The organism is Nocardia testacea NBRC 100365 (assembly GCF_000308775.1).
Lineage (GTDB): Bacteria > Actinomycetota > Actinomycetes > Mycobacteriales > Mycobacteriaceae > Nocardia > Nocardia testacea.
This window is the reverse complement of record NZ_BAGJ01000264.1, coordinates 1-53,133: the sequence shown is the minus strand read 5'-3', so window position 1 is coordinate 53,133 and position 53,133 is coordinate 1. Positions and strand designations below refer to the sequence as shown.

Here is a 53,133-nt window from a genome sequence, read left to right as displayed (position 1 = left end):
GATGGAGCATGATGGTCTCCTTGTTCGATGACTTGCGCCGTTCGCTCCGGTTTTCGGAAGCGGACGGACGAGCTGGATCATCCGCCGTTCGGTATTCACGCTGGTCTTCAGCGTACGCGCAAAGCGATGCAAAATCGACGCATCGGACGGCTCGGTTCAGGAATACCGCTCATCGTTCCGGTGATACCCGGGTCGTGCGTGTTCCCCGACGCCGGGCAGCGCGGCGGGCGCACCTGTCGGATCCGGGCCGACGAGCCGGCGCCAGCGATTCGAGAAATTGGAGATGGCCCAACCCTGCAACCGGTCATGGGCCTCCATCAGCTCTGACCGGCGCAGCAGACCGGCTTCCCGGGCCGCGGCCACCGCTTCGATGTAGGCCGTCTCGGCCGATAGCAGCTCATCGACCACCCGGGCCTGCTCGTCGAGCAGATCCTCGATACGGCAGGCGATCTCGTGTGGTGCCGTGCTCGTGTCCTGGCCGGGAAATCGGTGCATACGCCATCCTCGGAAATTGGGGGTGGAACCTGCAGAAGAACCGGCTGCCCGGCGGTGCACGCCGAAATGTGCACCGTCCGAACTCCGTGAAGCTGTGGGTTCACTACTACCCTGTGGCGATTGCGGTCGTGCATCCGGTACCGCGTGACCACTTCGTCGGAAGGTCGTGCCGTGGTGGTTCTGCCGGTGGCGGTGCCACGTTCGAGTCCGGTCCGGCGGAGGTCCCTACCGTCGGCACGGTGCCGCCGACAGCGCCGAATGCTAGGTGACCTGCGGCGTGTGCAGAGCTTTCGCGGTGGGGGAGTTGGGGATCGAGGCAGGATCCGGATAGGTGCCCAGGACCCGGTCCGCGGTCCCGGCGGTGGTGACGGCGAACCAGTAGTGCTCGTTCTTGAAATGGTGCAACCGGTGGTTGCGCCGCACGGCGCGCAGGAGCGCGCCGCGCGGCTGGTAGTCGGTGTGCACGAGGAGATGGGTCCATTCGTACACCAGTCCGAGCGCACCCACGGTGGTCAGGAAGGTCAGGCCCGGTCCCGGACGGCCGAAGGCCAGCAGGGCGATGGCGACCAGGGCGGGCAGCAGCCACAGGAAGGTCTGCCACGGGATGAAGATCAGTTCCCGGATCCGCGGATCGGCATGATGTTCGCGGTGCTTACGCGCCAGCAGCGAGTCGATCCGCCACCGGCCCAGGGTGCGCGGCCGCCAGTGCAGCACGCAGACGTGGATGATCCACTCCACGAAGGGGAAGGCGGCCACCACGAATACCGGAATCAGGGCGTCGGCGAGCTGCCAGTCGCCTATCAGGATCCGGATCGTGGCCGCGGTGACCAGCAGCGCGGCGATCACCCACGGCGAGGGTGCGTGACGGAAGGCGGTGAACACATCCGCGAGCGATTCGTGGGTGCGGCGGGCGGATCTCGCCTCGTCGGCGGCCAGGCGCCCCTGGGCGAGACGGTCGATCTCGGTGTGCCGGCCGCGCCGGGTGCGCAGCGCATGCGGAAGGTTCATGACGTCTGATCCAATCGGTGCAGGAGAGTATCGAATTCCGTGCTGGCCAGTGACAACAGTGCCTCGGCGCGGGTGCGGGCGGAATCGGTGTCACCGGCGGTGACGGCCTCGGCCAGCGCGCGGTAGCGGCCGGGTTGCCCCACCTCGGCGTCCATGACGCCGGTGAGGGCGGCCATGGCGGGTTCGTAGACGGTCCGCAGCTGGTTGAACAGCAGGCGGTAGACGATCGAATCGGCGGCGTCGACCAGGTGGTCCCAGAACCCGAGGGCCGCGAGCTGGCGGGCCAGGGGATCGTCCCGGTCGGCGAGTGTGTTCACCGCGGCCGCGAGCGCCGGCCCGGCCGCCGGACCGGCCCGGCGCGCGGCCAGGCCGGCGACCTCGCGGCCCAGGGTCGCACGAGTCTCCAGAATGCTGCGCACTACGGAGTGGTCCAGCCGGCCGTCGCGCAGGATCAATCGCGGTAACAGTTCGAGGCCGCCGGAGCGGCGCGGATCGCGGACGGTGGTGCTGCCGCCCTGGCGGATCTCCACCAGTCCGGCCCGCGCGAGTCGCTGTACCGCTTCGCGGACGGTGGGCCGGGAGACGCCCAGTGCCTCGGCCAGCTGACGTTCGGCGGGCAAGGTCGAGCCGGGGGCGAGTTCGCCGGTGAGAACGTCGTCGACGAGCTGGTCGTAGATCTCGTCCGGAACCGACCGGCGGGCGATCCGCTTCAATGCCATACCCGGACGGTAGACCCATTATTGGTAAGAGGTCAAGTGGTCAGACCAGTTTCGGTCGCGGGTTGCCAGCCCAGCCGAGGGGCGATGTGCTCGACGGTGTCGTGCAGTATCTGCTCGTAATCGCCGCGATGGAATTCGTACGGCAGCTCCAGCCGCAGCTCCGCGGTGGCGGCCACGACCGGATCGGCGCGCAACCGATCGAGGATCTGCTCGGCGGTGCCGACCAGATCCGGGGCGAACAGGATCCGCCGCTCACCCTGCGGTGCCCGGGTCCGCTCGTATCGCCCGGCCGCGTAGCGGCGGTAGCGTTCGCGGGTGGCGCGGTCGGCGCTGTCGAAGGGCACGATCACCCGGCCGACCGCGACCCGGGCCGGCCGGGCCGGGTCGACCCGGCGGCGGTATTCCGCGATCAGGCCCTGCTGTGCGGTGATGAAATCGTCGCTGTGCTCACCGAATACGATATTGCCGGTGAGCAGGTTCAATCCGTGCGCACCGGCCCAGCGCATCGACCGGGTACTCCCGCCGCCATACCAGAGCCGATCGACCAGCCCCGGATCGTGCGGCTGCAGCCGCGGCCGTTGCGTATTGCCGGGTGAGTGGATCACCGTGTCCGGGTCGCCCAGGTAGTCGCCGCGCAAATTGTCGATCAACCGCTCGATCCGACCGTAGGAGAGATCGTAACCGCGCCAGTCGCCGTCGAAGACGAGATCCCCGATCAGCTCGGCGTGCGGTGGAGTGCCCGCGCTGAAGCCCGGCTGCAGTCGTCCGCCGGACAATACATCGGCCATGGCCAGATCCTCGGCCAGCCGGAACGGGCTCTCGTAGCCGATCGGGATCACGGCGGTGCCCAGTTGGATACGACGGGTCCGCTGTCCAGCCGCGGCAAGGAAAACGGCCGCCGACCCGACGCCGTGCTCGAGATGACGCTGCCGGATCCAGGCGCCGTCGAATCCGAGCCGTTCGCCGAACTCGAACAGGCGCAGGGTGTCCTCGAGCCCGGCGGCGGGGTCTTCGTCGGGGTAGTTGCCCGGAGTCAGGAACGACAGGTTCTCGAGCGGAATGGGCGCACTCATCGGGTCAGCTGCGCTCGTAAGGGATCTTCTCGCCCGCCTCGATCGCGACCGGGAGCCGGTTCTCCGCCGGGGGGAGTGGGCAGGTCGCCAGATCGGTGTAGGCGCACGGCAGGTTGACGGCCCGGTTGAAGTCCAGGGTCACCGTGCCGTCGGTGTCCGGGGGCGGTAGTTGCAGGACGCGGTTGGCGGCGTAGGTGGTGACTCCGGAGGTCGCGTCGGTGAACAGCACCGTCAGCGCGCCCGGCGACTTCCCGGGAAAAGCGGTGAATCCCAATGCCTGCCCGGCCCACTCGAAGTCGATCCGCCCGGGGGCGTCGTAGACGTGTTCGAGCCCTTCCACGGCCGCGCCGACGGTGGTCGGCCGCGGCTCGGCGAACGCGGTGTAGCGTCCGGCGACCACCCATCTCGGATCCGGTGCGTAGGCGGGTGTGCCACGAAATCCTTTGCGCAACGGGTTGTCCGGGTGCCGCGGGCGCACGATATCGTGCCCGCCGCGTTTGGCGACCTCGATCACGGCCTCGCCCCACACCGCCTCGACGCCGTCGCGTTCCGCAATCGTGCCGAACCTGTGCGTACCGCGCCGGACGGTTCCGTCGACCACCAATTCCTCGCCCGCGTCGAGAACGACGGTGACACCGTCGGCGCCGGTGGACCAGGCGCCCGGCGCGTCCGGGAACCGCTGCGGTGTCGCGGTGAGCCAGTGCAGACCGGTTATCGCCAGGAATCCGTGCGGATCGGCCAGCCGGGCCTCCTGCTGCCGATGCCACTCCTGCCATGCGGCGCGGAACGTGTCGCTGTCGGTCGCCGCGGTTGCCTGCGTTGCCATGTGGTGCTCCTCCGAGATGTCTTCCCCGGTGACGACTTCGACCGGGTACCGCTCCGGGTGGAACGGCCGACGTGTCTACGGCGACCAGCAGTCGCTGACTTCGATCCAAGCGTGTGCCCGCCGGACCGGACAGGATTGCGATCAGCCGGAACGCAAAGCTCACACTCCGGATCCGCGCGTGCGCGGCCGTTGCTCCGGGCGGGTACCGCCCTCGCCCGGGCGCACGCTCGGCAAGGGTTTCGCCCCTGCTACGTTCCGAGGGAGGAAGTCAGGGACGGTGGATATGGACGTGCGAATGCTTACCGCGGCGGAAGTGGCCGGTGGCGCTCTCCTCGAATCGGCTCTGGATCCGGTGTCGCTGCGGGAGCCCCTGCTGATCGTCGATCTGGACGGCGCCGACGGTGCGACCGCGCGAGCCGCTGCCGCCCGGATGGCCGCGTGGGGCAGCCCGGCACTCGGGGTCTGCTCCGGCGCGATCGGCCCCGACCTGGCGCCCCTGGCCGCCGCACTGGACCTCACCTATGCCCCTGCCGAGACGGCGGACCGCTCGGTCGTGGGTGTGCCGGACCTCGACCGGGCCCGCACCGATTTCCTCGCCTGCGTGCGACGGTGTCCGCAGGCGTCGTATATCGCCGCACAGGTGTTGCGCGCCTCGGAGAACCTGCCGCCGGACGCGGCGATCGATGTGGAATCGCTGGCGTACTCGACCCTGCAGGGCGGCGCCGAGTTCGGCGCCTGGCTCGACGAACGACGCCGGTTGGGCCGGCCGCTGCCGCCACCACCCGAGACGGCGCCGGTACTGCTGTCGGCCGAGGGCGACACCCTGCGGATCACCCTCAACCGTCCGGAACGACGCAACGCCTATGGGACGGCACTGCGGGACGGCCTGGTCGAGGCGCTGCGTACCGCGATCATGGCCGAGGCATTCGACCGGATCGTCCTGGACGGCGCGGGGGCGTCGTTCTGTTCCGGGGGAGATCTGGACGAGTTCGGTCACACACCGGATATCGCGACCGCGCATCTGATCCGTACCCGCGGCGGTGCCGCCCGGTTGATGGCCCGGCTCGCCGACCGCATCGAGGTCCGGTTGCACGGGCACTGCGTGGGAGCCGGGATCGAGCTCTCCGCCTTCGCCGGCCGGGTGGTCGCCGCACCCGATACCGTCGTCCGCTTACCCGAAGTGGCGATGGGTCTGATCCCGGGGGCCGGGGGCACGGTGAGCGTGCCGCGCCGGATCGGCCGCTGGCGGTCGCTGCACCTGTTCGTGACCGGTATCGCGCTCGGCGCCGAGCAGGCGCGGGCGTGGGGGCTGGTCGACGAGATCTCCGAGGGGGCCGGGCCGGAGGCGTAAGCCCGCGCGCGCAGTAGCGGCCGTGCCGGGGCGAGAGGTGTGTGCTGTGAGCAGTGGCGCGGCGGGCCCGGTGGGTTCGGTCGCAGGTGCCTGGCGGTCGAACACCAAATGCGTCGATGTGGCGATCGGGATCGACGCGGCCAGGCCACCGTGATGTACACGTCCCTGTGTGCCGCCGAGGACAACGCCGAGTCCCCCCTGGGCACGGTGATGGCCAAGGCGCAGGCGCGGAATGCCTGAGTCTGTGTGCGGCACAGAACATCCAGATCCACGGCGGTTTATCGATCGAACACGATCCGTCCGCCGATGATCGTGGTTCGTACCGCCGCCGCGGCCGGTTCCGCGAGCTGCCGGGTGATCGGCCGGTCCAGCAGTACCAGGTCGGCGGCGATTCCCGGAGCGATTGTGCGCGCCGGGCCGCCCGGGTCGTGCAGCGGCGCGAGGTAGCGGCCGAGCGCCTCCGCCGGCAGCAGGGTTTCACCCGGACCGACGATACGGCCGTCGGGTGCGCGCCGGGACACGGCCGCGGCGACCACCTGCCAGGGATCGAGTGGACCGTACGGGGCATCGCTGGACAGGGCCAACCCCACGCCGGCGGCGGCAATACTGCGGCACCGGTAGAGATCGGGCAGGTCGGCCGGATCCACCCGGCCGAGATAGTCGTCGCCGCGGTCGGCGACGAAACCCGGTTGCGTCACCACGGTGACACCGAAACCGCGCAGGACATCGAGGGATTCGGCCGGTACGACGGCACCGTGCTCGATCCGGTCGCCCGCGATCGTGCCTGCCTCGTCGAATACGGCGAGCAGGACGAGCAGCGCTTCCCGGCTCACGCAGTGCACCGCGACGGGTCGGCCCAGCTCGTGCGAGCGCCGGACCGTGCCGACGAGTGTATCGATCTCGGGCAGTCCCGAATCCGTGAGGACGATCTTGTACGGCCCGGTCGCCACCCCGGCCGTGCCGGTCCGGCCGAGCGGTACCCCCAGCAGCGTGAGCCGCTGGGGTACGCTTCCCGCGGCCGCCGCGGCGCCGAGCGCGGCGAGGGATTCGGCGCTCAGATCCGGTGTGGCGTCGGTGATCCCGGTGATCCCGTAGCCGGCCAGTCGCGCGCCGACCGTGGCGAGATCGGGCGGGCCGGTATCCGGTAGCCGCGAACGCAGCCAGGTGTCCGCGCGCCAGAGCCGGCCGGTCGCCCGGCCGGCCGCATCGCGTTCCACACCCGGTTCGTCCGCGGAGTCGAGGCCGACCCGGTCCACGGCGGCCGAGTTGAGTACCCACAGCGCGCCGCTGCGATGCTGGATGCGCACCGGACGGGTGCTGTGCAGCGCGTCGAGCGCCGCCGAATCGAGCAGGCCGGCCACGGTTTCGACATAGCCGAACCCGCGAATCCAGCCATCGCCGGGGGCGGCGGCGAGCGCGCGGGCGAGTTCGGCGGCGGTGTGCACCCGCGGCGGCCCGCAGCGGACCGAATCCGTCTCCGCCGCGAGTGCGTGCAGGTGCAGGTGATGGTCGTGTAATCCCGGCAGCAGGGCGCCGCCCCCGGCATCGAGCTCCGGGACTCCGGCCGTGGGCAGATCCGTCCCCAGCGCGACGACCACGCCGCGGCGGAGCAGGACGTCGGTGCGCGACCCGCCGGAGACTTCCGCGTCGCGGATCAGCAGATCCGTCATCCGAGCCGCACACCCAGTTCGGCGAGTACCGCGCCGGTATCGCGGCCGCTGTCGGGTGCGGTGCCGGTGGCCGCACGGCGGGCCGGCGCGACGATCTGCGACTCCTCGATCGGCACGGTCGCGGTGGCCGCGGGGTCGAGTGTCGCGGCCACCACCGCCGACATCGAGATATCCCAGAGGCGACCGCCGCTGCCGGCCGGAGCCGACATCGCCAGGACGGCCGCTGTCAGGCCGGTCAACGGGTCGGCTATCGCGTCGCCGACGAACAGGGGTGTGCCGTCCGGTGCCCGGGCCACCAGGCCGGCGGTCGCGGCGATATCGTCCCCGAAGCCGATGCGGTTCGAGGCCCGCCCGTGCGCGGTGATCGAGATCCAGGTGCCGCCGGAATCGGCGAATGCCCGGGCATCGAGCCCGAATCCGGCCAGCGCGCGCGGACGCGACGCCTCGATCACGATATCGGCGGAGGTCACCAGTTCGCGCAGCGCGCGGCGTTGTACGGGGTCGCCGGGGTCGAGGACGACGGATTCGTGACCGCCGTGCAGCAACCCGTAGAAACCAGGGTCCCCGCGGCGGGCGCCGTCGGGGCGGGTGGGGGTTTCCACCTTGATCACGCGCGCACCCGCGAGCCCCAGGAGGTGGGCGCACAGCGGGCCCGCCCACAGGGCGCTGAAATCGACCACACGCAATCCGTTCACCGGGCGGGGTTCCGAGGGTTGCGGTGGTTCGGCCGGTACCGGGGCGATGGGTCCCGCCGCGACGCCCAGCAACTCCGCGCGCTCGGCGAGCTCGGCACCGGTGTGCGCGCGTAGCCACTGTCGCACTCCGGGCCACGGATCGTCGACCGGGTCCTGGCAGACCAGTGCGGCGAGCAGAACCGGATCATCGGGCCGCGCGCAACTGACCGCGGCCCAGCCGTCGGCGGTGGGTAGCAGGCGGCAGGCCCGCCCGGCCGAGCGGGTGCCGCCGCGGGTAGCGCCGGTGAAGGCGGCGCGCTCGGTGAGCAGGCGGGCGCCGTCGAGCCGGACCCGTCCGCCGGTGAGCGCCGCGATCCGGGCAGTATGCGCGCGGGCGACGGTGGCCGCGGCACCTGGCGGTACCAGTGCGGGTCCGTCCGGCCAACCGGTGAGTGCGGGAACTCCGCTGTCGGCCCAGTCGCGGATCCGCCGCGCCGCGGGGGTCGAGGCGGCCACTGCCGAGGTGTCGGGCACCTGCCGACCCTACCGGCCACGGTTTCGCGGACTTCGACCTGGTGGAATTGAACGAAGCGTTCGCGTGCCAGGTACTCGGCGTGCTGCACGAATGGGGCTGGGACGACCGGGACAGAGTGAACGTCAACGGATCCGGCATTTCGCTCGGGCATCCCATCGGCGCCACCGGTATTCGCATGCTGACCACCGCGTTGTACGAATTGCGGCGGCGCGGCGGTGGCACGGCACTGCTGACGATGTGTATCGGTGGCGGCCAGGGGATGGCGGCCGTGGTGACTTCGGCCTGGCCGGGCCCGGATGGTGACGTGTTCGCGCCATCATCTGGAGGCGTACCGTTTCACCCTCCTGTTCCCGGGTATCTGCTGAACGTTCCGTTCGCTCGAGGAGGCGTGGCAGCGAACCGGCGAGCGCGAGAAGCGGTTTCGGGTCGGCGCCGATCCGGGGCCCGGGCTCGCGTTACCGGTTCCGGTACTGTCCGGTCGCACGCCTCCGGTACGAAGAGAGGCCAGATGATCGAGGTTTCCACATCCAGGCCGGTTTCCACGGTGCACCGTGTCACCGACAGTCGCGTGTTCGAACGTCTCGCCCGTGCCGGTTACGTCATGGCCGGGCTCGTGCACCTGCTGATCGGCTATCTCGCGGTACGCCTCGCCTTCGGTGGCGGCGGCACCACCGATCAGTCCGGTGCCATGGCCGAGCTGGCCGCCAAACCCGGCGGTGTCCCCGCCCTGGTCATCGCTATCGCGGCTTTCGTGTTCATGGCGCTGTGGCGGCTGACGGAAGCGGCTCTGGGTTCGCGTACCAAGGGTGACGAGGACCGCAAATCGGATCTGTTCCACCGCGGTAAGGCGTTCGCCGTGGCCGTGGTCTATTTCGGCTACGCGATCACCGCGTACGGTTTCGTCCGCGGAAGCGGAAGCTCGAGCGGTGGTAAGAACGCCGGATTGTCGGCGCGAATGATGCAGAGTACCGGCGGCAAGATCGTCCTCGTCCTCGTCGGCGCGGTAATCATCGCAGTGGGGATCTACCACATCTACAAGGGCGCCACCCGGCGGTTCCTGAAGGAACTGCGGACCGACAGCACGCTGCTGCGCAGGCTGGGAACCGTCGGTTACCTCAGCAAGGGCACGGCCATTGCCGGGGCGGGTGTGCTCGTGCTGGTGGCGGTGTTCCAGGCCGACCCCGGTAAGGCCAGTGGCCTGGACGCCGCGCTGAAAACACTGGGCGCTCAGCCCTTCGGCCCGGTGCTGCTGGTCGCTGCCGGGCTCGGTATCGCCGCCTACGGTCTCTACGATTTCGCCTGCGCCCGCTACGCCCGGATGTGACCGGAAGCGACGCTCGTCCCGGTCCACCCCCGCCCCGCCCTGCCGCCCGGCAGGGCGGGGCGGTGCGCTGTGGCGATCTCGTCGCACGGGCCGGTGTGTGTCGCGCCGCCGTGAACCGCTCCGGATCCGTATCTTCGGTGACGTGAACCCCACCGAGCTGCCCCGTCTCGGGTCGGCGGCCGGCCGCTGGATCGTGCTGGCCACCGTGCTCGGTTCCTCGGTGGCTTCCCTGGATGCCACTGTCGTGAATATCGCGCTACCCCGTATCGGCACCGCGCTCGATACCGATGTCGCCGGATTGCAGTGGACACTCAACGGCTACACGCTGACACTGGCCTCGTTCATCCTGCTCGGCGGATCCTTCGGGGACCGCTTCGGCAGGCGCAAGGTTTTCGTCGCCGGTGCGGTGGGTTTCGCTGTCGCGTCCCTGCTGTGTGGGGCGGCTGTGAACATCGAGATGCTGGTGGCCGCCCGGGTGTTACAGGGCGTGGCCGGAGCCATGCTCACCCCGGGCAGCCTCGCGCTCATCTCCGCCTCCATCGACCACCGCGACCAGGGCGCGGCGATCGGGCTGTGGTCCGGGTTCGGCGGGGTGGCGGGGGCGCTCGGCCCGTTTCTCGGCGGCTGGCTGATCGAGGTGGCGGGCTGGCGGTCCATCTTCTTCCTCAATGTGCCGCTGGTGGCGGTCGTCGTGCTGGTCTCGCTGCGACACGTGCCCGAGAGCCGCGACCCGCGCGCGGCCGCCCGGCTCGACCTCCCGGGCGCGCTGGTGGTGGCCGCGGCGCTCGGCGCGCTGACGCTCGGGCTGATCGACGAACTTCCGGTACTGGTGGCCGCCGGCGGGGTGCTACTGGCGGTATTCGTACTGATCGAGGTGCGCAGCGACCATCCGCTGGTCCCGCCGGCGCTGTTCGCCTCCCGGGTCTTCACGGTGGCCAATCTGGTCACTCTCGCGGTGTACGCCGCGCTCGGCGGTGTGTTCTTCCTGCTGGTGCTGGAACTGCAGGTGGTCGCGGGATATTCGCCGTTGCTCGCGGGGCTGGCCACGCTACCGGTGACCTTGCTGATGCTGGCGCTCTCGGCGCCGTCAGGGCGCTGGGCACAGCGACACGGGCCGCGCCTGCCGATGACCTGCGGGCCGCTGCTCGCCGCGGGTGGGCTGCTCCTGCTCCAGCGGGTGGGCCCCGGCGCCTCCTATCCGCTGGATGTGCTGCCCGGAGTCCTGGTCTTCGGTCTCGGGCTGTCGGTGCTGGTCGCCCCGCTCACCGGCGCGGTCCTCGGCGCGGTGCCGGCGAGCGAGGCCGGAATCGCTTCCGGGGTGAACAACGCGGTCGCGCGGACGGCGCAGTTGCTCGCGGTGGCGGCGCTGCCGGGACTGGCCGGTATCTCGGGTGCGCTGGACGATCCCGCGGCGTTCGACTCGGGTTTCGGTGTCGCCATGTGGATCTGTGCCGGTCTGTTGCTCACCGGCGCCGCGTTGGCCGGGGTGCTGCTGCGGCCGCCGCGGCGGGCTCTCGAACCGGAGCGGGTGGACTGCCTGCCGCAGTGCGGAGTCGGCGGCCCCGCGATCGCTCCGGCGCGGGCCGGTCGGTGAACGATGTCCCGCGGCTCGAGCGGCCCGGCGGCGAGGGCGGCGGATTCGCGTTCCGGTGTCGCCGGATCGCAGGCGTGGCGGCCGGTGCGGTTTCGCGTCGACGTGCATGATCGGAAGGATTCGGGGTAGACGCCGCATATGCATTCGACACCCCTCGTCCGGGCGGCCGGTGTTTACACCGGTGCCGCCCCGTGGACCCGGCGCGTGCGCGGCGCGGCGCGGGCGAACTCCGGTGCGCTCTGTGTGACTACGGCGTGCCGCGCAGATTGTCGTTGTCCAGGCGTAAGCGGTCGTTGTCGGCGTGCAGATCGGCATTGGCATCCTCGAGGTCGAGGATGCGGCCGATACCCGTGAGGTTGACGCCGGCGGCGACGAGCTCGGTGATTCGCCGCAGGCGAGCGAGGTCGTTACCGCTGTAGCGACGGGTGCCACCGTCACTGCGTGCGGGGGTGAGCAGGCCGTGGCGTTCGTAGAGCCGCAGCGTCTGGACGCCGATGCCCGCGAGGCCCGCTGCGACCGAGATCCCGTATACCGCCTGATCGGGATCGGGCAGGTGTTGCCCCGGGTCGCGCTCGTGATCCATGCACTCCTCTTCCTCATCGTCGTACACGAGGTTTCTTACCTTATCAACTTGCGCTAGATAATTGCCGGTGCTATAAGAAATCTATGTCCTGAGGCAAAGATTATCTAATTCACTCGATATGAGCCGAGTGCGCGGCAGGCGGCTGAACGACGAGAAGTCGGGTGGCCGGCGCCGGTCCGCCGCACCCGCTCCGTCTCGACCGCGGCTACGCCGCGCCGACGACGACCGCCCCTGTGTCCATCCGATCCGCCAGTTTGGAGATGTACCCCGTCATGCCCAGTACCGAAATGTCGACAGCACCGACGCGAGAACTCGCGGAGTCCGATCAGGGGGGCCGGGTGGTCTGGCCGGAGCCCAGCCCGCTCGAGGAGTGGTGGAATCGCGTCATGGGCGCCACGAAAGCGAGCGTCCGGTGACGGCGCCCGTCTCTCCGCGGCTGGAAGACGAGCCCGGTGCCGCGCTGTCGCGCCCGGCAGCCGAGCGGCCCTCGGTCCGGCGCGGCCGGGTGATCTGGTACGACGCCCAGAAGGGCTTCGGCTATATCGACCCCGACGACGATATAGCCCCGGTCTTCGTGGAGTACCGGAGTATCGACGCCGACGGCTACCGGGTGCTCTTCGCCGACCAGCGCGTGGAGTTCTCCACGGTTGCCCGTGCGGGCGGGGCGGAGGCGGTGGGGGTGCGGCTCTGCGAATGAGTGACCGGAAGAAGAGGATCGTCCGCGACATGACGAATAAATCGCCGTGACCAGCGCAGACGGCCGGAAGCAGAGCCCATGCTTGACTCATTCCAGAAAAGAGACCAGACTTTCGGCTGTGCATGCGGCCGTGGATTTCCAGCAGATGCTGCGGGAAGTTTCGCTGCGCGTGACAGCCCCGCGCGTGGCGGTGCTGAGCGCGGTGCACGACCACCCGCATGCCGACACCGATTCGATCATCCGCGCCGTGCGGTCGCGCCTGTCGGCGGTTTCGCACCAGGCGGTGTACGACTCGTTGCGCACGCTCACCGCGGCCGGACTTCTCCGTTGTATCCAGCCGTCCGGTTCGGTGGCCCGGTACGAGTCCCGCGTCGGTGACAATCACCACCACGTCGTATGCCGGACCTGCGGTTCGATCGCCGATGTCGATTGTGCAGTCGGCGCGGCCCCGTGCCTGACCGCCTCCGACGACCACGGCTACTCGATCGACGAGGCCGAGGTCATCTACTGGGGCCTGTGCCCCGACTGTGCGGTCTCGCCCCGCACCTGATCGCAGCTCCTGCCACTTATTCAGGAAGGAAAGTCGTGACCTCCGATAGTCGTCCACCCGCTCCTGACACCGGAACTCGCAGCGCCAGCGAGAGCGAGAACCCGGCGATCCCGTCCCCGACGCCCCAGACCGATCACCGCCCGCGGACCATCAAGGACTGGTGGCCCGAGCAGGTCGATGTCTCGGTCCTGCACGCCCATTCGTCCAAGGCCAATCCGCTCGGCGAGGATTTCGACTACGCCGCGGAATTCGCGAAACTCGACGTCGAAGCTCTCAAAGCCGATGTCGCGGCGGTGCTGACCGATTCCCAGGACTGGTGGCCGGCCGACTACGGAAACTACGGCGGCCTGTTCATCCGGATGAGCTGGCACGCGGCGGGCACGTACCGGATCGCCGACGGCCGTGGCGGCGGCGGGCAGGGCGCGCAGCGATTCGCGCCGCTCAACAGTTGGCCCGACAACGCCAGCCTGGACAAGGCGCGCCGGCTGCTGTGGCCGGTGAAGCAGAAGTACGGGAACAGCATCTCCTGGGCCGACCTGATCGTGTTCGCCGGGAATGTCGCACTCGATTCGATGGGTTTCCAGACCTTCGGATTCGGCTTCGGGCGCCAGGACATCTGGGAACCGGAAGAGGTCTTCTGGGGTCCGGAGGACACCTGGCTCGGCGACGAGCGCTACAGCGGTGACCGAGAGCTGGCGAACCCGCTGGCCAACGTCCAGATGGGTTTGATCTACGTCAATCCCGAAGGTCCCAACGGGCGGCCCGATCCGGTGGCCGCCGCGCGGGATATCCGGGAGACCTTCGGCCGGATGGCCATGAACGACGAGGAGACCGCAGCGCTCATCGTCGGCGGCCACAGTTTCGGCAAGACCCACGGCGCGGGCGACGCCGGCCTGGTCGGCGCCGAACCCGAGGCCGCGCCGATCGAACAGCAGGGCCTGGGCTGGAAGAGCAGCTACGGCACCGGCAAGGGCAAGGACGCCATCACCAGCGGTCTCGAGGTCGTCTGGACCTCCACCCCGACCCGGTGGGGCAACGGCTTCCTGCAGAATCTGTACGGCTACGAATGGGAGCTCACCAAGAGTCCCGCGGGGGCCTACCAGTGGAAGCCGAAGGACGGCGCGGGCGAAGGCACCATCCCGGATCCCTTCGACGGCCCCGCACGCACACCCACGATGCTGACCACGGACCTGGCGCTGCGGGAGGACCCCATCTACCGGGAGATCACCAGCCGCTGGCTGGAACATCCCGAGGAGCTGTCCGAGGCGTTCGCCAAGGCGTGGTACAAGCTGCTGCACCGCGATATGGGACCGATCAGCCGCTACCTCGGTCCGTGGGTTCCCGAACCCCAGCTGTGGCAGGACCCGGTCCCGGCGGTCGATCACGAGCTGATCGACGACAAGGACATCGCCGACCTCAAGAGCAAGGTCCTCGACTCCGGCCTGTCGGTTCCGCAACTGGTCAAGACCGCGTGGGCCTCGGCGGCGAGCTTCCGCAGCACCGATAAGCGCGGCGGCGCCAACGGCGCCCGGATCCGGCTGGAACCGCAGCGGAACTGGGAGGCCAACGAACCGTCCGAACTGGCGAAGGTGCTGCCCGTCCTCGAGCGGATCCAGCAGGACTTCAACGGATCGGCGCCGGGCGGGAAAAAGGTGTCGCTGGCCGACCTGATCGTCCTGGCCGGTTCGGCGGCGGTCGAGAAGGCGGCCCGCGACGCGGGCCACGAGGTGACCGTGCCGTTCCGGCCCGGCCGCACCGACGCCACCCAGGAGAACACCGATGTGGAGTCGTTCGCGGTGCTGGAACCGCGGGCCGACGGATTCCGCAACTATGTGCGCGCCGGTGAGAAGGCGCCGCTGGAACGTCTGCTCGTCGACCGGGCCTACATGCTCGATCTCACGGCGCCGGAACTGACGGTGCTGATCGGCGGTCTGCGCGCACTCGGCGCGAACCACGGTGGTACCAAGCACGGCGTGTTCACCGACCGGCCGGGTGTGCTGACCAACGATTTCTTCGTCAACCTCCTGGACCAGAACACGGAGTGGAAGGCCTCGGAGTCGGCGGAGAACGTCTACGAGGGCAGCGACCGCCGCAGCGGTGCGGCCAAGTGGACGGCCACGGCCAACGACCTGATCTTCGGTTCGCATTCGGTGCTGCGCGCCGTGGCGGAGGTGTACGCGCAGCGTGACGCCGGTAAGAAGTTCGTCGACGATTTCATCGCCGCGTGGGTCAAGGTCGCCGAGAACGATCGCTACGATCTGCGCTGACCTGAACCGCCGGATTCCGGGCCGTCCCGTGCGGGGCGGCCCGGAACCGTTTCCGGGGCGACGACCACCGGTTCCGCGCGGAGCGCAGTAGCCGGGTTGACGCGTATCCGCCGTGCGGGGAACGGCCGGACGCCCATCGGGTCAGTAGGATCTGGTGCCGTGGTCGAGTACCTACCCCCGCCACGGACGCTGCTCACCGGCCTGACCATGGTCGAATCGGCCCGGTGGCACGACGGCCGGCTGTGGTTCGCCCACTGGGGCGCGGGGGAGGTCCTGGCCGTCGATATGAACGGCCGGGTCGAGGTGATGGGGGAGGGGCCGCGCGCCATGGGCTGGGCCATCGACTGGCTGCCCGATGGGCGGCTGGTCACCACCGGCCCCACGCTCACCCGGCACGAATCCCACGGCGAACTGGTGGCGCACCGCGCGCGCGGCGGTAACGAGATCGTGATCGATCCGCACGGCCATATGTTCGTCGACGGATTCGATGTCGATTTTCCCGGGGGCGGGGCGCCGGAGCCGGGCTGGATCGATCTCGTCGCTCCCGACGGGACCTCCCGCCGGGTGGCCGGCGATCTCGAGTTTCCCCACGGCATGGTCGTCACCCCCGACGGCGCCACGCTGGTGGTCGCCGAATCGATGGCCGGGCGACTGAGCGCCTTCGATATCGGCGACGACGGATCGCTGTCCGGTCGCCGGGTGTGGGCCCGGGGGCTGGCTCCCGACGGTATCTGCGTAGACGCGGAATCGGCGATCTGGGCGCAGCCCGCCGATACCGCCGCGCGTACCGGTGATCCGCGCGCCCCCGCCGGCGCCTGTGTGCGGGTGCTGGACGGGGGCGCGATCACCCACCGTGTCGATACCGAGCTCGCGTGCTTTTCCTGCGCTCTGGGCGGCCCCGGCGGACGTCATCTGTTCCTGCTCTGCAACGAGTTCGAGGGGGGCGACCGGATGCAGGCGGTGCAGGCCCGGCGGTCCGCGCGGATCCTTGTGACCGAGGCGCCGGTCCCCTCCGCCGGTTCGGGCCGCCGGTGAGCCGCATGCTCAGGGTTCGGAGATCTCGCGGGTGATGCCGGCGGGATCCGGGCCGCGGTAGGTGGAGCAGCCTTCAGTGCTGCGCGTTCTCCACCACCCAGGCCGCTATCTGGGTGCGGGAAGTGAACCCAAGCTTGGTCAGGATGTTCTCCACATGGCCTTGGGCGGTTCGTTGCGAGATCACCAGTTTGGTCGCGATCTGCTTGTTGCTGAGCCCCTGGGCGACGAGTTCGGCGACCTGTCGTTCGCGGCGGGTGAGTGTGGCCGCGTGGTCCGCCGGACCGCCGGCACCGGTGGCCGATTCCCCGAGCGCGTAGGCCACGGCGGCGTCCATACTCATGCTCCGCCCCTGCTGATGGGCCGCATCGAATCGACGGTCGCCCAGAGCCGTCCGGGCGTCGCGCTCGCATTCTTCGTGAAACGCGGTCATATTGTGGAAGACGGTGATCACCCGGGCACCGGACGGCCACAATCCCTGTGCGGCGCCCATGAGCACTGCGGCGCGTTCGGCTTCGGTACGGGTATCGAGAACCCAAGCCAGCGCCTCGAGGCAGAACATATTGATCACGGTGCTGTTGCCCAGGCTGCTGTTGACCCGTAATGCCTCCTGTAGCAGTTCCCGAGCCCGCACCGGGTCGCCGTCCTGCCAGCGTGCGATCCCCATACCGCGCAGGGCGGCCGCGCGATGGAGCACCTCACCGCGTGGCTCGGTCACGGCGAGTACCTCCCGGTAGTACTCGCTCGCCCGGGCGGTATCACCGCTCAGTTCGTATGACCAGCCGATCAGGGTGAGCGCGCTCATCCGCAGCTGACCGGCCGGGTCGTCGGAGAGTTCCACTGCGCGTTCGAAATGAGCGGGCGCGGCACCGGGTTCACCGCGCGACATGGCGAAAAGCCCTTCCGAATAGGCGATCTGCGCCCGGCACATCGGCTCCGTCCCGGGGCCGGCGAGGTCCCGGGCTTTCGCGAGTTCGTCGGCGGCCGCCGGGAACTCCCCCTGCAGTGCGGCCAATTTGCCCGCCGCGCACAGAGCCCGGATCCGATCGGCGGCCGATTGCCATCCGGGGCGGGCGAGCGTGCGCCGCAACCAGGACCGCCCCTCGCCGTAGAGACCGCGGAAGTTCCAGAATTCGTAGAGCCCGGCGGCCAGGCGCAAACCGGCATCCGCCGCCTCCTCGGTGTCCTCGGCCAGGCAGTAGTCGAGTGCTTCGCGCAGATTGGGTTGTTCGCGGGCGAGCCGGGCGATCCAGCTCGGTTGCGCGGCATCGATCCAGCCGGCGGCGGCCTCCGCGCACAACTGCTCGTACCACTCGTGGTGCCGCCGGCGCAGCTCGGCCTCCCTACCCGCTTCCCGCAGGCTCTCCCGGCCGTAGTCGCGCAGGATCTGCAGCATCCGGAAACGCACGACGCCGCCGGTCTCCTCGCGGATGAGGATCGACTTGTCCACCAGCGACGACAGCACATCCAGCACACTGCCCGAGCCGGGGTCGATATCGCAGACACCCTCTACCGCATCCAGTTCGCAGCTGCCGGCGAACACCGAGAGCTGGCCCCAGAGCCGCTGTTCGGCCGGAGTGCACAGGTCGTAACTCGAGGCCATACACAGCCGCAGGGTCTGCTGACGCGGCGGGGCGGTACGGCTGGCCCGGGTGAGTACCGGGTTGCGAATATCGATGCGTTCGAGGACCTGTTGCGGTGTCATGGTGCGCAATCTCGCCGCCGCCAATTCGATGGCCAGTGGCAATCCGTCCAATCGGGCGCAGATCTGCGCCACCGTACCCTTGTTGCTCTCGTCGAGTTCGAAACCCGGCACGGCCGCGGCGGCGCGTTCGGCGAACAGGGTGACCGCGTCGAAACGCGGCAGGCCGAGCAATGAGGGCACACGGGCCGGATCGGGAACCTTCAGCGGCGCCACCCGCAGCACCGACTCACCGGCGATGTTCAGTGGTTCGCGGCTGGTGGCGAGGATCCGCAATCCCGAACAACCCTGCAGCAGTATTTCGTCGAGTTCGGCCACCGCTTGCACCAGCTGCTCACAGTTGTCCAACACCAGCAGCGTTTCTTGGGGGCACAGATACTCCACCAGGATATCGAGCAGCGGTCGGCCCGTTTCGTCGCGCAACCCGACCGCGTCGGCCACCACATCGACCAGGATCGCGCGATCGGAGACATCGGTGAGGTCGACCAGCCAGACACCGTCGGGAAAGTCACGCCGCACCTGCGACGCCACCCGCAGAGCCAGCCTCGTCTTCCCCACGCCGCCGGCGCCGGTGAGGGTCACCAGCCGGGAGTTGGCCAGCAGATTCTTCACTTCCATCACTTCGGCGCGCCGGTTCACCAGACTGGTGAGTTCCAGCGGAATGTTCCCGGTGCGGTCGGCGCCGACCGGTTTGCGCTGTGCCGGTATCCGGGGCTTGTCCGGGGGCGCTTCGCGGGCGGGCTGTCCCTGGAGCGCCATCTCGTCCACGGGGTAGCCGTGCCGCTCCTGCACCCGGCGGATGCACTCGCCCAGGCTCGCCGCCGACGGACGCTCCCGGCTGTTCCGGTTCATCGCCGATTCCACGAGGTCGCTGATATCGGCATCCACACCCCGCTCGCGCAGGTCGGGCAGTGGCTGGGTGGTGATCCGCAGGAACTGGGTGACCATTTTCTCGCCGCTGCGCCGCTCGAACGCGGCGTGCCCGGTGAGTGCGCAGAACATGGTGGCACCGAGGCCGTACACGTCGGCACTGGGGGTGGGCGGTTCACCCTCGAGCACTTCGGGCGCGGTGAATGCGGGCGATCCGGTCACGGTGCCCGCGGCGGTGCGGAACCCGCCCGCGATATGCGCGATACCGAAATCGGTCAGCGCGGGCTCCCCGTAGTCGGTGAGCAGGATATTGCCCGGTTTCACATCGCGGTGGACGACACCGAGCCGGTGTGCGCTCTCCAGCGCGCCGGCGATCTTCACACCGATCTGCAGGACGTCCTCGGCGGACAGCGGTCCGTGGTCGCGAATCCAGGTGTCGAGGGAGCCCAGCGGATAGAACGGGGTCACGAGGTAGGGCCGGCCGCGGACAGTGACGCCCTCCTCCAGCACGGTCACGATATTGGGATGCCCGGTCAGCCGGCCCATCGCGCGTTGCTCCCGGGCGAATCGGGCGCGGTTGTCCTCGTCGGGCTCGGCGGTCAGCAGCTTGACCGCGACCGTCCGGTCCAGCGGCTCCTGCTTGCACCGATAGACCACGCCGAACCCGCCGCGACCGACTTCCGTCGCATCTTCGAATCCGGCCGCGTCGAGTTCCGTCGCGACGGTCATCATCGACTCGCGGCGGGTACGGACGGGGTCGTCGCCGTTCATGGCGGCGGGGCGATCCACCGGGTCTGGTTGTGGGCACCGGGCAACATACGCGTCCCTCTCACCACCTCAACTCTATCGCCGGGGCACCCCGGCGGCGAGGCGTTGTGCCCGGTGAGGCGGGACGTAATGGGGGCCGATCACCCGGTGGCGGGATCCGGCGGGGCGGTCACTCCGCGGCGAGCGCCGGCTGTCCGCTGCTGATCACGAACACCGGGAAGCGGTCTCCGCGCGGCGGCGCCTGGAAACGCACGCGGACCGGCCGGCGGCCCGTCTTCGGTAGTTCGCCGTGGATCGTCGTATAAACCCACGGCCCCTCGTCGAGTTCCACGATCGCGATCGCTGCCTCCACCGCTTCGGCGCGGGCGTTCGGCGCGCGGGCCACGGTCCGCCAGCACACGATGGAGCCGCTCCCGGTCGAGGGGATGCGTTCGAAATCGTCACACCGGCATGCCGAGCACCGGGTGACCGGCGGGGCGAACAGCCGGCTACAGCTCCCGCACCGGCGGATCATCAATGCGACCTCGGTGCATTCCGCGTACATATCGCGACAGTCCGGGATGTTGTCGGAATTCCACTCGTGCATTACTGCCCTCGATGTGATGGTTGCCGAATCGTTCGGGTTCCAGAGTCTGGTATCGAACACGTGGATGCGCCGGTCGAACGGCCCCGGGTATACCTGTTTTCGGATAATGCCCGGTCAGAGCGGTGCCCGGCGGCGCGCAGGGCCGTTCGGTGAGAGTGACGGGGGTCATACGGGGTACCTGGCGGCCGAGGTGCGCCTCGGGGACGGTCGGTCGGTGTGGCCGGAGCGGGCGAGACCCACGGTGGCCCGGATCGGCGCGAGCCCAGGCCCCTGGTGTTGTAATGGCAGCGTTCGACGCTGCCCCGAATCCGGCGCCGACAAGTTCGGCTACGAAGGGTCCGGCCTCCGGATGACCCACCTGGGCCATATTCTCGGTGGCGTCCCGCCGATTCGTTATTCGATCAGGGCGGCGCCCCAACGGGCGCCGCGGCGCCCGGCGGGTCCGGCGCCGAAGAGCGCATGGCCGAGTCCGCGGTGCGGAATGCGAAACAACTCCCGACCGTTTGTATCGACATTCGTCGATAAACGGCACCGGCGCCATTTGCGTGGTGAGGCAGGTGAAACTTGGACGAAACAAGTGCCGGGAGAATGCAACAGCCCGCCGGGCGCAATCCGGCGGGCTGTTGTCGCAGGGTTTCCTGCTCATGCGCAGCGCATACTTACTCGGCGGAGAAGCTCGACAGGGTTCCGATGCCACCGAAGATGTCACCGAAGGCGCCGAAGAAATCGCCGAGGGCGCTGAAGTCCACTGAACCCATGATTAATGCTCCTGTCGTATCCGTTGCTTCGGCGATGCCGTCCGCGCCGCCGCACACCTTGGTACCGGTGTTATCCGAACGTTATAGGTATCGCAGGTTAAATCAAACTGAATTGTGACCTATCCTACACAATTGATCCGGGGGCCTCGAATTACATCCATGTCGGCAAATGTGGCCGTGGCGCATTTTCAAGATCGGCGCCGCGAAGTAATTGCGTGAATTTCTCATATATTGCAGACCGGGCGCAGAAGCATGTATTTCGCACGGGTAATTATGTGTTTTCGTGGCGCTCTTGCGTTTCCGTCGTTCCGGGACGGGCCGCCGGCCGCGGCCGTCCTCCCTTGGAGGTGCCCGCGATCGTCCGATCGGACGACGCGCACGCCCGCCGTGCGACCGTAGCTTTGCGGCAGGAACTCCCGACCCGCAGAGGACGTCAGATGCTCGACACTGTCCTGAGTAATCCGGTCGCGATGATGATCGTGGCTTCCGAGATCGGCCTGTGGGTGCTGCTGGTCGCGGGGCTCACCGCCCGGTACCCACTCCGGCTGCGGGCCGTCGGCGCGGCCCTGCTGTGGGGTATCCCGCTGCTGGATGTGGCGCTCATCGTGGCCGCCGCGATCGATCTGCACCGCGGTGCGGACCCGGGTGTCGTCCACGGGCTGGCCGCGATCTACCTCGGGGTCAGCGTCGCGTTCGGTCCCGCCATCGTCCGCTGGGCCGATATCCGCTTCGCCCACCGCTTCGCGGGCGGCCCGGCGCCGGTGAAACCGGCCAAGGGCAGCAGGGAACGGGTCGCTGCGGCTTGGCGGGAATGGAGCCGGGTGGTACTGGCCGCTCTGATCGCCTCGGCCGCGCTCGGGCTCATCGTCGTCACCGTTGCCGACGGCGCGCAGGCCGGCGAGTTGTACTGGTGGATCGGCCGGGCCTGGACCGTCGCCGGCCTGTGGCTGCTCTTCGGCCCCGTCTGGGAGGAGTTGTCGGCGATCGGGAAGACGGCGCAGCGATCCTGACCGGACGATGCGCGGTGGGGTCGCCGGATAGCCCCGCGACGCCGAGATGCGGCGTACCACCGGCACCGGACCGCGTAGTCGCTCGTCGGGCATGTACTGGGTGGTCGCCGATACGCCGGTCGCGCCCGCGATCGCGCGGGCGGTATCGCGTATCGGTGCCGCGACACAGCGGATACCCGGTTCGTTGCCCTCGGGGGTCCATGGCCGCACCGGTCCGGCGTAGGTCTGCATGCGGGTGAGGGAATCGTCCGGGCCGACCGGCTTCGCCCCGGTCGGCAGTCGCGCTTCGGCGGCGGCGTACTGCTCGACCCGACGAGGGCGCGCAGCCTCCCCCGCCCGGGGAACCGGCCGCGTTGTGGTGGTGCGGGGAATGGGAAATGATCCCCCCGTGTCAACAACGACGGATACCTCACTCGGCTCGGAACCGAAGCGCTGGAAGGGATTTCTGGATCTGGCCGGCAGTCGGCAGCTGGCGGTCACCGTCCTCGCCGGCATCACCGGCTTCTACTATCTGCTCGTCGCGGTGACCAACTGCACCGATACCGAGACCAACCGCCGGGGGGTCGCCGCGGTGCTGTCGATGGAACAGACCATCCACAACGCCGGCACCGATTGGCGGGCGATCGGCAACGAGACCGTCGCGCTCATCGCCTACATCCTCATCGTCGGCTGGGAGTTCCTCATCGCGTTCGTCCTGCTCGCGGCGGCCGCCGTGTGGGTCAGTGCCCTGCGGGGGCGGGCGGGTGCGACCGCTACCGCCACCCATTTGTCCAGCCTGGGCTGGACGATGGCCGTATTGCTGTTCGCGGGCGGTTTCCTGACCGTCGGCGGTGAATGGTTCCGGATGTGGGCCAACGAGGATGTGAACGCCTCGTCGGCCGCGCTGCAGAATTTCCTGATCGCCGGCGTCGGGCTGATTCTGGTGCACCTGCCGCGCTCCGCACCGGCCCGCTGACCCCGGCGACCGCGATCGGCCGACACGGACCGCCGCATATCCGGTGCCGACCGCGCGAGGTCGTAGTCTCAGCGGATACACCCGCCACGAGAGGGGGCCGCCATGCTCTCCGATCGAACGAAGACACCGCCGCGGGCGGTCGTTCGGGCGGTGGAGCGGGTCCGCGACGGACTGGCCGGGGTCCATCGGCGGTTGGTGCCCGGACATTTCGCTCTCCTGGAGATGGTCGCCGCGGGCTGGCTGTCCCAGGCGATCCACGCGGCCGCCGCCCTGGATATCGCGGGTGCGCTCGCCGGCGGTCCACGCGAGGGCGGCGATCTCGCGCGGGCGGTGGGCGCGGACCCCGACGCGCTGCGGCGGTTGTTGCGCCTGCTGACCGCGCACGGTATCTTCGCCCGCCGTCGCGACGGTCGTTACGCTCTCACCCCCATGGCGCAGGCGTTGCGCATCGACGCGCCTGTCCCGCTGCGGGACGCGGTGCTGTTCTACGGTGGTCGGGCACACCGTGATCACTGGACCCGGCTGGCGGATGTGGTGCGTACCGGCCGGCCGGCCCTTTCCGCCCGCGCCTTCTTCGATCTCGTCCGCGAGGACCGGGAGTTCGGCGATATGTTCGATCGCGCGATGTCCGATATCGACGGCATCGGGCAGAGTGCGGTGCTGGCGGCGCACGACTTCACCCGCTACCGCACGGTCGTCGATATCGGCGGTGGTCGCGGTGCCCTGCTGGCGGAGATACTGCGCCGCGTGCCGGATTGCACCGGCGTGCTGTTCGATCTGCCCGAGGTGGTGGCAGACGCGGCGAAACCGCCGGCCCTGGCCGGGGCCGCCGGACGGTGTACCGCGGTCGGTGGTTCGTTCTTCGACGCGGTCCCCGAGGGCGGCGATGTCTATGTGCTCAAACACATCCTGCACGACTGGCCCGCCGAACAGGCCGGGCAGATCCTGCGAACGGTCCGCGCGGCGATGGCGCCCACGGCCCGGCTGCTGGTGATCGAACTGCTGCTCCCACGCCGGAATCGCCCGCATCCGGGCAACTACATCGATCTCGAGATGCTGGTACACACCGGCGGCCGGGAGCGCACCGAATCCGAATACCGGGCCCTGCTGGCCGGTGCCGGGTTCGCGCTCGTCTCGTGCACACCCACGCTCTCACCGGAGAATGTGCTCGAGGCCGTCCCGGTGCGGTGACAGCGGACGGATATCGGACGCGGGGTCATGGCGCCCGGCCGGCGGATCTGGCCCGGTGCCTGGCCACGTTCACCCGATTGGCGCATCGATCGGAGCAGAAACGACGCCGTCCGTTGCGGGAGGTGTCGACGAATACCCGCGGGCATTCGGCCCGCCGGCACTGCCCGATCCGGCCGGGCGCGGCACAGTACAGCTCGGCCAGCCCCGCGGCGGTGTAGGCCTTCACCCGCTCCTCGATCGGCGCGTCCTCGGCGGCGTAGTGCAGATGCGGTGCGCGTCCGTCGTGCGTCGAGATATAGGGGCGGCTCGTCGTCTCGGCCAGGAGCGCGTTGATGGGCTCGACGCCGGGGGCGCGGAACACCGCGTCGAGCCGGCCGGTCCAGCGGCGCAATTCGGCCGTCTGCCGGGGACTCACCGTACCGATGGGTTTGTAGCCGGCCTCGGCGAGCAGAGCGGCCAGATCCTGATCCGGCGATGCGTTCACCAGCCGGGCCGCCAGCTCCGCCGCAGCACCGCCGTAAGGGTTGAAATGCATAGAACCATTACAGCAAACTCGGGTCATGACCATCACCTGCTCCGTCTGTTCCTGGCCCGAGCCCGCCCTGATCTCCGAGCACGGCGCGGTCCGCTACTGGCGCTGCGTCTGCGGGCAGTGGCTGGTGACCGAAGCGGATGCGGTCACCGCGTCCCCCGGCAGCAGCGACCTCGCCGTGCAGGGTTGACCGTTCGCGTGGCGGAATCCATCGAATCACCGAAAGACCGGGCGCGACGGATATCGAAGAAGTGTGGGTCCGTCGGCCGCGGGTACCCGCGCGGCAGAGACGAGGAGGAGTGATGAGCCACCGAGACGTTGTGCGCGTCCTGCTCGACCGGGCGGGCACCACCTACGCCGCCGAAGCCGGGATCGGACTGGACGACAAGCCCGCCCCGCTGTTCCAGCTGCTCGTGCTGACCGATCTGCTCAGCGCCCGCATCTCGGCCGATATCGCCATCTCCGCGGCCGCCGAACTGATGAACAGCGGTTACCGCACCGCCCGGAAGATGGCCGACGCGGACTGGCAGGACCTGGTCGACGCGCTCGGACGCGGGCATTATCGCCGTTACGACGAGAGCACCGCCTCCCAACTGGGCGCCGCCGCCGGGCGGGCCGTCGAGCGATACGACGGTGACCTCCGCAAACTCGCCGACGAGGCCGGCCACGACCCGAGCCGGGCGGCGGCGCTGATCCGGCAGTTCAAGGGAATCGGCCCCACCGGCGGCGATATCTTCCTGCGCGAAGTGCAGGACGTGTGGACCTGGGCGCGACCCTATTTCGACGAACGCGCGATGCGCGGGGCCGCGAAGGTCGCGCTGCCCACCGACCGCGAAGAGCTCGCTCGGCTGGCGCCGCGCGATCGCACCGCCGAGTTCGCCGCGGCGCTGGTGCGGATAGGCCTCGATGACGATGCGGCGGACGCGGTGCGCGCGGCGGCGGGCTGACCTCCCGCGTCGCGCCGGTGGTGACCCACAGCGTCAGGTGTCGCCCGGGTCGTGCGGCGCCAGGGGAGTGGTCGCCGGGCCCTCGAGGACCTTGCCGTCGATATCGAAGCGCGACCCGTGGCACGGGCAATCCCAACTGGTTTCGGCATCGTTGAACGCCACCAGGCAACCGAGATGGGTGCATACCGCCGAGACGGCGTGCAGTGCCCCGTCGAGGTCGCGGTAGACGGCGCTGCGGTGCCCCGACCTGCGCATCACCGCTCCGCTGCCCGGGGCGAGATCCGCGGCGGTGTCGACGAAGGTCTGCGGGCGGAGCCGGTCGCCGACCAGATGGCGGCCCACATCCAGCCCTGACTTCAGCAGGCTGCCGGCCTCGACCTTCGGGTGCAGGCGCCGCGGATCGTAGATCTTCGCCCAGGGCATCGGTTCGCCGGCCAGTTCGGCGGCCAGCAGCCGCCCGCCCATGATCCCGTGGGTCATCCCCCAGCCGCCGAAGCCGGTGGAGACATACACGTGCCGGGCGCCGGGATGGAAGCGGCCGATATAGGGCATCCCGTCGGAGGTGGTGTTGTCCTGGGCGCCCCAGTGGTAAGCGAGGGTGTCCACCGGGAAATGCTCGTGGGCCCACCGCGCCAGCAGGTCGAAGCGGTCGGTGGTCGAGGCCGTGCCCGGCCGGAGATGCTCTCCGGTGATGATGAGCAGCCGCCGGTCCGCGCCGTAGGGAGCGGTGCGCACCGAGCGCGTGTTGTTCTCCGGCGTGATGTACATACCGTGTGGGTCGTGTTCGGCCGCGATCACACCCGCGACGGCCAGCTCCCGCCGCGGCTGCAGGCGGGTGAACAGTAGCGCCCGGTCGAACACCGGGTAGTGGGTGGTGACCACGACATCACGCGCGCGCACCACCGCGCCGGATTCGGTGGTCAACCGGCAAGGGCTGCCCTCGTCCAGTCCGACGACCCGCGTGCGTTCGAAGATCCGGCCGCCGCGGGCGGTCAGGGCCTCGGCCAGGCCGAGCAGATAGCGGCGCGGATGGAACTGGATCTGGTCGGCGACGCGGACGGCCGCCGCCACCGGGAAGGGCAGACCGGTCGCGGTGACCAGAGTGGCCGGCAGTCCCGCATGTCGTGCGGCATCGACCTCGGCGCGGATCTGGTCGATCCGTTTCTCCTCGGTGACATAGGTGTAGGCAGGCGCCCGTTCCAGTTCGCAGTCGATGCCCAGTTCCGTGGCCGTCCGGTCGAGATGCTCGATCGCGTCCAGTTGCGAGCGGGCGTACAGGCGCGCGGTCTCTTCGTCGAACGACGAACGCAGGGTGTCGTAGACCAGCGTGTGCTGGGCGCTCACCTTCGCGGTGGTGTAGCCGGTGGTACCGGCGACTATCCGGTCGGCCTCGAGGACGACGACCGAGCGTCCGGTGGCCGCGATCTCCCAGGCACTGCAGATCCCCGCGATGCCCGCGCCGACGACCGCGACGTCTGCCTCGATCTCGCCGGTCACCGGCGGATACGACGTCGGCGGGGTGGAATCCATCCAATACGACTCGGCTGTTCCGGTGGGTGAGTTCACGGCACGCGGATACCCCGAACCCGGCGGGTCACACCCGGCGCGGCGTACCGGGTACCGGCCGTTGGGCGGACCGGTGCGGCCGGGTGACGCCCATGGCTTCCGTACGGCGTAAAAGCCGGATACGGTGAGGCGGATATCCGGGCAGTGGAAGGAACGAAGATGTCGGTCGGTGCCACAGTGAACAGGCATATCCAGGAACTCGGCGGCGGATTCATGTTCTCCCGGGAGGCCCGGGAGTACGCCGCCGAAACCGGAGTGGACGGATTCTTCGGTCCCTATACCCGCGGCCGCGGCGGGGTTCTGGGTGATGTGGACGCCGAGGTGGTCACCGCGGCCTTCGGATTCTTTCCGGCGCATTCGATCCGGGCGGCGTGGGAATCGGTCCCGATGCCCGCCGCGAAGGCCGCGCACCGATACGCCCTCGCCTGTCAGGACTTCGGCCGCCGGAAACTCGGTTCCTTCGACGAGGCACCGCGGCTCGCCGAACTACTGGAAGCGGTTGTCGCGGCAGCCGATCCGGCCGGGCTCCCGTTGTTCGCGGGGTGGCGTACGGTACCCCTGCCCGCAGACGCACCGGGTCGCGTCATGCAGCTCTCCCACATCCTGCGCGAATTACGCGGCGGACTGCACCTTCTCGCGGTGCGGGCCGCCGGTATCACCCCGCTGCAGGCCGTCCTGATCTCCGGGTCGCCCCTCAACGACGGTCCCGGCCAGGCCCGCTTCTACGGGTGGCCCGAGCCGTTCGAGGAGATCTCCGACGAGATCCGGGCCGCCTGGCAGCGCGCGGAATCGATCACCGACGACCTCATCGCCCCCGCGTTCTCGGTCCTCGACGACGAGGGAGGCGCCGACCTCATCCGTCTGGTCGCCGCCGCCCACGCCGCGACCTTCGCCCGCTGAGGCCCACCGGCCGCGTCCCCCGGCCCCCCACGCTGCGGCACCCGCCGCCGGACCCGGGCGCTCTTCCCGTCGGTGACGGTACTCACAGTTGCGGCGGGGTACTTTGTCCCTGCCCGTGGCGCCCGAGCAGGTCCCGGCCGGCGCGGAAACCACGGGCCGGCGTCGCCGGGCCGCAGACCACTGCGTGCCCGCTTCGCCGAGTCCGATGGGCCGCGAAGCCCGTAGCTCATCGGATATCTGCGTCACCTGCGAGAAAGCACAGCACGATATGAGTCAGCCCGAATCGGTCCTCCGCGACGATTCCGAAACCGTTCCCGCCCCGGCCGTCGCCGATTCCGGTTCGCGAAGTCGCTGGTGGGTACTGGCCGTGGTCTGCGTCGGCACGATGATGACCTTCGTCAATGTCTCGTCGACCATCGGCGGCCTGGCGATCATCCAATCCGACCTGCACGCCGGGTCCGCGGCCGCGGTCTGGATCAGTAGCGCCTACAGCCTGGTGGTGGCCAGTCTCGTTCTCGGGGCCGGAACCCTCGCCGACCTCGTCGGCCGCCGGCTCGTCTTCGCCGCCGGAGCAACCCTGTTCGCGGTGGGCAGCGGCGTCGCGTTCGCGTCGCACAGCACGCCGGCGCTGATCGCCGCGCAGGTGGTCATGGGCGTGGGCGGGGCGATGGTGCTGCCCGCCGGTCTGGCCATCGTCAGCCACGCCTTCGCCGAACACGAACGCACCGAGGCGATCAGTATCTGGGCCGGCAGCTCCGGTCTCGGGCTGGCGGTCGGCCCACTCGTCGCCGGCGCCCTGCTCGACAACTTCTCCTGGCACTCGATCTACATGATCAATGTCGTGCTGGGGGCGATCGCCCTGCTCGGTGCGGTCACCCTTGTCGCCGAGAGTCGCCAGCCCGGCCGCACCCTCGATCCCGTCGGTATCGCGCTGGGCACGCTCGCGGTGGGCGCTCTCACCTACGCGGTGATCGAGGGTGGCGCCTCGGGGTACACCGCGGGCCATATCCTGGTGGCGTACGCGGTGCTGGCGGTCTCCCTGGTGGCCTTCGTCTGGTACGAGGCGCGCCATCCCGATCCGATGCTCGATATCACGCTGTTCCGTTCGGCGTCCTTCAGCGCGGTGATGGCGGGCGCCGCCATCACGATGTTCGCGTTCACCGGGACCGCGCTGGTCACCGTGCTCTATCTCCAGCATGTGCAGGAAACCACCCCGCTCGGCGCGGGAAGCCGCCTGCTGGTGATGTTCGTGCCGTTCATCGTCGTGAGCGCCGTCGCCGGTCGCCTCGTGCATCGCACCGGCTTCAAGACCATGCTCACGCTGGGACTGCTCGTGATGGCCGCGGGTGTCTTCGCGTTGCTGGCCACTCCGCCCGAGCCCGGCTTCGGGCGGGTCTGGCCGGGGCTGCTGCTGGTGGGTATCGGCAGCGGGATGCTCGTGGCACCCTCCACCGCGGCCGCTGTCATCAGTGTTCCGTTGCACCAGGCCGGGATGGCCAGTGCCGCGGTCAATATGTTCCGCCAGGTCGGCAATGTCCTGGGCGCCAGTATTCTCGGCACCATTCTGACCACACGGTTCGCCACCGAACTCACCGACGGGCTGCACCGGCAGAACCTTCCCGACGAGACCATCGGCACGATCGTCGAGGCGGCCGGCGAAGGCGACTCCTCGACCGCCTCGCTCCCCGCCGCCCTCGCGGACCGGATCACGGCCGCGGTGCACGAGGCCTTCACCGCCGCGGATCATCTCGCGCTCACCGCGGCCGGTGCCGTCCTGCTCGTCACCGCGCTGCCCGTGCTCGCCTTCGTCCGGCAGCGGCCGGCGCACGTCGTCGCCGACTGACGTTCGACGGAGTATGCCCTCGACCGCCGGTATCCGGGGTTCAGCGCACCGGATACCGCGGCGCCGAGAGCCTTTCCGCGCGCCGCTGCCGGCCGTCGCCGGCCCGGCCGCCCTCACCCGGCCGCGGACTCCCAGACGAATCCGTCCGGGTCGGTGAACGAACCAGCGGTGCCGGCGATGACGATACGGTGTGAACCGCTGCCGTCCGGGGAGACGCCGGCGTCCTTCGCCGCGGCGCGGCGTCCGTAGAGGGCAAGCTTCACCGGCGAGCCCGGGGTCGCGAACTCCACGTATTTGCTCCCGAAGCTCTTGGCCACCGTCAGGCCGCGTTCGACATAGAACCGCTTGGTGGCCTTGACGTCGTCGACCCCGAGCAGCAATACGACCTCGTCGATCTCGCGGGTGACCGGCCCGGTGTCCTTCTTCTTCGAGGTCGTTATCTTCCAGATCGCGCCGTCCGGTGCCCGGAGGACACCTCCGTAGCCCCAGAAGCTCTTCGCGGCGGGCTTCACAACGATGAACCCGGCGCCGAGCGCGCTGTCGACGAGACTGTCGACGTTTCCGGGTTGCGACACCACCAGGGAAAGGATGTAACCGCGGAATCCGTTCGTGGGGGTCTGCCCGACTCGGAAGCCCAGCTGATCGCCGAGGCCGAAGGCGGTGGCGTACGTGGCCCGGGCGGCCTCGAGGTCGGGCACCTCGAGGTGGACGGTGAGGGCGGTGGTGGTGTGTGTCGAAGCGTTCATGCTGTTCACGCTAATTCCGGTCCGGTCACCGATGCTTCTCGATTCCTGATCAGTGCGCTCGGGCGGACCTCCGGACAGCCCCACCGCGTTGCGCCATTCGAACTGCGCGCGCGGCGGCGCGAGCGCGGCTGGGGGTCGAGGCTCATCCGGGAGAAAGTCACGCCGAGCAGGCAGGCTGAAACCTGTTGTCGAGCTGGTGCTCTCACGTCGGCGTGATTGATGTGGGTGTGCCCTGTTCGACGCCGTCCGGGCAGCTCTCGCCGCCGACATCGGCCCGTCGGCGATCGCGCGGGCCTCGGAGTTCAGCCGCGACTACATCGCCGAGATCCGGGACGGCTAAGGTCCCAAAGGGGTCTGAGACAGCGCCGAGCTCGTGCTTATCGTTATGTCAGGGCTTGGGCGGGACATCACTGCCCAGCCGTTGCTGTACCGCCTTCGCGGGTTGCCTGCTGCCGGGGTCGAGTGCGTGTCGGGGGATTCGAGGAGCAGCGCAGCGAGTGCGGGTATGCTCACCTGATCTCGAAACGCTCACTGCCTGTGGGAGTTCCGAGGTCCGTGCGCTTTTCTCTGTTGGGTCCTGCTCTTTCTCGGGAGGTTGTGGTGCGTGTCGGTCGATTCGTATCGGTTGTTGCCGCGGTGATGCTCGTCGCGCTCGTCACCGGCGGGGGCCCTGCCGCCGGACAGAGCGATTACGCGCAGACCGGGCTCACTCTGCACAACCAGTACCGGGCCAAGCACGGCTCTCCGGCCATGACCCTGACCCAGGACCTGAACAGCCAGGCCCAGAAATGCGCGCAGTACTACGCCCAGAAGCGCACGATCGATCACACCTGCCCCTACAAGAACGGGGCCGGGGAGAACCTCGTCGGGGGAGCGGGCACCTGGGACGGTGTCTCCTTTGTCCAGATGGGCACGAAGATGTGGTACGACGAGGTCGAGAACTACGACTTCAACAACCCCGGGTTCAGCATGGCGACGGGTCATTTCACGCAGTTGGTGTGGAAGGCCAGCACTCGACTCGGTGTCGGGTACGCCTCGGAAGGCGGCTACACCGCCGCCGTCGCTCTCTACAACCCGGCCGGCAACGTAGAGGGGCAGTTCCCCCAGAACGTGGCACGTCCGCGCTGAGCCGGGCCTGTCCACGGCATCCTCCCGGCCATAGGGGACGCCGTCGGTGACCAACAAAACCGACACGCGCGCCACGCTCTACGACACCGATGATTGTCAGTTTGCGTACAGGAGCACGGTCGAGCCCGGCGATGACTTCTACAAGGGCGGCACGTTCTTCAAAGGCGTGATCTTCGGCGACACAACTGTCAACGACCGTGAGAAGCGTCCGGAGCGGAGAGTCCCGGTCGAGCCCGGCGGCGGGGTTCAAGACGACAGCCCCTCGGGAGACGAGGATCCCTGGGTAGACGACCGTCCCTCGGAAGGCGAAGTTGGCTGATCAGGGCTGAGCTGGACATCCGCCGCCGGTCGCTGGACCGGCGGCGGATGCGCCTGTGCCGGAGTCTCGCCGCCCCCACCCGTCGGGCCGAGGGGGTAGCGGGCGGGCTCAGACCGGCCCGAGATCCATACCGCCACGCCGCCGGTTGGTCGCGGTCAGTTCTTCGCGGTCAGTTCCGGAAGGTGCTTATAAAGCGTCGTCCGCGAGATCCCGAGCAGCCGCGCGATCGAGGACACCGACTCATCCGGCCGGGTGAGCAGCGCGCGGGCCTGGCGGACCTGTTCCTCGCTCATGGCCGGCGGCCTGCCGAGCCGCTGCCCGCGGGCCCGGGCCGCGGCGAGGCCTTCGTGGGTGCCGTCGACGATGAGCTCGCGGATGAATTCGGCCGGCGCGGCGAACACATGGAACACCAGCCGCCCGCCGGGGGTGGTGGTGTCGAGGGCTTCGTGCAGGGACCGGAACCCGATGCCGCGGCGGCGTAGGTCGGCCACGATCGAGATCAGGTCCTGCAAGGACCGGCCGAGCCGATCCAGGGAGGCGACGACGAGGGTGTCGCCGGCGCGCATATAGTCCAGGCACTTCGCGAGTTGCTCGCGCTCGATGTTCTTACCGGACTTCTTATCGGCGAAAACCTTCGTGCACCCGGCCGCCTTCAAGGCGCGGGTCTGGCGGTCCAGGTTCTGGTCCCGGGTGGAGACGCGGGCGTACCCGATCAGTGCTCCGCCGCCGCCGATCGGATCCAGGGCATCGCCGTCGAGGGCAAGCGGTTCGAGCGCATCGGTGTCCGTCACCCCTGAATCGTACATAAAAGGGCGATCCGGCATTGTTGAACGTGCGGATTTTACGACATGTTTTTTGAACAGTCGCCGATTAAGAGCGACCTGGGCGTTTCTGTCGACGTTCGAAGTCGACTGCGCTGGTGTTCGAAGACGTGCGCAACGGGATTGGGTCGTACGGGCGTCAGACTTGCGTGTTTGGTCGTTGTCTGGGTGCCTCGTATTTGCTCCAGGGTGACTTCGTCGGGTCACCGGATTCGTTCAGTTCCATTTCGGAACCGTGTCCGACGATGATGTCGCCATCCTGCTTGATCAAGCCTGGCCCCGGCTCTTCGCTGGTGTTGTAGCTGTAGACATGGGGCTTGTCGGTGGCATGTACATCGAAGCCTATTCCTGTCGACTGCAGCGATTCGGCGGACTCGCGCGCGGCCGAGCCTGCGGCGGGTGAACACGACATCTGGACCAGTTCGGCCGTGGGTGCGCCCTTGACGGCCTGTTTGAAATGCTCGTCTGCGGCAAGGATCGTCCCGTAGGTCTCTCCGTTGACTCGCATGGGCACCCATCTGCTCCATTTCGTGAACGGAATCTTCTTCTTGACCTGGACGTCGTATCCGTTCTGATGGGCGTGTGCCCGCGCGAATACCGTCTCTTCACCCCAAGGGGCTGGGAACGTCCTTCTGTAGACCCACTTCGGCTGCTCGCGCCCTCGACCCTTCGTGTATTGGTGGTACTCGTGGCTCGCGGATACATGTCCTTCACGAGTGAAAATCATCGGTTTCTTTACGTCTCTGAGCTTCGATGGGAATTGCACCCCGACAATCTTCTTGTCGTGGCTCAGGATCGGCACGCTGCGGACTTGGTCGGGCGTGAAGGTGTGAAGGAGTCCGGTGCGGCTCTGGCCGAAAAGGAGTGGTGTATCCGGGTCGACTCGACTTATCGCACGGGCTCCTGTTCCGTCGGCTGTGACGAGATTGTCGGATATTTTTCGGATATCGTTCGAGATTCCGTGCATGCTCTTTTGTAGTGCGCCGCCGGTGTTGGTGGCTGCTGTGCGAAGTCGGCCGGTTATTCGGGCGAGTTGAGCGGCAAGCGTCATTCGGCCAATAGCAGACTGCGGGTCAGTAGCCGGAACTGGGCGGGACTGCCTGGATTGAGCAGGATATCGGCGCCGGCGGGCACGATGTCGGGCAGCGCGGTGCCCTGCACTGGCCACCACCGGTCCGCCTCGACCCGGTGTTTGTGTAGTGCCGCGGTGGCGACCGCGACGCACGGTGCCCCGTCCGGAGCCGGTCCCACCAGTGGTTCGTTCTGGTTGTCGCATCCGATCTCCACCACGGCGCCACGCAGCGCCGCGATGATCTCTTCGCCGCCGATGTCGTCACCGTCGGCGCTGCGCCTCAGCACGGCATCGATGGGATCGGTCGGCAATGTCTCGTCGGCAGGGACGTAATGCGGATTGGGTTCGAATGGCCCCGCAACGCCATCTTTGCCGATCATCCAGCCACCGAGGATCACCCCGGACGGCGGCATCACCTCCGGTGCGGTTTCCTGCCAGCGCGGATCGACCAACACCAGCCAGTCGCCCCGTCGAACGGTGGTCGGGGTCGAGTCCCCCATGTTTCTCCCCTAGTGCCGATCAAGTCCGGTGCCGACAGCCAGCGCTTCCCAGTCTTTCATCAAGGTCCGAATGTACTGCCAATTTGGGGTATCAATTTATGGACGGATGAGATCTGGTGGGTCTGTTCACCGGACGTTCGTTTGCCTTATGGCATAGATAACTGTCAATATCGATTAATGTCTAAATCGCAGTTACCGGTGGAGCCGGTCGACGGATGCAGCCCGTCACCGCTGGAGCGGGAGCCGTTGGGCGCCGAGACGGCGGTGGAGTTGGCAACCGTGTTCAAGGCGCTGTCGGATCCGGTGCGGCTGCGGTTGCTGAGCTCGATCGCTTCGCGTGCTGGACAGGAGGCGTGCGTATGTGACCTGTCGGTGGGTATCGACCTGACTCAGCCGACGATCTCGCATCATCTGAAGGTGCTGCGTTCGGCTGGCCTGTTGACCAGTGAGCGCCGGGCGTCGTGGGTGTACTACCGGGTGGTGCCGGAGGCTTTGCAGCGGCTGGCCGATGTCCTGCAGACCGAGAGCGGTGCACCGTTCGAGGTGCGCGCATGACCGCCCCCGCCACCGAGTCCGGTGTGGTGGGCAAGCTGTCGACCCTCGACCGGTTCCTGCCGGTCTGGATCGGTGTGGCCATGGCGGCCGGTCTGCTGCTGGGCCGGGTGATCCCCGGGCTCGGCGACGGGTTGGCGGCGGTGGAGATCGACGGGATCTCGCTGCCGATCGCGATCGGGCTCCTGATCATGATGTACCCGGTGCTGGCCAAGGTCCGCTACGACCGCCTCGACACCGTCACCGGCGACCGTCGCCTGCTGGCCGGGTCACTGGCCTTGAACTGGCTGCTCGGCCCGGCACTGATGTTCGCCCTGGCCTGGCTGCTGCTCCCCGACTTGCCCGAGTACCGCACCGGCTTGATCATCGTCGGGCTCGCGCGCTGTATTGCGATGGTCATCATCTGGAACGACCTCGCCTGCGGGGACCGGGAAGCCGCCGCGGTACTGGTCGCGCTGAACTCGATCTTCCAGGTGATCATGTTCGCGGTCCTGGGCTGGTTCTACCTCTCCGTCCTCCCCGGATGGCTCGGCCTCGAACAAACCACGATCGAGGCATCCCCGTGGCAGATCGCGAAATCGGTGCTGATCTTCCTCGGCATCCCGCTGCTGGCCGGCTATCTCACCCGCCGGTTCGGGGAGCGGGCGAAGGGCCGCGACTGGTACGAAACGAAACTGATCCCGCGGATCGGGCCGTGGGCGCTCTACGGGCTGCTGTTCACCATCGTGGTGCTGTTCGCGCTGCAGGGTGACCGCATCACCTCCCAGCCCTTGGATGTGGTCCGGATCGCGGTGCCGCTGCTGGCGTATTTCGCGATCATGTGGGGTGGCGGCTACCTGCTGGGCGCGGTGATGGGTCTCGGGTACGAGCGCACGACCACGCTGGCGTTCACCGCGGCGGGCAACAACTTCGAACTCGCCATCGCGGTCGCGATCGCCACCTACGGCGCCACCTCCGGCCAAGCACTGGCCGGGGTCGTCGGCCCGCTGATCGAGGTCCCGGTGCTGGTCGCCCTGGTGTATGTGTCGCTGGCGCTGCGCAACCGATTCCGCACCACCACCGCCACCGATGTTTCTGTTGAAGGGGGTTCCCGCTGATGTCCAAGCCCAGTGTGTTGTTCGTGTGCGTGCACAATGCCGGCCGCTCCCAGATGGCCGCCGGGTTCCTCACCCATCTGGCCGGGGAGGCGATCGAGGTCCGCTCCGCTGGTAGCGCCCCCGCCGATCAGGTCAACCCGGTCGCGGTGGAGGCGATGGCCGAACTCGGTATCGATCTCACCGGTCAGGCCCCGAAGATCCTCACTCCCGATGCGGTGCAGGCCTCGACTGTGGTGATCACCATGGGCTGCGGCGACGCCTGCCCGTTCTTCCCCGGGGTCGGCTACCGCGACTGGGTCCTGCCCGACCCGGCCGGCCAGGGCCTGGAGGCGGTGCGCGCGATCCGTGACGAGATCCGGGACCGCGTCCAAGCGCTCATCGACGAACTGCTACCCGCGCGCGCACCTGATCTCGGTCTGCAATACCCGTGAGCTCCCGGCGAATCTGCTGTTTCGCCGGGAGCTCACCGGTTATCGGGCCTGGTCGACCGGTCGCGGCGCCGCGACCGCCGGGGCGAGGTGCCGGGCCAGCCAGGCCGCGTCCCGGCCCACCCCGCGCAGCGACGCCGAGGACGGGGTGCGCTGCCACTCCAAGCCCAGATACCCCAAACCCGGGTGAGTGGTGGAGATCCCGCGGTGATGCCGCGGCGCCCCGGTCTCGGACAGGGCCCCCGTCCTGGCCAGATACGGCAGATGCGGCCGGTACCCGGTGGCGAAGATGACCACATCGATCCGGGTGCGAGACCCGTCCGGCCACACCACCCCGTCGGCGTCGAAACCGGTGAACATGGCCCGCCGCGCCGGTTTCCCGGCCGCGACAGCGGCGCGGTAGCGGCCGTGATCGAGTACCGGCTGCGTGGGCGGATCGGTCACGAACCGGGCCAGCGGTGCGGCGTCGAACCCGGTGACGGTGAACCAGAAATGCACGTCGCGGCCCAGCGGACGCTGCGGGATGAACTTCACCGGCGCCCTACTGGCGAGCACTACCTCATCGGTGTGGTCGGCGAGCTCGGCGGCGATTTGCACCCCCGAATTCCCCGCGCCCACCACGACCATCCGCAGACCGGCGTACTCGCCCGGGGACCGGTAATCGCTGGCGTGCAGGATCTTCCCGCCGAACTCCTGCTGCCCGGGCAACACCGGGATGGACGGGGCGCCGAAGGACCCGGTGGCCGCGATCACCCGGGGCGCGGTGAACACCTGCCCGGTGCCGGTGGTGACGGTGAACCCGTCTTCCCCGGTGGTGACCGTCTGCACGGGGGTGCTGGTGTGGAGGTCGGCGTCCAGACCGGCGGCATAAGAGCGCAGGTAGTCGATGACTTCGTCGCGATGCGGATACCGGCCCGGGTCTCCCGGGAACCGGCGGCCGGGTAGGGCGCTGTAGGCGGCCGGGGAGAACAGGGTGAGGCTGTCGTAGTAGCGCGGCCACGATCCGGTCGCCTCCGGGCCGGCTTCCAGCACCGCGGTCCGCAGACCGTGGGCGGTGAGGTGGTGGGCGCCGGCCAGCCCGGACTGGCCGCCACCGATGACCAGCGCGTCGTATTCGTTTGTCACACGATCTCTTTCTGCGAATGAACACCGGTGGCGGCCGCGATCAGTGCCGAGGCCGCGGCGATACCGGCGAGGACGAGGTAGGCGTGGGCGTAGCTGCCGGTCCACGCCGACAACACCGTGCCCGCCCAGGGGGCCAGGGCGGACACGATCACCACCGGCGCGGACAACAATCCGTTGAGGCGCCCGTAATGGGTGGCGCCCCAGCGGTCGGTGACCGCGGTGGCCTGGATGAGGGTGAAGATCCCGCGCACCAATCCGGCACCGATCGACACCGTGATCAGCACGATCACCCCGGTGACCACCCCGAGTAGTGCGGTGGAAGCGGCGAGCGCGGCGATCACCACCACAGTGCGGGTCGTGACGCCGGTATGGCGGGCCAGCAGCGGATACCCGACCCGGCCCAGCACCTGCCCGGCGCCACCGAGACCGAGCGCCCACGCCGCCAGGGCGGGTGAGAGGCCTTGTTCCTGCATCAACGCGACCAGGTTGAAGATCCCGGCGAAACTCGCGAACGCCGCCAAACACAGCGTGATCACCAGCGCGGCGAACCGCGGACTACGCGGGATCCCGGAATGATCCGCCTGCGCCGCGGTCTCGGGGACCGGGGGATCCGGCCAGCCCACCCGTAATCCGATCCAGTGCACCGGGATCGTGAGTACCGCCAACGCGACGGCCAGGACGAGATAGGTGGTGCGCCAGCTGGTGTGGGCGTCCAGGGTCGCGGTGACCGGCGCGAACACTGTCGAGGCCAGCCCGCCGGCGAGGGTGAGGATCATCAGCGCCTGTACCCGATCGGTACCCCACCATCGGGTCAACGCCGCGAACGCCGGCGGATACAACACCGCCCCCATCGCCACACCCGCGGCCAACCAGCCGAGATAGAACACCACCAGGTTCGGGGCCGCCGCGATCACACCGAGTGCGGCCACTCCGAGCAGTGATCCGGCGGTCATGATCCGGCGCGGGCCGGTCCGGTCCAGCACCGCACCGACCGGGATCCCGGTGAGCGCGGTGGCGAGCTGGCCGAGGGAGAACGCGGCGGTGATCGCCGGCGCCGACCACCCGGTATCGCCGGTGATCGACACCGACAACACCGGAAACGCGTAGTAGAGAATCCCCCAACTCGATACCTGGGTCACACACAGCACCGCCAACACCCGGCGGCGCCCCGCCCGCGACAGCCCAGCTCCCGCCGCGGACGCGGTTTCCACACCGATCACGAAACCCGGGCCCTCACCTGGCGGAAGCGGCGGCGGCCGACGCGCAGCAGGTCACCCCGGACTCCGAACCCGCCTCGGCCTCAGCGTCGGGGGCGGCCTGGCCGGTGGTGCCGCAGCACGCCGACACCGCCTCTGCATCGTCCTTACCGGCGAACTTCGGCTCGCTACCGAAATGCTCGGTATCGGCCAGCACGGTGTAGACCTCCCATCGCTCGGCGCTCGGGCCACTCACCCACACCTTGTCCTGGGTGGCGAAGCAACAGGTCGTCGCGATCTGCTCCTCGGTGAACAGACCCGCCTCCGACAGCCGGGCGATCTCGGAGTGGACCTTTTCCGAGGACTCCACCTCCACCCCGAGGTGGTTGATGCTGCCGCCTTGGCCGGGGTTCTCGATCAGGACGAGTTTCAGTGGCGGGTTCTCGACCGCGAAGTTCGCATATCCGGGCTTGCGTTTGGCCGGGCCGGTCGCGAACAGCGTCGAGTAGAACTCGATCGCCTGCTCCAGATCATCGACGTTGAGTGCGAGCTGAACACGTGACATCATCACCACCACCTGTGAGACATATATCGAAGTACTGACGGTGGTCAGTCTGCCACCTTTTCGACATAAGTCAATATCTGCCGGTAGAGTAGTTCACATGCCCAAAGCGCTCCCCGTCATCGACATCACCGCCCCCGTCTGCTGCGCCCCCGTGGCCGCCGGACCGATCGACGACGACGCCGCCCTGGAAGTCGCGCTCCGGCTCAAAGCCCTCGCCGACCCCGTCCGGGTCAAACTCATGTCCCTGCTGCTGGCCGCCCCGGATACAGGCCGCACCGGCGGCGACCTCGCTGCCGCGGTCGGACTCTCCGAATCCACTGTCAGCCACCACCTCACACAGCTGCGCAAGGCCGGGTTCATCGACTCCGAACGCCACGGCATGAGCGTCACCCATCAAGTCCGCCGCGACGCCCTCGCCGCGCTCTGCGTCGTCCTCGACCCCAACTGCTGCCGCTGAACACCCCAGCCCACCGTTCACAAAAAAGGGGTATTCCTAGACGGTAGGTCGGTAGTAAACATCGCTGACCAGCGATTATCTCGTGGCTACTTGTTCAAGAAAGCATCGGTTGATGGACAATCGATCACTGTAAGTGCAGCCCGCCGGGAGTCAGTCCTGTCGCGCCTGTTCGGTAGGCGCACGCGTGGCTGCGTACTGCCTACCGTGGTTTCGGAAGCCGCCGAGCACGGCCCGCCTGTGGCAGTCGCCTGGGTCACGGCGCGACGTGGGCGACGGCTCCGATTTCCAGTGCCGTCCACACCGCGCCGTCGGGGCCCATGGTGATGCCGTGTGGTTCGGACGCCGGTGTGGGCAGATCATATTCGGTGATCTCGCCGGAGAAGCTGATTCGTCCGAGGCGGTTGGCTCCCCATTCGGTGAACCAGCACTCACCGGAGGCCGACGCGGTGATGGCGTGCGGTTTCGCCGCCGGGTCCGGCAACGGGAACAGGTTCATCATGCCATCGGGCTCGAGGCGGCCGATCCGGCCGGCGGTGATATCGACGAACCATACGGCGTCCGGACTGCACGTTATCCCTACCGGTGCGCCCGGATCGGGCAGTGGGTGCTGGGTGATGTTGCCGTCGAGGTCGATCCGTCCGATGGCGGCGGCTTGGTTGAGGGTGAACCACAGTGCGCCGTCGGGACCGCGGGTGATCATGGACGGGAATCCGCCCCGGACGGGGAGGTCGATGTGGGCGATCTGTCCGTCGGTGGTGATGCGGCCGATGCGGTCGGTGTTCATCTCGGTGAACCACATGGCCTCGTCCGGACCGGCGCAGATCCCGAACGGGCTGCTGCCCGCCGGCAGGCCGAACGCTGTCACGACACCATCGGTGGTGATACGCCCGATGTGGTCGTCACCGGATCGGGTGAACCATAAGGCGTCGTCCACGCCGGCGGCGATGACCGTCGGTCGGGATCCGGCGGCGCCGACCGAATACCGGTCGAGCACACCGTCGACGGTCAGGCGGGCGATTTCGCCGCTCTGCGCCAGCGTGATCCAGAGCGCGCCGTCGGCGCCCGTGGTGATGCCGTATGGGCCCGCCGCGGCGTCGGCCACCGGAAACTCCTGGACGAGGCGACTGTCGGCATTTTGTGTCATCGATGGCCCTTTCCCGGCTCGGTCATTCGGCAGCAGCGTCGACCCGGTGTACCAGGTCGACGATGATCGAGGCGAGTTCGGCGGGCCGGGTCATCGGCACGTTGTGTCCGGCGTCGATGCCGAGCGCCGTTGTCTCACGATCATCGAGCACGAGGCCGTCGATCACGCACAGCGCCCCCGAATCGACAACTCCGGCAGCTGCCGCCGCCGTTACGGCGTATCCACCAGTGGAATGCCCCACCAATACCGGCCGATCCCATCCCAGCGCGACTACCACCTCGCCGAGATCTCGCCACAAGCCGACACTGTGCCCATAGCAGCCGTCACCCCGCAACTCTTTAACAACTCAGGGACTTGGTTCTGATCTCGACTCTCGACACCACCTGATCGCGAATCTCGACATCGCCGGATCTTCCTGGTCGCCGATTCCGACGTCACCACAGCCAGTCGGCCCGGAAGGAGCCGAGAGTGAATCGACCAGCTGCGGAAGGTCGGCCGGGTACGGCCGGGAGGTCCCCACACTGCCTCGGCGGTCTCGAGATTCGCGATCATCGGCACCCGAGGTGGTGTCGGATTCGCCACCAAAAGATGTCGAAATCCACGCTCGGAGCCAGTCGGCTGTGGGCCCGGGCGGTTTCGCCCGGGCCCACAGCCGGTGGTGTGGCCGGTCAGGCCGAGACGGGGGTCCATTGTTCGGCCGGGGTCCGGCCGGGCAGGGGCTGTCCGATCAGGGCCAGGGGGACGAAGAAGTTCACCTGGCCGATGGCCATGGCGAGGGTGGCCAGGGCCTTGTCGTCGTAGTGCTCGGCGGCGAGGGCATAGAGTCCCTCGGGCACCCGTTCACCGTGCGCGGCCGGCTGCAGGACGGCTTCGACCAGAGCGAGTGCGACACGTTCGGCGTCGGTGAAGTAGGGGGCGTCGCGCCAGGTCGCGACCGCGGCGATCCGTTCCTCGGATTCGCCGGCGTTGCGCAGGTTGCCGGTGTGCAGGATGACGAGATAGGTGTTGCCGACGATCTGGCCGGCGCGCAACTGAACGAGGCCGATCGTGGTCCGGGGGATCGTCCCGTTGCCGGTGGCCTTGAACAGTGCGGCGCCGATCTCGCCGAGTTCGGGGACGAGCTGCTGGGGGTTGGGCAGCCGGGAGCCGTCGCGCTGTCCGGTGGTGATGTTCGCGGTCATGGTGTGGGTTTCCTTTTCTCTTCTTGTGGTGAATTGCTGGTGGATATTCGGGGGTCAGGCGTGCTGGGGCCGGGAGCCGCCGAGTGCGCGCAGGGTTGCGGTGGTGTATCCGCCTTGGGGTAGCCAGGCGCGGGCGGCGAAGGTGGCGGCGGCGAAGAACAGCGGCATCGCCCATTTGTCGGGGCCGTCGCCGGCGGCCATGTGTGAGGTGGCGGCGCCGCCGTAGACGAAGACCAGTCCGGCGTAGGCCCATTCCTTTGTTTGTGGGTGGCCGGGGGTCAGGATCGCGGCGAGTGCGGCGGTTTTCGCGACGCCGAGGATGGTGGCGAAGTACAGGGGGTAGCCGAGGTGGTCGAAGGAGTCGCGGACGTAGGAGATGCGGGCCAGGTCCCAGTAGGCGCCGACGGCGGTTTCGGCCAGGACGGCGGTGATGGGGACCCAGCGGGCGAGTTCGAGGCCGCGGGTGATCATCGAAGTGGTGCGAGTGGACATGGTCGTGTTGCTCCTGGAAGTGAGAGGGGTGGTCGCTGAAGGGTCAGGCGGCGCTCGCGAGACCGGTGGTGGTCGCGGTGCGGTGCAAGACGGCGGCGAGCCGGGCATTCTCGGGGGCGTTGAAGGCGAAGGCAGCGCGGCGGCGGGTGTAGCCGTAGGTCAGGCCGCTGTGCGGGTCGGCGAATCCGTCCGAGCCTGCGGAGCCGGTATGCCCGAAGGCGTGGGCGCCCAGGAAGGGATACAGCAGGGATTTGGCTTCGAAGCCCAGCGTGTAGGGGGCGCGGTCGCCGCGCACCAGGTCCGGACCGTGAGAGTGGATGGCGGAGATGGTGGCGATGGTGTCCAGTGACAGCAGCGGTTCTCGGCCGTCGATTCCGGTGGTGGCTGCCGCGTACATTGCTGCCACACCGTGCGCGCTGCCGACGCCGCCGGCCGAGCTCTGGCCGAGGCGGCGCAGTGTCGTGTTGTTGGGTAGTGCCATGACGTCGGCGGCGGTGAAGCCGCGGGCGTTGAGGTTGTAGGAGATACCCGCGACGCTGTGCGGGTTGGGTGAGTTCGCGGCGAAGACCGCTTCCATCTCCGGCGTGGCCTGCCAGGGAAGGATCGGCAGGTATCGGTGGTCGAGTTCGGCGGGCAGGCCGAGATAGACATCCAGCCCGTAGGGTGCGCGGATCCGCTGTTCGAACAGGCTCTGGATGGTGCTACCGGTGACCGCGCGCACTACCTCACCGACGATGGCGTAGGTGACGAACCCGCCGTATCCGTGCATCGAACCCGGTTCGAAGAAGGGCCGCTGCCCGACCAGGCGTTCGGCGATGACCTGTTCGTCGGCGAGTTCGGCGACGGTGAATCCCCCGTCGACACCGACGATCCCGGACCGGTGCACAAGCACATCCCGCACGGTGATGCGCTCCTTGCCCGCCGCGGCGAACCGTGGCCAGTAATGGGCGACCGGCCGGTCGACATCAAGAGCACCGTCTTGGATCAGCAGCGCCACCACCAGCCCCGCGGCACCCTTGGTCGTGGAATGCAGACCGGTCAGCGAGGTGCCCGAGACCTCCCGTCCGGCCCACAGGTCCACCACCTTCCTGCCTCGCACGAACGCGGCCAGCTGCGCACCCGATTGCCCGTCCTCCTCGGCGACGACAGCGGCGAACTCGGCACGCACCTGCTCGTATCCGTCGGCGACAATGCCGTGCACTTCGATCCCGTTCACAGTGTTGTTCCTTTCGGCAGCGGCTCGGATGGTTCACGCGGCGGGAGCACCCGGTTCCGGAAAGCCGCCGCGGTTGGTTCTGGAGCACTGACGGACCACGGCGGGAAAACGTGACCGCGACACGAGAAAAAGCAGGTAGAGCCCAGGAGAGACGATGGCGGAATGGTCGTTCCGTTGTGGTCGACCGACAGCCGGTCCCGGCGGGCGCGGACTACGGCGAGGGAAGCAATTGATGAAGACCTATCGGGTCACGTTTCCCGCCCCTGTTCGTCACTGGTACGGGACGAGGATCGAGCAGACACCGTGCGCGATGCTCGCTCACCGATGCCGACGACGCCGGTGCCGCAGGCGTGGCCGCGCCCTGCCCGCACGGTACCGGCGACGTCGGTTACCTCGGCGGTGGGCCGAGCACCTGCCCGGCCTACGTGATCACCAGCGAAATCCCACGCGACCTTCGGTGGAGCTCACTTCGAGTACGTAGCCAGGATCCGTTATTCGATGACGAGGACGGCCGAGGCATGGGCAGGGAGCGTGAGTCGACCACCTCGGACAGCGTGGGCTGTCGGTGTACCCGTGGGCGTCGAGGCGTCGACCGAGTACAGAGTCGACCGTTCGGTGCAGTCACCGACTTCCACTTTCACGGGCACGTTGCGCTTGTTCACCAGAACGACGCGTCGGCGCCCGTCGGTGCCGACGGTGGCCTGGGCATGGATGCGGGCATCGGGATAGCCGGGTGCGCCTGTTGTGGTGGGTACGAGCCGGTCACCGAGGTGGATGTGGTCGACCATGAGTTTGGTTGCGTGGTAACGGGCATTCGGTTCCCCGGTCTCCCAGTCGACCAGCGATACCCCTGGGATCATGCCTGGATAGCCGGTGAACTCGGCGACTCCGAAGAGGTCGATGTCGAGTGTGAGGCAGCGTGCCCACAGGTAGGTGTGGAAACTCGCGCTGAGCGCCCAGTACTCGTGCGGGAGGTCCGGCTGCGGGTTCATGATGTCGGAGGGATAGGTCCCGATCTCGTTGAGCAGCATCTTGGTGCCCGGCGACAGGCGCCGGGCGATCGATGAGATCAGGCGCACTTGTTCGAGGAATCCTTCGGCCTGGGCGAAGAACGTCGACTCCCACGTCGAGGCCGGTGGGTTGCCTTCCGGGCCGAACGGGTTGACGATGTCGGGGGAGGCGTAGAAGTGGATCGAGAACGCGTCGAGCGGGATACCGGGTGCGTGGTTCGCGGGGTCGAGGAAATACCAGAAATACTCTGGATTGTGGTGGACGTGACTCAGTGAGAGTCCGATGAACCGCATTTCCGGGTCGAGTGGGCGTAGGCGTTCGACGACCGCATCGTAGAGCCGCGTGTAGACCTCGGGGCTCAGTTGCCGGTTGAGGTCGGGTTCACACAGGACTTCCCAGTAGGCGAACCGGTAGCGGTGGCCGGACTCGTGCCACACCCCGTGTTCGTCATGGAATCCGCCTGCTATATACCAGCTGGCCAGGCGATAGAAGTAGTCGGCGACCTCGGCGAGGGTCTGGTCCCGAAAGACCGTGCCGGATTCGTAGTCCCAGTGGATCGCGTCGGGATCGTCTCCGAGGTCGACGTTCTCGCCGCCGATGAACATCCAGTGCGGGATGGTCGCGAAGTTCGCCGTGACGGGACGTCCTTCGGCCGCGGCGATGAAGTCCTCCACATACGGGTCCAGACGCGTGAAGTCCCATGAGGTCGTCGTCGCCGTGGGCGCCCGCAGCGCGGGCACCGAGACCAGCGGATTCGAGAACCAGGGCAGGAAGCGCGCGTAATCGACGCCCAGCTCGCGCAGCGCGGCGAAGGCGCGGTCATGGGCGGGAGCACCGCGCTCGATGGGCGGTGCCGCCCACAGGTGCGTCGTCAAGACCGTCCGGACCGGGCGGCCGGCGGAGGACCAGTCCGGCAGGACAGGGATTGCCGGAAACTGCGCCGGCGGGCTGAGCAGGGTGGTGTCGGTCATGGCTCCTTCTCGATCTGTACATACGTGCCGTACATTTGTGAAAAACATTTGTACAGTACGGGTGTGCGGAACGTTTGTACAACAGGCTGATAGGGTGGTGAGCATGGGGCAGAAGGAGCAGCTGCTGGCGGGCGCGCGCGCCTGCATCGTGGAACGTGGCTACGCGAACACCACAGCGCGCGATATCGCGAATGCATCAGGAGCGCATCTCGCCTCGATCGGATACCACTTCGGATCGAAAGACGCGCTGATGAACGCCGCGGTCCTCGAGATCATCGAGGAGTGGGGCGACCGCCTGACACACGCGGACACCCTCGGCGCCGGATCACCCGCGGATCGTCTCGAACGGTTCCTCGAAGGCATCCTCGCTGCCGGCACCGACGAACGGCGCGTCCTCGTCGCGAGCGTGCAGTCCTACGCCCAAGCGGAGTTCGTCCCGGAACTCCGCGAACAGCTCCGCCAGGTATACAACACCGCCCGCCGTGATATCGCTGCGCTCGTCCTCGGCATCGAGCGCGACACCGTGAGCACCGAGCAGGCAGAAACCGTCGGCTCCATCGCTCTCTCCCTGATCAACGGCGCGGTTCTGCAATGGCTGGTCGATCCCGCAGACTCTCGCGGCGCGAGCCGAATCGCCGCCGCCGTCTCCGCATTGGCACCCGAAACCAGCCCCGTGAACCCGCGGCCGTGAGACCGGTCACGCCGCAGCGAGTCCACGCCTGGGCGGTCACGTTTCCCGCCGCCCATCCGTCATCGGTACGGGACGAGATCGAGGAGGACCCGTGCACGACGACCAGTTCCTGGCCGAGGAATTCGAAGGCCACCGCACCCACCTACGGGCGGTCGCCTACCGGATGCTCGGCTCGCTCACCGAAGCCGACGACGCAGTACAAGAAGCGTGGCTGCGACTGGCCCGCACCGACACCAGCGACATCGGCAACCTCGGCGGCTGGCTGACCACCGTCGTCGGACGGGTCTGCCTGGACATGCTGCGCACCCGCAGAACCCGCAGCGAAGAACCACTGGAAGCCGAGCACCTACCCGACCCGGTCATCACCAGCGAATCCACCCCCGACCCCGAACACGAAGCACTGCTCGCCGACTCGGTAGGCCTCGCGCTACTGGTGGTGCTGGAATCGCTGAGCCCGGCCGAACGACTCGCCTTCGTCCTGCACGACATGTTCGCCCTGCCGTATGAGCAGATCGCACTCATCGTCGACCGCACCCCCCAGACCGCCAAGAAACTGGCCAGCCAGGCCCGGCGCCGAGTCCAGGGGGCAACCCCGGATCCGAATCCGGACCCGACCGGTCGGCGCCGCGTCGTCGACGCCTTCCTCACCGCCGCCCGCGGCGGCGCCTTCGACGAACTCCTGCGCATCCTCGACCCCGACGTGGTGCTACGCGCCGATTCCGGCGCGGCGATGCGCGTCATCCGCGGCGCCACCGCCGTCGCCGGCCAGGCCGAGACATTCCAGCGCATGGTCACCCTCTGCACCCTCCACCCCGCCCTCGTCAACGGCCACGCAGGACTGGTCAACACCATCGACGACGCCCCCTTCTCCGTCATCGGCTTCACCGTCGCCGGCGAGCGCATCACCGCGATCGACATCCTTTCCGATCGCGACCGCCTCGCCCACCTCGACCTGGCCGCCGTACTCGGATGGACGAGCCAGAACTTGAGCAAGCCAGCAGGCGTTGGGTCGGCCTGACCGGGCGCCGGCGGTTCAGGGTTGCATCCTGTACCGGGGTACAGGCTTACCGTCGAGGTATGACGACCTCTTCAGTGCCCGGGGACTGGGTACCGGATGCGTGCACGCTGCCCACCGTGGAGCAGCCGATCCGGACCGCCGAGTTCGACCGGTTGTTCACCGACTCCGCCCGCGATATCCGCCGGCCGGGTCCGGAGCGGCTGGAACTCGTGCTCGCCCGTGACACCGAATCGGTGGCCCGGGACCTGGCCGCGCGGGAATCGAGCTGCTGCTCGTTCTTCACCTTCGACTTCGCCTCCACGGCCGAGGGCACGGTGATGAGTGTGGGTGTCCCCGCCGCCTACACCGAGGTTCTCGATGCCTTCGCCGCCCGGGCGCAGGCCGGGATCGGCGGTGCGCGGTGAGCGGTCTACGGACCAGCGAGCTCGCGGCAGCGGCCGGGGTGAACGCCCAGACCCTGCGCTACTACGAACGCCGCGGCCTGCTGGCCGAGCCGGACCGCACGCTGGGCGGGCACCGCCAATATCCAGAGCAGGCGGTGACGGTGCTGCGGGTGATCAAAGCCGCCCAGCGCCTCGGGTTCACCCTCGACGAAGTGGCCGACCTCCTCGCGGCAACCCAGCTCGGTCGAGGGAGTCCCGAGGCCGGGTTGCAGGCCCGCGCCACGGCGAAACTGGCCGAGGTCGACGCCAAGCTCGCCGAGCTCACCGCGGTGCGCGAGACCTTGCGTGCCGCGCTGGCCGCGGGATGCGACGACCTGCTGGTCTGTAGCGAGTCCCCGTGCTGCCCGGTGCCGTTCGATCCCGCACGCACCGGTGAGGCGGGCCGCTGTGGCTGCTGAATCGAGAACCGCGCGCCGCCGGTGGGCGTCGATCGGCGCCGGCGCGATGTTGTCCTGGCCTGCTGCCTGGCCCCGCTGCTCTTCGCGGCCGGCGCTCTCGGCGGCGGCACGCTGCCGATCTCGGCGGCCTGACTGGAACCGGTCGGCCTGGGCCTCCTCGTCCTCGGAATCGCCGGACTGCTGTGGGCCGGGCCCCGCGCCCGCCGCTCCCGCTGCACCGCCACCGACCACACCGATGAACCCTGTACGGCCACCGGCTGCGGATGCGCGACCACCGGCTCCTTAAACCGGACATTTAGGCTCTCCGGCCATGACCGTCGTGCGCTCGATCCTGCTGTTCGTCCTCGCCGCACTCGCCGAAATCGGCGGCGCTTGGCTGGTCTGGCAAGGCGTACGCGAACACCGCGGCTGGGCCTGGATCGGCGCCGGCGTCATCGCCCTGGGCATCTACGGCTTCGTCGCCACCCTGCAGCCCGACGCCAACTTCGGCCGCATCCTCGCCGCCTACGGCGGCGTCTTCGTCGCCGGATCCCTGCTCTGGGGCATGGCCCTCGACGGCTTCCGGCCCGACCGCTGGGACGTCACCGGCGCGATCATCTGCCTGGTCGGCGTCGCGGTCATCATGTACGCCCCACGCGGCGCCTGAAGCAGAACAAAACCAGTTCCGCGCCCTCATGTTCTACTCTTTGCCTCGGCACGGCCCCGGCGACCAGTCCACCCGCCGAACCATGCTTCCCCGTCCGAGGCTTCGCCCTGCTGACCAATTCGGAGTGTGGATGTGACCGAGATCGACCCGAGAGTGTCGGCTTTGAACGCCTCGATCGAGGTACGGCCGAGTCGCTACGTATCCGACCGACCACACATCGCGGCAGCCGCCGCGCACGGCCGAGTCCAGCGGGAATTCATGCGTGAGCACCAGCCCGAGGGCGGCCGGTGGAACGCGCCCTGCCTCGGCGAGCACGACTCCCCGACTCCGTGGCCGTGCGCGAGCATGCAGAACTTCGACGACCCTCTCGCTTACATGGACTGAGCCGGGGTTGCTGACCAGCGAGCGCCGGGCCTCCTGGGTGTACTACCGGGTCGTGCCGGAGGCGTTGCAGCAGGCCTCGGAGGCGCTGCTGCTGGAAAGCGGCGCGGCCGCCGAGGTGCCCGCGTGAGCGCCTAGACATATATCGAAGTATTGGCGGCGCCCAGTTTGCCACCTTTTCGACATATGTCAACATTGTCGGTAGGATGGGTTTCATGCCCAAAGCGCTGCCCGTGATCGATATGACCGCCCCGGTCTGCTGCCCGCCCGTGGCCGCCGGCCCGGTCGACGACGAGGCGGCTCTGCACGTCGCGCTCCGGCTGAAAGCGCTGGCCGATCCGGTCCGGGTCAAACTCATGTCACTGCTGCTGGCCGACCCGGAAACCGGCTGCAACGGCGGCGAACTCGCCGACGCGGTCGGGCTCTCCGAATCCACGGTCAGTCACCACCTCGGCCAACTCCGCAAAGCCGGGCTCGTGAACTCCGAACGCCAGGGCATGAATGTCATCCACCGCGCCCACCGCGACGCCCTCGCCGCGCTCTGCCTCGTCCTCGACCCCAACTGCTGCCGCTGACGCCACGGCACCTCCGGTCATCGCGAAAGTCGAAACGGGGTCCGGCCAGGCGTGCACTTCAGATGTTCATCGCGGTGAATGACCGTTGTAGGCGTCCAGGGTATTGCCCGGCGCGGCGGCCGTGATCAGCACCGCCGGCCCCAGCGCCGCGCCGATCTGCTGGGTGGTGTTCATCGATCCCGCCGCCGCGCCCGCATCCTCACCGGCCATGCCGGTGGTGACCGGGGTGTCGGCCGTCCGGTGCCGATGCTGAACACCAGCGCCGGGCCGAGGATCCCGGCCATATAACTGCTGCTGGGGTGCAGCTGGGCCTGTCACACGGAGCCGGCCGCCGCCACCAGAGCGGTTGTTGTCGTCTCGTCACACTGTGCGAGGCGCGATCGCGAGATGTTGGCCGGCCTATGAGTGTTGGGAGTTGTTCGGGTCGGGGGTGAGTGTCGGGCGGACGTGAGCGAGTAGCAGGTCGAGGAAGCGGTCGGGTCGGCGAAAGGCGGCGAAATGGCTTGCACCCTCGATGAGTGCGAACTTCTTGACCGGGGCAGTGACGTCGTCGAAGAACGCCTTGGCCGATTCCGGAGGGGTGATGATGTCTCGCTCGCCTTGGAAGAGGAAGAACGGGGTCGCGAGCGTGGTGCCCTCGGCCCATTCGTCGATCGCGACCGATTGGGGTGCGAGGCATTCGGAGAAGCTCATCGCCTTCAGGTAGGTGCCGACCTCACCGAGAGAGTGCAAGGGCGAGGTCAACACCGAGCCCATCACAACTTTCTTGACGGTGTCGAAGGTGAGCGGATCGGAGCTGACTGTGTACTTGTTGTACTGCGACCAGTCCTTGGTGGTCCATGTCGATCGGTCCGCTCCCATGGCGGTGACAGCGGCGAGGTCCTTGTACTTGCGGGACTGTTCGAGGCGGTCGAGCAAGCCCAGGTAGGCGGTGTGGTCGCGGCCGCCGGCGTTGATGTTCTGGTCGGTGCCGACATAGGCGGAGAACAGCTCCGGGTGGCGGCGGGCGAGGCGCAGCGCGACGAACGAGCCGAAAGAACACCCGACCAGCACGACCTTGTCGACGCCGAGCCGGGCCTGCGCATAGGCCGCGACCTCCAGGGCATCGTGTTCGAGCTGCCGCAGACTCATCTCCCCCTGGCCGTCCGGGCCGGTATGGCCGAAGGTTTTTCCGGCGCCTCGCATATCCCAGCGCACCACGGTGAAGTGATGTTCCCAGTTTCGGGTGCGCGTGGCGTAGATGAGGTTGGAAGCGCCGGGTCCGCCGTGGAGTTCGAGTAGGACCGGATTGCCGCGGCGCTCCCCGCGAATCGAGATCCACTGGCAGATACCGCCGATCTGCACGAATCCGGCTTCGTCGATGCCGTCCGCCGCGGCGATGCGCAGGCGCTGGGAGTGCTTCGTGCCCGGAATCCGCATGATTACCCCTTAAACTGTTTATGCCGCAAACTGCAGTGTTTAAGGTATAAACGAGCGAGCCTTCTGTCAACTCGATCCCAGGAAAGAGGACCTCCGGCCATGCCCCGCCGTGCCGAGAACAAGCCCCGTGACCTGCGCACTGCTGCCGCACTACTGTGGGGCGAACCCGACGGCCCCGTGCGCGGGCCCAAGCCCGGCCTCACCATCGCCGGCATCACCACTGCCGCAGTCGCCTGCGCCGATGCCGATGGCCTGGATGCGGTGTCGATGAACAAGGTGGGTGCCGCGTTCGGCGTTTCCGGTATGGCCCTCTACCGCCACATCCCCGGCAAGACAGAACTCGTCGAATTGATGGTCGAAGCCGTCCTCACCCCCGGCCCCAGGCTGCCCGCCCCCGATATGGATTGGCGTACCCGACTACTGGCCTGGGCACGTCAGCTGCTGACCATCTACTCCACGCATCCGTGGCTGCTCACCGCAACCACCATGCGCCGCCAGCTCCTGGGCCCGAACCAACTCCAATGGATGGACGCAGCTCTGGAGGTGCTGGAATCGACGGGCCTGCAGGCCGGCGAACGCCATCAGGTATTCCTGCTCATCGCCGGACACGTCCGCAACCTCGCTCAGCAGCACACCGATTTCGACGCCGACCACGCCCGTGAATGGCAGCAGCTCACCAGCGAACTCGTCGACCGCCACGCCGAACGCTTCCCCGCACTGGTGCGAACGCTCACCGGCGCCGATCGCCAGATCGACTCACTCACCTTCGGTCTCGACCGCATCTTCGACGGAGTCCAAACCCTCATCGACTCCTCCGACGGCCAGTAGCTGCTGCACCACCACCTCGGCCCCGCTCTCCGCCGCGTCCGTTGAGAATCCGCCCGCTTGCCTCCGCATCGGACTTCGGCACCGCTCCGACGAACCCGATCGGGAAGGATGTGAACGAAGATCGGGCCACACTGAACAGGAGCGCAAGTGACATTGCCGTTGACGAGCAGGTTGCGCGAAATAGTCGACCGTATCCTGGAGATTCCCGGCCGTTTGGGGCCTGAAGCGGTCGGCGCCGCATGTTCGATCGTATTGCACGAGGTCGCTTGCGCGAATCCGCAAGTACGGGAATACCGGGGACAATCGAACGACGAACCCGTTCACCTCCGTCACTTTCCGCGGACCGGCGACACCGTCGAATCGCCAGGGCGCGGTCGTCCTCGAGATACGGAGCGATGCTCGACTCACCAGGGCCTTGTTGCGTGATTGCTTCGAATTACGGCTGGAGCATGTGGAGATCGATTCACATGTCCCGCCCGATGGGGTCGTTTCCTTCCGGGAACAACACCGCGGTCGAGCGCTGATGCTGGATTTCGATATCGAATCCGGAATGCTCCGAATGGCTTCTGTGCACGAATCCACCGAATTCCGCACCGATAATCGTGTCCGACAGCGGGGCGATCGAGGTCATGAAACAGGGGGCCAAGCAGATCGCAAATGGGTTCCAGAAGTTCAGTGGGCCCGCCG

General features: G+C 68.3%; 56 protein-coding genes and 2 pseudogenes. 30 read left to right on the top strand and 28 right to left on the bottom strand.

Going from position 1 to position 53,133, the window contains the following annotated elements:
* Nucleotides 1-156: 156 nt before the first annotated feature.
* The 5 genes from ON38_RS28940 to ON38_RS28920 form a co-directional block, all read right to left on the bottom strand.
* Nucleotides 157-495, bottom strand: a complete 339-nt coding sequence (locus ON38_RS28940) for a hypothetical protein (protein ID WP_039828244.1) — start codon at nt 493-495, stop codon at nt 157-159.
* Nucleotides 496-756: 261 nt separating this feature from the next.
* Nucleotides 757-1,503 (bottom strand): sterol desaturase family protein, encoded by a 747-nt coding sequence (locus tag ON38_RS28935; protein WP_083873178.1) that lies wholly within the window; start codon nt 1,501-1,503, stop codon nt 757-759.
* Complete coding sequence (locus ON38_RS28930; RefSeq protein WP_039828243.1) at nt 1,500-2,222, bottom strand: FadR/GntR family transcriptional regulator; 723 nt, start codon at nt 2,220-2,222, stop codon at nt 1,500-1,502. Before ON38_RS28930 ends, ON38_RS28935 begins: the two co-directional genes overlap by 4 nt.
* Before the next feature lie 32 nt (nt 2,223-2,254).
* A complete protein-coding gene (locus ON38_RS28925) occupies nt 2,255-3,295 on the bottom strand; it encodes an LLM class flavin-dependent oxidoreductase (RefSeq protein ID WP_039828242.1) in 1,041 nt (346 codons plus the stop codon).
* A gap of 4 nt (nt 3,296-3,299) precedes the next feature.
* Complete coding sequence (locus ON38_RS28920; protein ID WP_039828241.1) at nt 3,300-4,121, bottom strand: DUF1684 domain-containing protein; 822 nt, start codon at nt 4,119-4,121, stop codon at nt 3,300-3,302.
* Between the two features lie 283 nt (nt 4,122-4,404).
* On the opposite strand from ON38_RS28920, the gene ON38_RS28915 reads away from it, so the two are divergent.
* Nucleotides 4,405-5,472, top strand: a complete 1,068-nt coding sequence (locus ON38_RS28915) for an enoyl-CoA hydratase/isomerase family protein (protein ID WP_039828264.1) — start codon at nt 4,405-4,407, stop codon at nt 5,470-5,472.
* A 278-nt stretch (nt 5,473-5,750) separates the two neighbouring features.
* On the opposite strand, the gene ON38_RS28910 is transcribed toward ON38_RS28915, so the two are convergent.
* Nucleotides 5,751-7,142, bottom strand: coding sequence for an amidohydrolase family protein (locus ON38_RS28910; RefSeq protein WP_039828239.1), 1,392 nt, complete (start codon nt 7,140-7,142; stop codon nt 5,751-5,753).
* Nucleotides 7,139-8,350: a CoA transferase gene (locus ON38_RS28905; protein ID WP_245564329.1), complete on the bottom strand. Its 1,212-nt coding sequence runs from the start codon at nt 8,348-8,350 to the stop codon at nt 7,139-7,141. Before ON38_RS28905 ends, ON38_RS28910 begins: the two co-directional genes overlap by 4 nt.
* Between ON38_RS28905 and ON38_RS38300 the strand changes: the two are divergent.
* From ON38_RS38300 to ON38_RS28895, 3 genes and pseudogenes are all read left to right on the top strand, one after another.
* Nucleotides 8,269-8,616: pseudogene (locus ON38_RS38300) on the top strand (acetyl-CoA C-acyltransferase); the annotation flags it as partial. The gene ON38_RS28905 and the pseudogene ON38_RS38300 overlap by 82 nt on opposite strands.
* A gap of 243 nt (nt 8,617-8,859) precedes the next feature.
* Nucleotides 8,860-9,675 carry a DUF1206 domain-containing protein gene (locus tag ON38_RS37720; RefSeq protein ID WP_039828262.1) on the top strand — a complete coding sequence of 272 codons (816 nt, stop codon included), beginning with the start codon at nt 8,860-8,862 and terminating at the stop codon, nt 9,673-9,675.
* 142 nt (nt 9,676-9,817) lie between these two features.
* Nucleotides 9,818-11,269: an MFS transporter gene (locus ON38_RS28895; RefSeq protein WP_039828261.1), complete on the top strand. Its 1,452-nt coding sequence runs from the start codon at nt 9,818-9,820 to the stop codon at nt 11,267-11,269.
* Nucleotides 11,270-11,516: 247 nt separating this feature from the next.
* On the opposite strand, the gene ON38_RS28890 is transcribed toward ON38_RS28895, so the two are convergent.
* Nucleotides 11,517-11,852 (bottom strand): MerR family transcriptional regulator, encoded by a 336-nt coding sequence (locus ON38_RS28890; RefSeq protein WP_051165402.1) that lies wholly within the window; start codon nt 11,850-11,852, stop codon nt 11,517-11,519.
* A 272-nt stretch (nt 11,853-12,124) separates the two neighbouring features.
* Between ON38_RS28890 and ON38_RS37715 the strand changes: the two genes are divergently transcribed.
* The 5 genes from ON38_RS37715 (at nt 12,125) to ON38_RS28870 (ending at nt 16,401) form a co-directional block, all read left to right on the top strand.
* Nucleotides 12,125-12,268, top strand: a complete 144-nt coding sequence (locus ON38_RS37715) for a hypothetical protein (RefSeq protein ID WP_245564327.1) — start codon at nt 12,125-12,127, stop codon at nt 12,266-12,268.
* Nucleotides 12,265-12,549: a cold shock domain-containing protein gene (locus tag ON38_RS37710; protein WP_245564325.1), complete on the top strand. Its 285-nt coding sequence runs from the start codon at nt 12,265-12,267 to the stop codon at nt 12,547-12,549. Before ON38_RS37715 ends, ON38_RS37710 begins: the two co-directional genes overlap by 4 nt.
* Nucleotides 12,550-12,694: 145 nt before the next feature.
* Nucleotides 12,695-13,099, top strand: a complete 405-nt coding sequence (locus ON38_RS28880; RefSeq protein WP_039828258.1) for a Fur family transcriptional regulator — start codon at nt 12,695-12,697, stop codon at nt 13,097-13,099.
* Between the two features lie 35 nt (nt 13,100-13,134).
* A complete protein-coding gene (katG, locus tag ON38_RS28875) occupies nt 13,135-15,366 on the top strand; it encodes a catalase/peroxidase HPI (RefSeq protein ID WP_039828237.1) in 2,232 nt (743 codons plus the stop codon).
* 159 nt (nt 15,367-15,525) lie between these two features.
* Nucleotides 15,526-16,401 (top strand): SMP-30/gluconolactonase/LRE family protein, encoded by an 876-nt coding sequence (locus ON38_RS28870; protein WP_039828235.1) that lies wholly within the window; start codon nt 15,526-15,528, stop codon nt 16,399-16,401.
* A 73-nt stretch (nt 16,402-16,474) separates the two neighbouring features.
* Here ON38_RS28870 and ON38_RS28865 read toward each other — a convergent pair whose 3' ends face one another.
* Together ON38_RS28865 and ON38_RS28860 are read right to left on the bottom strand one after the other, a co-directional pair.
* A complete protein-coding gene (locus tag ON38_RS28865) occupies nt 16,475-19,759 on the bottom strand; it encodes a protein kinase domain-containing protein (protein WP_306306705.1) in 3,285 nt (1,094 codons plus the stop codon).
* Between the two features lie 148 nt (nt 19,760-19,907).
* Complete coding sequence (locus ON38_RS28860; protein WP_245564323.1) at nt 19,908-20,324, bottom strand: Zn-ribbon domain-containing OB-fold protein; 417 nt, start codon at nt 20,322-20,324, stop codon at nt 19,908-19,910.
* Nucleotides 20,325-21,519: 1,195 nt separating this feature from the next.
* Between ON38_RS28860 and ON38_RS28855 the strand changes: the two genes are divergently transcribed.
* From ON38_RS28855 to ON38_RS28845, 3 genes are all read left to right on the top strand, one after another.
* On the top strand, nt 21,520-22,092 hold the full coding sequence (locus ON38_RS28855) for a hypothetical protein (protein ID WP_039828234.1): 573 nt from the start codon (nt 21,520-21,522) through the stop codon (nt 22,090-22,092).
* Nucleotides 22,093-22,480: 388 nt separating this feature from the next.
* Entirely contained in the window at nt 22,481-23,047 is a 567-nt protein-coding gene (locus ON38_RS28850; protein WP_169333309.1) for a DUF2165 domain-containing protein, read from the top strand.
* A 102-nt stretch (nt 23,048-23,149) separates the two neighbouring features.
* Nucleotides 23,150-24,238, top strand: a complete 1,089-nt coding sequence (locus ON38_RS28845) for a methyltransferase (protein ID WP_051165394.1) — start codon at nt 23,150-23,152, stop codon at nt 24,236-24,238.
* A gap of 25 nt (nt 24,239-24,263) precedes the next feature.
* On the opposite strand, the gene ON38_RS28840 is transcribed toward ON38_RS28845, so the two are convergent.
* Entirely contained in the window at nt 24,264-24,773 is a 510-nt protein-coding gene (locus ON38_RS28840) for a CGNR zinc finger domain-containing protein (RefSeq protein WP_039828233.1), read from the bottom strand.
* Nucleotides 24,774-24,798: 25 nt separating this feature from the next.
* Between ON38_RS28840 and ON38_RS36700 the strand changes: the two genes are divergently transcribed.
* A complete protein-coding gene (locus ON38_RS36700) occupies nt 24,799-24,960 on the top strand; it encodes a hypothetical protein (RefSeq protein WP_169333310.1) in 162 nt (53 codons plus the stop codon).
* A gap of 112 nt (nt 24,961-25,072) precedes the next feature.
* Complete coding sequence (locus ON38_RS28830) at nt 25,073-25,717, top strand: endonuclease (RefSeq protein ID WP_039828253.1); 645 nt, start codon at nt 25,073-25,075, stop codon at nt 25,715-25,717.
* A 33-nt stretch (nt 25,718-25,750) separates the two neighbouring features.
* Here the strand turns inward: ON38_RS28830 and ON38_RS28825 are convergent, their stop codons facing one another.
* Complete coding sequence (locus ON38_RS28825) at nt 25,751-27,283, bottom strand: FAD-dependent oxidoreductase (RefSeq protein ID WP_039828231.1); 1,533 nt, start codon at nt 27,281-27,283, stop codon at nt 25,751-25,753.
* Between the two features lie 159 nt (nt 27,284-27,442).
* Here ON38_RS28825 and ON38_RS28820 point away from each other — a divergent pair, with 159 nt between their 5' ends.
* Both ON38_RS28820 and ON38_RS28815 read left to right on the top strand, forming a co-directional pair.
* A complete protein-coding gene (locus ON38_RS28820) occupies nt 27,443-28,183 on the top strand; it encodes an SCO6745 family protein (protein WP_039828230.1) in 741 nt (246 codons plus the stop codon).
* Nucleotides 28,184-28,451: 268 nt separating this feature from the next.
* A complete protein-coding gene (locus ON38_RS28815) occupies nt 28,452-30,026 on the top strand; it encodes an MFS transporter (RefSeq protein ID WP_039828229.1) in 1,575 nt (524 codons plus the stop codon).
* A gap of 113 nt (nt 30,027-30,139) precedes the next feature.
* Here the strand turns inward: ON38_RS28815 and ON38_RS28810 are convergent, their stop codons facing one another.
* Nucleotides 30,140-30,772, bottom strand: a complete 633-nt coding sequence (locus ON38_RS28810; RefSeq protein WP_039828228.1) for a VOC family protein — start codon at nt 30,770-30,772, stop codon at nt 30,140-30,142.
* A 600-nt stretch (nt 30,773-31,372) separates the two neighbouring features.
* Here ON38_RS28810 and ON38_RS28805 point away from each other — a divergent pair.
* Nucleotides 31,373-31,900, top strand: a complete 528-nt coding sequence (locus tag ON38_RS28805) for a CAP family protein (protein WP_157181969.1) — start codon at nt 31,373-31,375, stop codon at nt 31,898-31,900.
* A gap of 46 nt (nt 31,901-31,946) precedes the next feature.
* Nucleotides 31,947-32,219, top strand: coding sequence for a hypothetical protein (locus ON38_RS28800; protein WP_039828227.1), 273 nt, complete (start codon nt 31,947-31,949; stop codon nt 32,217-32,219).
* Nucleotides 32,220-32,374: 155 nt separating this feature from the next.
* Here ON38_RS28800 and ON38_RS28795 read toward each other — a convergent pair whose 3' ends face one another.
* The 3 genes from ON38_RS28795 to ON38_RS28785 all read right to left on the bottom strand — a co-directional run bounded on the left by ON38_RS28795 (nt 32,375) and on the right by ON38_RS28785 (nt 34,612).
* Nucleotides 32,375-33,010, bottom strand: coding sequence for a recombinase family protein (locus tag ON38_RS28795; protein ID WP_306306704.1), 636 nt, complete (start codon nt 33,008-33,010; stop codon nt 32,375-32,377).
* A 169-nt stretch (nt 33,011-33,179) separates the two neighbouring features.
* Entirely contained in the window at nt 33,180-34,091 is a 912-nt protein-coding gene (locus ON38_RS36460) for a hypothetical protein (RefSeq protein ID WP_157181968.1), read from the bottom strand.
* Nucleotides 34,088-34,612, bottom strand: coding sequence for a type VII secretion system-associated protein (locus tag ON38_RS28785; protein WP_051165387.1), 525 nt, complete (start codon nt 34,610-34,612; stop codon nt 34,088-34,090). Before ON38_RS28785 ends, ON38_RS36460 begins: the two co-directional genes overlap by 4 nt.
* A 177-nt stretch (nt 34,613-34,789) precedes the next feature.
* On the opposite strand from ON38_RS28785, the gene ON38_RS28780 reads away from it, so the two are divergent.
* From ON38_RS28780 to ON38_RS28770, 3 genes are read left to right on the top strand one after another with little or no spacing between them, the layout of a single operon-like run.
* Nucleotides 34,790-35,167 (top strand): ArsR/SmtB family transcription factor, encoded by a 378-nt coding sequence (locus ON38_RS28780; RefSeq protein WP_039828224.1) that lies wholly within the window; start codon nt 34,790-34,792, stop codon nt 35,165-35,167.
* Nucleotides 35,164-36,261 (top strand): ACR3 family arsenite efflux transporter, encoded by a 1,098-nt coding sequence (arsB, locus tag ON38_RS28775; protein ID WP_039828223.1) that lies wholly within the window; start codon nt 35,164-35,166, stop codon nt 36,259-36,261. Before ON38_RS28780 ends, arsB begins: the two co-directional genes overlap by 4 nt.
* On the top strand, nt 36,258-36,692 hold the full coding sequence (locus ON38_RS28770; RefSeq protein WP_039828222.1) for an arsenate reductase ArsC: 435 nt from the start codon (nt 36,258-36,260) through the stop codon (nt 36,690-36,692). The genes arsB and ON38_RS28770 overlap by 4 nt, the downstream gene beginning before the upstream one ends.
* A 39-nt stretch (nt 36,693-36,731) precedes the next feature.
* Here ON38_RS28770 and ON38_RS28765 read toward each other — a convergent pair whose 3' ends face one another.
* The 3 genes from ON38_RS28765 to ON38_RS28755 form a co-directional block, all read right to left on the bottom strand.
* Complete coding sequence (locus ON38_RS28765; RefSeq protein ID WP_039828221.1) at nt 36,732-37,814, bottom strand: flavin-containing monooxygenase; 1,083 nt, start codon at nt 37,812-37,814, stop codon at nt 36,732-36,734.
* Nucleotides 37,811-38,953 (bottom strand): MFS transporter, encoded by a 1,143-nt coding sequence (locus ON38_RS28760; RefSeq protein WP_245564321.1) that lies wholly within the window; start codon nt 38,951-38,953, stop codon nt 37,811-37,813. The genes ON38_RS28765 and ON38_RS28760 overlap by 4 nt, the downstream gene beginning before the upstream one ends.
* A gap of 94 nt (nt 38,954-39,047) precedes the next feature.
* Complete coding sequence (locus ON38_RS28755) at nt 39,048-39,575, bottom strand: ArsI/CadI family heavy metal resistance metalloenzyme (RefSeq protein WP_039828250.1); 528 nt, start codon at nt 39,573-39,575, stop codon at nt 39,048-39,050.
* Nucleotides 39,576-39,672: 97 nt separating this feature from the next.
* On the opposite strand from ON38_RS28755, the gene ON38_RS28750 reads away from it, so the two are divergent.
* Entirely contained in the window at nt 39,673-40,032 is a 360-nt protein-coding gene (locus tag ON38_RS28750) for an Rv2640c family ArsR-like transcriptional regulator (protein WP_039828218.1), read from the top strand.
* 253 nt (nt 40,033-40,285) lie between these two features.
* Here ON38_RS28750 and ON38_RS28745 read toward each other — a convergent pair whose 3' ends face one another.
* The 6 genes from ON38_RS28745 to ON38_RS28725 form a co-directional block, all read right to left on the bottom strand.
* Complete coding sequence (locus ON38_RS28745; protein WP_039828216.1) at nt 40,286-41,176, bottom strand: Vgb family protein; 891 nt, start codon at nt 41,174-41,176, stop codon at nt 40,286-40,288.
* 22 nt (nt 41,177-41,198) lie between these two features.
* Complete coding sequence (locus ON38_RS37205; RefSeq protein ID WP_218000855.1) at nt 41,199-41,474, bottom strand: hypothetical protein; 276 nt, start codon at nt 41,472-41,474, stop codon at nt 41,199-41,201.
* Nucleotides 41,475-41,844: 370 nt separating this feature from the next.
* The gene (locus ON38_RS28740) at nt 41,845-42,357 is read right to left on the bottom strand and encodes a carboxymuconolactone decarboxylase family protein (protein ID WP_051165385.1); all 513 of its coding nucleotides are present in this window, start codon (nt 42,355-42,357) and stop codon (nt 41,845-41,847) included.
* A gap of 54 nt (nt 42,358-42,411) precedes the next feature.
* A complete protein-coding gene (locus tag ON38_RS28735) occupies nt 42,412-42,849 on the bottom strand; it encodes a DoxX family protein (protein ID WP_039828215.1) in 438 nt (145 codons plus the stop codon).
* A 43-nt stretch (nt 42,850-42,892) separates the two neighbouring features.
* On the bottom strand, nt 42,893-44,065 hold the full coding sequence (locus tag ON38_RS28730) for an EstA family serine hydrolase (protein WP_039828213.1): 1,173 nt from the start codon (nt 44,063-44,065) through the stop codon (nt 42,893-42,895).
* A 491-nt stretch (nt 44,066-44,556) separates the two neighbouring features.
* Nucleotides 44,557-46,047, bottom strand: coding sequence for a hypothetical protein (locus ON38_RS28725; RefSeq protein WP_051165383.1), 1,491 nt, complete (start codon nt 46,045-46,047; stop codon nt 44,557-44,559).
* 103 nt (nt 46,048-46,150) lie between these two features.
* Between ON38_RS28725 and ON38_RS35700 the strand changes: the two genes are divergently transcribed.
* The 7 genes and pseudogenes from ON38_RS35700 (at nt 46,151) to ON38_RS28690 (ending at nt 50,199) form a co-directional block, all read left to right on the top strand.
* A complete protein-coding gene (locus tag ON38_RS35700; RefSeq protein WP_039828212.1) occupies nt 46,151-46,738 on the top strand; it encodes a TetR/AcrR family transcriptional regulator in 588 nt (195 codons plus the stop codon).
* A gap of 91 nt (nt 46,739-46,829) precedes the next feature.
* Nucleotides 46,830-47,756 carry a sigma-70 family RNA polymerase sigma factor gene (locus ON38_RS28715; RefSeq protein ID WP_051165380.1) on the top strand — a complete coding sequence of 309 codons (927 nt, stop codon included), beginning with the start codon at nt 46,830-46,832 and terminating at the stop codon, nt 47,754-47,756.
* Between the two features lie 59 nt (nt 47,757-47,815).
* Complete coding sequence (locus tag ON38_RS28710) at nt 47,816-48,160, top strand: hypothetical protein (protein WP_039828211.1); 345 nt, start codon at nt 47,816-47,818, stop codon at nt 48,158-48,160.
* The gene (locus ON38_RS28705) at nt 48,157-48,597 is read left to right on the top strand and encodes a MerR family transcriptional regulator (protein ID WP_039828209.1); all 441 of its coding nucleotides are present in this window, start codon (nt 48,157-48,159) and stop codon (nt 48,595-48,597) included. The genes ON38_RS28710 and ON38_RS28705 overlap by 4 nt, the downstream gene beginning before the upstream one ends.
* Nucleotides 48,598-48,907: 310 nt before the next feature.
* On the top strand, nt 48,908-49,243 hold the full coding sequence (locus ON38_RS28700; RefSeq protein ID WP_039828208.1) for a YnfA family protein: 336 nt from the start codon (nt 48,908-48,910) through the stop codon (nt 49,241-49,243).
* A gap of 382 nt (nt 49,244-49,625) precedes the next feature.
* Nucleotides 49,626-49,754: pseudogene (locus ON38_RS37700) on the top strand (transcriptional regulator); the annotation flags it as partial.
* Between the two features lie 85 nt (nt 49,755-49,839).
* Entirely contained in the window at nt 49,840-50,199 is a 360-nt protein-coding gene (locus ON38_RS28690; RefSeq protein ID WP_039828246.1) for an Rv2640c family ArsR-like transcriptional regulator, read from the top strand.
* A 66-nt stretch (nt 50,200-50,265) separates the two neighbouring features.
* Here the strand turns inward: ON38_RS28690 and ON38_RS36450 are convergent, their stop codons facing one another.
* Both ON38_RS36450 and ON38_RS28685 read right to left on the bottom strand, forming a co-directional pair.
* A complete protein-coding gene (locus ON38_RS36450; protein WP_157181966.1) occupies nt 50,266-50,409 on the bottom strand; it encodes a hypothetical protein in 144 nt (47 codons plus the stop codon).
* Between the two features lie 189 nt (nt 50,410-50,598).
* Nucleotides 50,599-51,618, bottom strand: coding sequence for an alpha/beta fold hydrolase (locus ON38_RS28685; RefSeq protein ID WP_051165378.1), 1,020 nt, complete (start codon nt 51,616-51,618; stop codon nt 50,599-50,601).
* A 99-nt stretch (nt 51,619-51,717) separates the two neighbouring features.
* Here ON38_RS28685 and ON38_RS28680 point away from each other — a divergent pair, with 99 nt between their 5' ends.
* Complete coding sequence (locus ON38_RS28680) at nt 51,718-52,446, top strand: TetR/AcrR family transcriptional regulator (protein ID WP_039828206.1); 729 nt, start codon at nt 51,718-51,720, stop codon at nt 52,444-52,446.
* Between the two features lie 463 nt (nt 52,447-52,909).
* Here ON38_RS28680 and ON38_RS37200 read toward each other — a convergent pair.
* Nucleotides 52,910-53,133, bottom strand: a 224-nt coding sequence (locus tag ON38_RS37200) for a hypothetical protein (RefSeq protein WP_039828205.1), incomplete at its 5' end; no start/stop codon positions are given.

What these genes read in the sequence shown, in the direction of transcription:
- ON38_RS28820 (WP_039828230.1), top strand. Translation starts at nt 27,443, where the DNA reads ATGTCGGTCGGTGCCACAGTGAACAGGCATATCCAGGAACTCGGCGGC.
- ON38_RS28815 (WP_039828229.1), top strand. Translation starts at nt 28,452, where the DNA reads ATGAGTCAGCCCGAATCGGTCCTCCGCGACGATTCCGAAACCGTTCCC.
- arsB (WP_039828223.1), top strand. Translation starts at nt 35,164, where the DNA reads ATGACCGCCCCCGCCACCGAGTCCGGTGTGGTGGGCAAGCTGTCGACC.
- ON38_RS28680 (WP_039828206.1), top strand. Translation starts at nt 51,718, where the DNA reads ATGCCCCGCCGTGCCGAGAACAAGCCCCGTGACCTGCGCACTGCTGCC.
- ON38_RS28710 (WP_039828211.1), top strand. Translation starts at nt 47,816, where the DNA reads ATGACGACCTCTTCAGTGCCCGGGGACTGGGTACCGGATGCGTGCACG.
- ON38_RS28740 (WP_051165385.1), bottom strand. Translation starts at nt 42,357, where the DNA reads ATGACCGCGAACATCACCACCGGACAGCGCGACGGCTCCCGGCTGCCC.
- ON38_RS28940 (WP_039828244.1), bottom strand. Translation starts at nt 495, where the DNA reads ATGCACCGATTTCCCGGCCAGGACACGAGCACGGCACCACACGAGATC.
- ON38_RS28755 (WP_039828250.1), bottom strand. Translation starts at nt 39,575, where the DNA reads ATGTCACGTGTTCAGCTCGCACTCAACGTCGATGATCTGGAGCAGGCG.
- ON38_RS28930 (WP_039828243.1), bottom strand. Translation starts at nt 2,222, where the DNA reads ATGGCATTGAAGCGGATCGCCCGCCGGTCGGTTCCGGACGAGATCTAC.
- ON38_RS28785 (WP_051165387.1), bottom strand. Translation starts at nt 34,612, where the DNA reads ATGGGGGACTCGACCCCGACCACCGTTCGACGGGGCGACTGGCTGGTG.
- ON38_RS35700 (WP_039828212.1), top strand. Translation starts at nt 46,151, where the DNA reads ATGGGGCAGAAGGAGCAGCTGCTGGCGGGCGCGCGCGCCTGCATCGTG.
- ON38_RS28745 (WP_039828216.1), bottom strand. Translation starts at nt 41,176, where the DNA reads ATGACACAAAATGCCGACAGTCGCCTCGTCCAGGAGTTTCCGGTGGCC.
- ON38_RS37715 (WP_245564327.1), top strand. Translation starts at nt 12,125, where the DNA reads ATGCCCAGTACCGAAATGTCGACAGCACCGACGCGAGAACTCGCGGAG.
- ON38_RS28750 (WP_039828218.1), top strand. Translation starts at nt 39,673, where the DNA reads ATGCCCAAAGCGCTCCCCGTCATCGACATCACCGCCCCCGTCTGCTGC.
- ON38_RS36450 (WP_157181966.1), bottom strand. Translation starts at nt 50,409, where the DNA reads ATGGCCGGTGAGGATGCGGGCGCGGCGGCGGGATCGATGAACACCACC.
- ON38_RS28915 (WP_039828264.1), top strand. Translation starts at nt 4,405, where the DNA reads ATGGACGTGCGAATGCTTACCGCGGCGGAAGTGGCCGGTGGCGCTCTC.
- ON38_RS28855 (WP_039828234.1), top strand. Translation starts at nt 21,520, where the DNA reads ATGCTCGACACTGTCCTGAGTAATCCGGTCGCGATGATGATCGTGGCT.
- ON38_RS28845 (WP_051165394.1), top strand. Translation starts at nt 23,150, where the DNA reads ATGCTCTCCGATCGAACGAAGACACCGCCGCGGGCGGTCGTTCGGGCG.
- ON38_RS28830 (WP_039828253.1), top strand. Translation starts at nt 25,073, where the DNA reads ATGAGCCACCGAGACGTTGTGCGCGTCCTGCTCGACCGGGCGGGCACC.
- ON38_RS28700 (WP_039828208.1), top strand. Translation starts at nt 48,908, where the DNA reads ATGACCGTCGTGCGCTCGATCCTGCTGTTCGTCCTCGCCGCACTCGCC.
- ON38_RS36700 (WP_169333310.1), top strand. Translation starts at nt 24,799, where the DNA reads ATGACCATCACCTGCTCCGTCTGTTCCTGGCCCGAGCCCGCCCTGATC.
- ON38_RS28935 (WP_083873178.1), bottom strand. Translation starts at nt 1,503, where the DNA reads ATGAACCTTCCGCATGCGCTGCGCACCCGGCGCGGCCGGCACACCGAG.
- ON38_RS28690 (WP_039828246.1), top strand. Translation starts at nt 49,840, where the DNA reads ATGCCCAAAGCGCTGCCCGTGATCGATATGACCGCCCCGGTCTGCTGC.
- ON38_RS28860 (WP_245564323.1), bottom strand. Translation starts at nt 20,324, where the DNA reads ATGCACGAGTGGAATTCCGACAACATCCCGGACTGTCGCGATATGTAC.
- ON38_RS28685 (WP_051165378.1), bottom strand. Translation starts at nt 51,618, where the DNA reads ATGCGGATTCCGGGCACGAAGCACTCCCAGCGCCTGCGCATCGCCGCG.
- ON38_RS28840 (WP_039828233.1), bottom strand. Translation starts at nt 24,773, where the DNA reads ATGCATTTCAACCCTTACGGCGGTGCTGCGGCGGAGCTGGCGGCCCGG.
- ON38_RS36460 (WP_157181968.1), bottom strand. Translation starts at nt 34,091, where the DNA reads ATGACGCTTGCCGCTCAACTCGCCCGAATAACCGGCCGACTTCGCACA.
- ON38_RS28735 (WP_039828215.1), bottom strand. Translation starts at nt 42,849, where the DNA reads ATGTCCACTCGCACCACTTCGATGATCACCCGCGGCCTCGAACTCGCC.
- ON38_RS28890 (WP_051165402.1), bottom strand. Translation starts at nt 11,852, where the DNA reads ATGGATCACGAGCGCGACCCGGGGCAACACCTGCCCGATCCCGATCAG.
- ON38_RS28910 (WP_039828239.1), bottom strand. Translation starts at nt 7,142, where the DNA reads ATGACGGATCTGCTGATCCGCGACGCGGAAGTCTCCGGCGGGTCGCGC.
- ON38_RS28780 (WP_039828224.1), top strand. Translation starts at nt 34,790, where the DNA reads ATGTCTAAATCGCAGTTACCGGTGGAGCCGGTCGACGGATGCAGCCCG.
- ON38_RS28920 (WP_039828241.1), bottom strand. Translation starts at nt 4,121, where the DNA reads ATGGCAACGCAGGCAACCGCGGCGACCGACAGCGACACGTTCCGCGCC.
- ON38_RS28725 (WP_051165383.1), bottom strand. Translation starts at nt 46,047, where the DNA reads ATGACCGACACCACCCTGCTCAGCCCGCCGGCGCAGTTTCCGGCAATC.
- ON38_RS28810 (WP_039828228.1), bottom strand. Translation starts at nt 30,772, where the DNA reads ATGAACGCTTCGACACACACCACCACCGCCCTCACCGTCCACCTCGAG.
- ON38_RS37720 (WP_039828262.1), top strand. Translation starts at nt 8,860, where the DNA reads ATGATCGAGGTTTCCACATCCAGGCCGGTTTCCACGGTGCACCGTGTC.
- ON38_RS28925 (WP_039828242.1), bottom strand. Translation starts at nt 3,295, where the DNA reads ATGAGTGCGCCCATTCCGCTCGAGAACCTGTCGTTCCTGACTCCGGGC.
- ON38_RS28880 (WP_039828258.1), top strand. Translation starts at nt 12,695, where the DNA reads ATGCTGCGGGAAGTTTCGCTGCGCGTGACAGCCCCGCGCGTGGCGGTG.